Genomic DNA, 57,671 nt, shown 5'->3' on the forward strand with positions numbered 1-57,671 from the left:
ATTTTTTACGGTTTTATCCGATAAAGAGTCGCGTAAAGCCTGCGTCTGGTCACTATCTAATCGACGAGCTCCGCCGAACTGAGTGATGTCGCCTTTCGCGGAACGGTCATATAAGCCCGTTTCTGCGGCACTGGCGTTAGGCATCAGTAATGTGCAACTGGTAGACAGCAACAGCGTTGATAATGCGACTCGGGAAGCGGTAGAAATGCGCTTTGACATCGGTAGAGTTCCTTTTGTAACACACTAATACAGTTTGTATTTATTGGTTACATTGGATACTAGAGCAGCCGGATGACGTTTTTATGACGGCTTATGTTAATTATTTCACCCTCATTTTTAATCAAACTACTTTAAAAAACATCGGCTCAATTTTACTAACAGAAAGCGGCATTTTGCCGCTCTGGCATGCTTTCCCATGTTCCCTATTTACCGACATCCCTGCCTCACTGAAACATCACCATATTTATCAAAAAGTTAAACCAGTAAGGGCAGAATTTAGCGAGTAGGAAAGTATTCACTCCGCGGAGTACGAGTTACTCGGTGTCCATCGGTCTCACTGACTGATAGATATCAATATCGAAATAACCGTCGGCCATTCCGTCATTCAAATAGACCTCAAAACACGCACCTTCTGCCGGGAGGTAGCCACTGGCGGGTAAATGCAGGTTATACAACTCTCCCCATGCCTTGGCATAATCCCCATCGGTCACCCGCGCACGATAAACCGCATAAGTCCCACCAGGTATTATTTGTAAAAGCACACCACTGCTGGCATGCGCGGGCAAGACAAAATCATCGGCCACAGAAAAAGCCACATCAGCCCGCAGATTGGCGGGTGGCGTGGTTTCAGGGTTATCCCAATAAAGCGCTAGCCAGGATTCATAGGGTAACGGGTGCTGCTGCTGCCAGGATGATAACTGTTTGAAACCAAGAGGAATGGTTTCGGCGTAAGGGCCAATCACCCGAATACTGACAACTTGCTGCGGCTGTTTTTCAATAATGCGAAATGTCATCGTAGCGGCCTCTCAAGATAAGATTTAGGAAGATCTCTCTTCTCACGAACGGTTTCAAATACGATACTGAGCCTGATTGAACGTGAGTAAATATCAATGCGTCGTGGTACTGTATAAATAAACAGTACCACGATATTATCTGAATATCGCTCATTTATACAGCGTTAATTGCGCTATTTTTGTTCTATTTCGCGCCAATTGCCTCATCAGGCAAGCGCTCGCCAGCACGTTGTTGGTTGGCGGTTGTTTATTTTGGACCGATTTCACCCAATTGACTCTTCCTTAATTCGCGACCAACTCGCCGCACAATCAGCAACGGTCACTAAATTGTTGCCACAGTTGCGTTAGAATACGCGACAATTTTTCTGCCCATTGCTGTTGTCCAAAGGATGGCATAAGGTTCGTTGACCCCGACCTGTAAATCGCCTTCTGCACGTAATAATTCAACCAGCAATAAAGCCCATTCCGGATTGCGGTTAAACAGCGTACCGATCTGCCAAGGTCTGGCCACACCTTTAAAAGTTGGCGTAAAACTATGCATAGAAATGATAACGCTAGGTTGCCCTTGGGCTGCGCGTCGATCCAGCGTTTGGCGAATAAGATCGTGGTAAGGCTGGAAAATTTCGGTTCTGCGGGCTTCTGCCTGCGCGGGGGTGACACTTTGATTGCCTGGAATCGTGGTTTGCTCGGAAATTTCAGGGATAGAACTGGCGATACCGGGAGTACGGTTACAGTCGATGACCAGGCGAGAATAACGCTGATGGATTAAGGTGGCATCCAGCAGCTCACTGAGCCGTTGAGCTACGGGTAAAGAGCCGATATCCCAGCCAATATGTCGATCTATTTCGCCGGGCGGTAGGCCTAAATCACCTAATCGCGAGGGGATAGTTTGCCCGGCATGGTCAGCCAGGAAAATGAAAGGAGAGACTGCACAAGCGCGTTCTAGCACGGCCGGCGAGCAATCCTCAGCGGTTAATAAGGGCTGCGGGCGGTCAACTGACATCTTTCTGACTCCGATAGATTAGGCAAAACCTCATCCTAGTCGCTATTTAAGGCTATGCCCAGTCACGGCTGATAACCTGGCATAATCAGTTTGAAGGATAAAGACTAACGCTTTGTAGTTAATCAGTGCGAACCACTTCGCATTGTCAATGATAGGCGGCATAAAACTGACAGAGGCTATTCAAAAACGCCGGTTTTTCGTGCCATACTGCTGTTGATAAAACCAGTAGATAACCCCCACGGAGCCTTATGGAAACCTTTTACATTGACCGTACTGACACCCCAGCAGGTGAACTGGTCATTATTGGCGATAGCGAACATAACCTGCGCGCCATTGATTGGGTCGATCACTATGAAAGACTGCTGAAATTACTGACGTCTCACTATGGGCCAAATACTTTTACGCTGACTGAAAAGATTAATCCTGGCGGTTTAACCGAGAAAATGCAGCGTTACTTTGCCGGTGAGCTGGATATTATCGATGGCCTGCCGGTAAAAACTGCGGGGACGGCGTTTCAACGGCAAGTGTGGCAAGAGTTGCGCAACATTCCCTGCGGGAAAACCATATCCTACGGCGAATTGGCTCAACGAATTGGTCGCCCTACTGCTTCCCGCGCCGTGGGCATGGCTAATGGCCTGAACCCAGTCTCCATTGTGGTGCCCTGTCATCGCGTCATCGGCGCGTCCGGCTCGCTGACCGGCTACGCCGGTGGCGTAGAGCGGAAACGTTGGTTATTGGCTCATGAAGGTTATCTTTTAGCGCGCTAAGCATTGTTACTCTTATCAGACGCCTTAAAAGATGTTAAAATTGACAAATATCAATATTAATGGGAATACCCTCATGATCCCGGAAAAACGTGTTATCCGACGTATCCAGTCAGGTGGTTGCGCAATTCATTGTCAGGATTGCAGCATCAGCCAACTCTGTATTCCTTTTACCTTAAATGAGCACGAGCTGGATCAGCTCGACAACATCATTGAAAGGAAAAAGCCTATTCAGAAAGGACAGGCGTTGTTCAAAGCTGGCGATGAGCTGAAGTCTTTGTATGCTATTCGTTCCGGGACCATTAAGAGCTATACCATTACCGAAGAAGGCGATGAGCAAATTACCGGTTTCCATCTGGCTGGTGATTTGGTTGGTTTCGATGCGATCAGCAATTTACAACACCCGAGTTTTGCTCAGGCGCTGGAAACTTCGATGGTCTGTGAGATTCCGTTCGATACGCTGGATGATTTATCCGGCAAAATGCCTAACCTGCGTCAGCAGATGATGCGTTTGATGAGCGGTGAAATCAAAGGCGATCAGGATATGATTCTGTTGCTATCGAAGAAAAACGCGGAAGAGCGTCTGGCCGCCTTTATCTATAACCTGTCGCGCCGTTTTGCCCAACGTGGTTTCTCACCTCGTGAGTTCCGCCTGACGATGACGCGTGGCGATATCGGTAATTATCTGGGGCTAACGGTTGAAACCATTAGCCGCTTGCTGGGCCGCTTCCAGAAAAGTGGAATCCTCAGCGTAAAAGGCAAATACATTACCATTGAAAATACCGAAGCGCTGGCACAGCTCGCGGGTAACCCAAAACCGGTGTGCTAATCTGACCTAATGCCAGATCAATAATTTGCATATTTATTGGTCTGGCTCTCTATCCCCCCTGTTCTGTTTTTCCATCATGGTTTACTCTGTAAGTAACACACTGTTAATAGTGATTCGCAGTTGTAAGGAGACCCTATGGCAAAGTATCAGAATATTCTGGTGGCTATTGACCCCAATCAGGACGATCAACCGGCATTGCGCCGAGCTGTTTATCTGGTGCAGCGTAACGGCGGGCAAATCACAGCCTTCCTCGCTATCTACGATCTTTCTTATGATATGACCACCCTGCTTTCGCCAGATGAACGAACGGCGATGCGTAAAGGCGTGATCAGTCAACGCGCAGCCTGGATTGCCGAACAGTGTCGTTTCTACGTTGAAGCGGGCATTCCCATTGATATTAAAGTGGTTTGGCACAACCGACCCTATGAAGCCATAATTCAGGAAGTCCTGAGTGCGAAGCATGATTTGCTGTTAAAAATGGCTCATCAGCACGATCGGCTGGAATCTATTATTTTTACCCCAACAGATTGGCACTTATTGCGTAAATGCCCCTGCCCTGTGTGGATGGTGAAAGATCAACCTTGGCCTGAAGACGGTACGGCTTTGGTGGCGGTTAACCTGTCCAGCGAAGATCCACTTCACGATCCGCTCAACCTCAAACTGGTACAAGAAACCAAAGAGCTGGCCGAGCATGTTAACCAAACGGCGGTGCATCTCATTAGCGCCTATCCGGTGACGCCAATCAATATTGCCATTGAACTGCCTGATTTTGATCCGAGCGTATATAACGATGCTATTCGCGGCCAGCATTTGATAGCCATGAAAGCGTTGCGGCAAAAATTTGGTTTGGACGAGAAATACACCCATGTGGAAAAAGGTCTACCGGAAGAAGTGATTCCGGATCTGGCTGAGCACCTACGCGCTGGCGTGGTCGTACTGGGCACATTGGGGCGAACCGGTCTTTCCGCCGCTTTTATCGGTAATACAACCGAACATGTGATCGACCATCTGAAATGTGATTTGCTGGCAATCAAGCCGGATGGATTTACCTGCCCAGTGGAGTGTAATGAGGATGGTGACGGTCTGTCATCCAACGGATAACGACCACTAAGCTTAGCGGCGATAAATTTAGCGATAACCTCTTCAATACCAAAGCCAGTCTGTGAAAACGGACTGGCTTTTGCTTAGTGAGCTAACTCAAAACGATATCAAAACGATAGGTTGTCTGCTCCGCACCGGTGCCGATAAATCAGGCACATCCGGTGCGTTCCCTACCCTTGAAAATTCCCTTACAGCAGTGTAATAGCAGGTTTTTAGCCTTAGCCTTTGGCTGATAAAAAGGACGCCAGTCGCTCCAGCGCCTGCTTGCATCGAGTATTCATTCAGCTACAGGAAGGCTTTGTATGGCAGCTCTGGCTCATCGATAAAGATATCGTGGAAGCCTCGGTTATGCTGATAATGCATTTTATGCTTGTCCGTTGGATAGGTGTACTTTCCGCCGACTTGCCAGAAGAACGGCGCAAATTTGTAGTCCAATCGATCTTTTTTCATTTTCCACAGTACCTCGATTTCACGAGTGTCACTTTGGAAGTTAGCCCAGATATCGTGATGGAACGGCACCACTACCTGCGCATTCAGAGATTCAGCGGCGCGCAGAATATCTGATGAAGTCATTTTATCCGTTACACCGCGCGGGTTTTCACCGTAGGACAACAGCGCGACGTCAATATCGTAATCGTTACCGTGTTTAGCGTAATAATTTGAGTAGTGAGAGTCGCCAGAATGGTAGATCGTGCCACCGCTGGTTTTTATCAGGTAGTTCACCGCACGCTCATCCATGGTATCCAGCAGAGCCTTATCCTTGGAGGATGTGCCTTTTGGTAATGTAATCAGTGCAGTACGGTCAAAAGAGTCCAACACGGTGATTTGAATATCGCCAATATCAATCACCGATCCAACTTTTGCCACGATGCAGCGTTCTTCCGGGACGCCCCAGCCAAGCCACAGATTAACGCAGGCCTGCGGGCCGATAAATTTCACATGATCGTCGCAGTTTTGCAGCACCGCGGCAGCGACGTTGACGTCGATATGATCGGCGTGATCGTGAGTAGCCAGCACGGCATCAATTTTCTTGATGGCAAAAGGGTCTAATACAAAAGGCGAAGTCCGAAGATTTGGCTGTAATGCCCGCACGCCGCCCATACGCATCATTTGATGTTGAGCATTCATATAAGGATTAGACTGCGTTCTTTTCCCAGTGCCACACCAAAAATCGATAGAAATGTTGGTATCACCGGCGGATTTAAGCCAGATACCGGTACATCCTAACCACCACATGGCGAAAGTATTGGGTTGAACCTCGGTTTTTTCGATTTCTTCATTTAACCAGGTTCCCCACTCAGGGAAAGTGTTCAAAATCCATGACTCACGGGTAATCTCGTTTACTTTGCTCATAATCAGACCTTTAGGATAAAGAAATTAGACCAAAATGACGTCTACCCCCTGCGCTTTCAGGCTGCTGATAACCTCTGGATTTGCATCCTTGCCGGTAATCAGAATATCGATTTTACTGGCTGGGCAAAACAGTAAACCCGTGCGCTGCCCCACTTTGGAGCTATCAACGACCACCACCAGTTTGCTGATTTTGTTCAGCATCTGCTGTTCCGAAACTGCGGTTAACATATCGGTTTTATACAGCCCGGTTTCATTGAGCGCCTTGCCACTTGTAAACATCCATTTGCCTGCATAAGCATCAAAAGTTGTCGAGGTAGGGTTAAGAATAATATTTTGCGTTTTGTTGTATTGACCTCCAATAATGATCACGCACTCGTGGTCGTTCTCAATCAGATAACAAGCCAGCGGGAAGTAATTCGTCACGATTTGTACGTCGCGCCCGCACAAAGTTTGTCCCAGTAAAAATGCGGTGGAACCGCAGTTAAGCACTATGCTGTCACCGTCCTGACATAGTTCCGATGCCTTGGCGGCAATGCGTGATTTTTCTTCATAGTTATCGGCGTTATTAATGTTCAGCGGCGACCAGGCCTGCTTCTTTTTATCCACGATGCACTCCGCACCGTTGCGTACCTTTCTTAACTGTTTCAATGCATCCAGCTTGGCGATGTCACGTCGTGCCGTCGCGGGTGAAATATCAAAACGCTCAATAAGATCGTTAATAGTGAGAGACCGCTTCGCATTTACCCAAGCCACGATTTCATGGTGACGTTGCATTTCATTCATTTCAGTCATCCTACGATAACCGCTCACATGCTGATTACATGGTGATTGGTTTTGATTTAAATTGATCATATACGTGAGAAAAATAACTGTCAATGTCATAATATTCAACAATTGAATGGCTACTCTCTCGGTATACCCTTAATTTCTTTATGCAAGAAAGGTCATTTATTACTTATCACAATCTATTTATATGTTTATTTTCAATGCCTTAAAGTAATTACATAACCACGAAGCCCTTATTAGTGTGAGTAAAATCAAATTAATCACATTGAATCATTGAATGATCACCTTTGATTATATAGCTTGTTGTTGTGTCATGTATTATCCGAGAAATGGATCTCTACAGGGCGGTGGCAAAGATTCCGTCCAACCATATTAGTGTCAGGGGGTGGTATGGAGTATCTGTATGATGTGTTTTATATCTTCTACAGCCAGGTCATGACCAAAGCGCCGTTGCTGCTTGGTCTGGTGACTTGTATCGGCTATAGCCTGCTACGTCGTGATATCACAACCATTATTAAAGGAACAATCAAGACTATTGTCGGTTTTATGCTGGTACAAGTCGGCGCAACAACGCTGGTATCCAGCTTTAAACCGGTCATCGAAAAAATGGCCGAATTCCACGGTCTGACAGGATCGGTTATCGATCCCTATACGTCAATGATGACAACCATGGAAACCATGGGCGACGATTATTCCTGGGTCGGGTACGTGGTATTACTGGCGCTGGCAATCAATATTCTGCTGGTGGTGCTGCGTCGCTACACCGGGATTCGCACCATTATGCTAACCGGCCACATTATGTTCCAACAGGCTGGGTTGATCGCGGTTTTCTACTTTGTGATGGCGGTTCCTATGTGGGAAACCGTGATTTACTCATCGATTCTCCTCGCCCTTTATTGGGGTATTTTCTCCAATATTATGTTTAAACCGACGGAAGCTGTGACCGGCGGCGCAGGTTTCTCTATCGGGCACCAACAGCAGGCCGCCTCCTGGATTGCGGTAAAAGTTGCACCTAAACTTGGCGATCCGAAAGATAACGTAGATAATCTGAAGCTGCCGAAGTGGCTGCATATATTCCATGACAGCATTGCCGCCACTGCTATCGTTATGACGCTGTTTTTCGGCGTAATTTTACTCTCTTTCGGCATGGATAACTTGCGTTCGATGGCGGGCAGCACTCACTGGGCCATCTATATCCTGGAGACCGGCCTGAAATTCGCCGTAGCAATTCAGATTATTGTGACCGGTGTGCGTATGTTCGTGGCCGAGCTGTCTGAGGCTTTTAAAGGCATCTCTGAACGCGTTATTCCCAATGCGGTACTGGCGATTGACTGCGCCGCGATCTACGCCTTCTCCCCTAACGCGATGGTATTTGGTTTTATCTGGGGCGCTTTAGGGCAGTTCACTGCCGTATTGGTGATGCTGGCCTTCAATACATCCATCATGATTATTCCCGGTTTTATTCCGATGTTCTTCTCCAACGCCACTATCGGCGTGTTTGCCAACCACTTCGGCGGCTGGCGTGCGGTCATGAAAATCTGCTTTGTAATGGGAATTATCGAAGTATTAGGATCTGCCTGGGCTATTGATCTGTTTATGCAGAATGGCACTACCTTCAATAGCTGGATGGGTATGGCCGACTGGTCTCTGCTATTCCCTCCTATCATGCAAGGTTTATCTGCTTCATCCTTAACTTTCTACCTGTTGATCGCACTGGCGCTGGTTTATATGTTCTTTGCCTCCCGCACTTTACGGGCTGAAGAAGATGCAGCTAAAGCGCTGGCGGCACTCCCCCCTGCGGTAGATGAAAATCCGGCCGAAGAGGCAAAACCCGAACATTCTACCGATGCGCCCAGCGTCGAAGCCGCTAAACCGGTTCGGATTCTCGCCGTCTGCGGCAACGGGCAAGGTTCTTCTATGATGATGAAAATGAAGATCGGCAGCTATCTAGAGAAAAAAGGCATTCCCCATCACATGGATTCCTGCGCGGTTTCTGACTACAAATCCAAACTGGCTAATACCGACATTATTGTTTCGTCAAAACACTTGTCGAGTGAAATGGAAGTTGGAGAAGGTAAATTTATTCTTGGGGTACAAAATATGCTGAACCCACATTCTTTTGGCGAACAGTTGCTTGCTCTGATTGAGCAAGTTAACCAACAAAAATAACCTAAATTTTAATTTTGATGACACACCAGAGCTAACCGGGGAGATATCACTATGACCACCTCATCACTGAAAAGCTCGTTGATAGAAAACCGCTCCATCATGTTACAGGCGCAGGCCGAAGACTGGCGCGCGGCCATCAAGCTGGGAACCGATATGCTGATTGCCTCAGGTGCTGTGACGCCGGCCTACCATCAGGCCATTATCAACAGCGTTGAAAAGCTCGGCCCTTATATCGTTATTGCACCAAATTTTGCTCTGCCTCACGCCCGACCGGAAGACGGCGTAAATCGCACGGCGTTTGCGTTAGTGACCTTAAGCGAACCTATTTATTTCGACGGAGAAGACGACGCGGTGGATGTGCTGATCACCCTCGCAGGCAGCAGTTCGGATGAGCATATGGCGGGATTAATGGAGGTTACTCAGGTTCTGGATGATGAAAACAGCGAAACCGGAGTCGATCTCGACAAACTGCGCCGCTGCCGTAGCACCGAAGATGTTTATGCGGTGATTGATGCGGCGCTGCGGGTGTGACAAGGAGAATAAATTATGTATCAAGCTTTGAAACATCGGGTGCTGGAAGCCAACTTGCTGTTGCCTCGCTACGGTTTAGTGACCTTTACTTGGGGCAATGCTTCCGAGATTGATCGAAAGCATGGCGTCATGGCCATTAAGCCCTCCGGCGTGGAATATGACCAGATGAAAGCCGAGGATATCGTGGTGCTGGATCTGGAGGGCAAGGTGATCGAGGGCGATTTAAATCCCTCGAGCGATACCCCGACTCATCTTGAGTTATATCGTCTCTTTCCGGCGCTGGGTGGCATCGTACATACTCACTCGCGCTACGCCACTATTTGGGCGCAGGCGGGGAAAGATCTTCCGGCGTTGGGAACGACTCATGCTGACTATTTTTACGGTGATATTCCCTGCACTCGTCCACTAAAAGACAGTGAAATCAATCAGAATTATGAAAGAAACAGCGGGCTGGTGATTGATGAAACCTTCAGAATGCGCGGAATCGATCCGGTAGCCGTACCCGGCGTATTGCTCTATGGGCACGCCCCCTTTACCTGGGGAAAAAATGCGCTTGAAGCGGTACATAACGCGGTGGTTTTAGAGGAAGTCGCCGCCATGGCGCTGGCGACACGCTCGCTCAATGCACATATTCACCTGCAGAATGCTTTGTCAGATAAACATTATCGACGTAAACACGGCAGCAACGCCTACTACGGGCAGCGCTAGCCGCACCACGCTCCTGCTTCGCTATCACATCGGCATCTGGTTAACGGATGCCATTGACTGAAAAGGACTATCACTATGGCCAAACCTATGCTTCAAATCGCCCTGGACCAAACCGATCTGGCCAGCGCCGTGACTCTGGCAAAAAGCGTCGCGGGTTACGTCGATATTATCGAAGTCGGTACTATTCTGGCCTTCGCCGCCGGAATGGAGGCGGTGACGACGTTACGCCAAAACCATCCGAATCACCTATTAGTCTGCGATTTAAAAACCACCGACGGCGGCGCGATTTTATCGCGAATGGCTTTCGAAGCTGGCGCAGATTGGCTGACGGTTTCCGCCGCCGCGCACATCGCCACGATTGAAGCCTGCAAAAAAGTAGCCGATGAGTTGGGCAGAGAAATTCAAATTGAAATCTACGGTAACTGGACGCTCGATGATGCCAAAGCCTGGCGCGCTCTGGGTATTAAACAGGCCATTTATCATCGTTCCAGAGACGCAGAATTGGCCGGCGTGGGCTGGAGCGATGATGACCTACTTCGCATGCGCGCTCTGTCTGATTTAGGACTGGAACTCTCTATAACCGGCGGCATAGTACCGCAGGATATCCGCCTGTTCGAAGGCATTCGAGCCAAAGCTTTTATTGCCGGGCGGGCGTTAACCGGCGAAAAAGGTCAGTCCAACGCGCAGGCATTACGCGCTGAAATCGATAAATACTGGTCGTAACCGATATGGCCCGGGAGGCTGATAATGTATACAAACAGGGTAAACCAGATTGTCGGGATCTATGAGAAAGCTCTCCCCAACGCCATGCCGTGGGAAGAAAAACTTAGAGTGGCCAAATCTCTGGGCTTTGATTTCATGGAAATATCAATAGATGAATCTGATGAACGACGCGTGCGACTGGATTGGTCAGACGAGCAAATCTATGGCCTGCGTCGCCTGTGTGAACAGTATCAAATTCCGTTACATTCCATGTGTCTCAGCGCTCACCGCAAGTATCCCTTTGGTTCCGCAGATAAAGTTATTCGCGAACAGGCTAAAATCCATATGGAAAAAGCGATTGATTTTGCTTACAAGATGGGGATTCGCGTGATCCAATTGGCAGGCTATGACGTTTACTACGAAAGTTCTAACGAACATACTCACCAGCGTTTTATTGATGGGATGAAATGGTGTGCCAAACAAGCCGAGCGCGCAGGCGTGATGCTGGCGGTTGAGATTATGGATACCGACTATCTGAATTCATTGAGTAAATTCGAAATTCTCAAGCGGGAAATTCCCTCCCCTTATTTTATGGCCTACCCTGACGTGGGCAATATTAACGGCTGGAATTACGATACGGTAACGGAGCTGAGGCTAAGTCGCGACCATATAGTCCAGATTCACCTGAAAGACACCCTTAAGGTCAGAGAAAATGCACCGGGCCAGTTCCGCGATTTGGTTATTGGTGAAGGCGAAGTGGATTTCACCGTCATTTTCCGCGCGCTTCGAGATATGAATAGCCGTGTTCCATTGGTTATTGAAATGTGGGCGCAGGATGAAAACTGGCGCGAAAACATTCTCACCGCGCAAAAACAGTTGAATCAGGCCGCCGAACGTGCCAACTTCCCGCTGTATTTATCCCCGTTATCTCACTGATTTATTGATATAAAAAATCCGGAGACAGTTGCGCTCCGGATTTTTGTTTTGTTGCTTGGAATTCGTTTTTACCGTTCAATTCAAGGAGCCGAATCTTCTTCCCGCTCCTTTTCTTAACGATTACAACGCGCGCAGAATGGCTTCCACACTAGCTTTAGCATCGCCAAACAGCATTTGCGTGTTGTCCTTGAAGAACAACGGGTTCTGAACGCCAGCATAACCGGTATTCATTGAACGTTTGAACGCAATAACATTCTGCGCTTTCCACACTTCCAGCACCGGCATTCCGGCAATAGGACTGCGCGGATCTTCCAACGCCGCCGGGTTAACCGTATCGTTGGCACCGATGACCAGCACGGTTTCGGTCTCCGGGAAGTCTTGATTGATTTCGTCCATTTCCAGTACCACATCGTACGGTACCTTGGCTTCCGCCAGCAGCACGTTCATATGACCCGGTAAACGGCCGGCAACCGGATGAATACCGAAACGAACTTTGATACCGCGCGCCTGCAGTTTGGCGGTGATTTCTGCCACCGGATACTGCGCCTGTGCTACCGCCATGCCATAGCCCGGAGTGATAATGACTGAGCTGGAGTTTTTCAGCATTTCGGCCACGTCTTCCGCCGTCGTTTCACGGTATTCGCCCATTTCTTCCGCATCACCGACGGACGAACCGTCAGTACCGAAGCCACCGGCAATAACGCTGATAAACGAGCGGTTCATTGCCTTACACATAATGTAAGACAGAATCGCACCGGAAGAACCCACCAAAGCGCCGGTGACGATCAGCAGGTCGTTGCTGAGCATAAAGCCCGCCGCCGCAGCAGCCCAACCGGAGTAGGAGTTCAGCATGGAAACCACAACCGGCATATCCGCCCCGCCAATGGAGGCCACCAGATGCCAGCCGAAAGCCAGCGCTATGGCGGTCATCAGGAACAGACAAATGCCCTGCATCGCTACGCTGTCGGTTTTCACAAACAGCACCATCAACAGGAATGACACCACCAACGCCGCCAGATTCAGCTTATGGCGATGAGGCAAAGTCAGCGGTTTAGAAGAGATAATCCCGCGTAATTTACCAAAGGCCACAATAGAACCGGTGAAGGTTACTGCACCGATAAAGATGCCAAGGAACACTTCGGTCAGATGAATGTTCTGCATCACAGGCTCCATTGGTGCGCCGTGATCCAGATAACTGTTGAAACCAACCAGTACCGCGGCCAGACCCACGAAGCTATGCAGCACCGCAACCAGCTCTGGCATTTCGGTCATTTCGACTTTTTTCGCCAGATAAATACCGATGGAGCCACCGATAACCATAGCGACAATAATCCAGCCAACGTTGCCGGAATCCGGCCCCATAATGGTGGCGATCAGTGCAATGGCCATACCGGTAATACCAAAAGTATTACCCTGCTTGGAGGTTTCGTGGCGGGATAAACCGGCCAGACTGAAAATAAATAAAATCGCGGCAACTATGTATGCAGCTGTTACGAGACCACTAGACATCAGTTACCCCTTAGTGTTTACGGAACATTTTCAGCATGCGCTGAGTCACGGTGAAACCACCGAAAATGTTGATGCTGGCAATCAGTACGGCAATAAAGGATAAGAAACTTACCCAGCCGCCGTGGCCAATCTGCAACAACGCCCCTACCACAATGATGCCCGAAATAGCGTTAGTGACCGACATCAGCGGCGTATGCAGCGCATGGCTGACGTTCCACACCACGTAGTAACCCACTACGCAAGCCAGAGCAAACACGGTGAAGTGTGACAAAAACTCTTTCGGCGCCACGTTGGCCAGCCAGCCAAACAGCACGATGGCGATCGCCATAAAGATATATTTGGTCCAGGGAGACGAAGGTTTAGCCTGAGGTTTTTCAATCGGAGCCGCCGCTTTTGCCGCCTGAGGCTGAGCAGAAACCTGAATTGGCGGCGCAGGCCAGGTAATTTCACCGGTTTTCACCACGGTAACGCCGCGAATCACGGTATCCTCGAAATCGATATCAATTTCGCCGTTCTTCTCTTTGCACAGCAGTTTCAGCAAGTTAACCAGGTTAGTACCGTAAAGCTGGGAAGACTGGGTTGGCAAACGACTTGGTAAATCGGTGTAACCAATAATTTTAACGCCATTATCAGTCACGGTGATTTTGTCTGCGACGGTTAGTTCGCAGTTACCGCCGGTTTGTGCCGCCAGATCGACCACCACGCTGCCCGGTTTCATCGAGGCAACCATTTCTTTGGTGATCAGCAACGGAGCAGGTTTGCCCGGAATCAGCGCGGTAGTGACGATAATGTCCACTTCCGCCGCCTGCGCCGCAAACAGTTCCATCTCTGCCTTGATGAAAGCTTCGGACATCACTTTGGCGTAGCCATCGCCGCTGCCCGCTTCTTCTTCAAAGTCCAGCTCGAGGAATTCGGCCCCCATACTCTGAACCTGTTCTTTCACTTCCGGACGCGTATCGAAGGCGCGAACGATAGCTCCAAGGCTGCCCGCTGCGCCAATGGCTGCCAGACCGGCAACGCCAGCACCGATAATCATCACTTTTGCCGGAGGCACTTTACCTGCGGCCGTAATCTGCCCAGTGAAGAAACGGCCGAATTCATGAGCGGCTTCCACAATGGCGCGGTAACCCGCGATGTTGGCCATGGAGCTTAAGGCATCCATCGACTGCGCACGTGAGATACGCGGCACAGAATCCATCGCCAGCACCGTCACTTGACGTTCTGCCAGTTTTTTCAGCAATTCTGGATTTTGCGCAGGCCAGATAAAACTGACCAGCGTGCTGCCCTCACGCATTAAGGCAATTTCATCCTCAAGGGGCGCGTTAACTTTTAGGATCAGATCCGATTGCCACACATTCGCCGTATCCGTAATTGTGGCGCCAGCTGACTGATAAGCCGCATCGTCAAAACTGGCCAGTCGCCCGGCATCTGCCTCTATGGCGACGGTAAAGCCCAACTTCAGCAGTTGTTCCACCGTTTTCGGCGTTGCTGCAACCCGGGCTTCATTGGCCAACCGCTCTCTTGGTACACCAATACGCATAATGTTCCCTTTTAGTTCTCTTCGATGATGAGTGTGTCGTCATCCTGCCTATAGTTGTGATTTCGTTACGCCGAATCTTCGCGCCGCCGAAACCTGCTTGCTACAGCTTCCTATAACCTACTGAAAATGTGACTGATGATCCATATTTGTCTGCATCACATTAACGCTTTTTGCATAAAAACTGATAGCCAATGGGAAGATTGTATAAATGACTATCAATATTATATTTACCAGAGTCTTATCCTGCCATTTATGGTTAGATTAAATTTATTCCATCCATTCTATGAATCCAGTAAATACGTGGCCTGAGGTTAGCAAAATGTAAATAAATCGAGCTTATGTCGTTAATTGTATTATTATCAAAACTTATCTGTATTAGCGGGAAAGAACGCCATTGATTGCCGGTAGTAAATAGTCACACTGTGCGGCATAAATTGCTGAGACACCTGCCATTATTACATGTAATAATCATCGGCTATTCTGTTACACATCAATAGTTCTGCTCGTATAACGTTAATGCGCAAGGCGAAAGGATTTTTTATGAAGCTGAAATACACGATCATCGCGTCAGCATTGCTATCACTGACTGCATTTTCTGCTGCACAAGCCGCGCAAGAATTAGCGCCGGAAAAAGCAGCCTCCATTAAACCGTTCCAACGTATAACAATTACCGGTCGGTTTAACGCAATCAATGAAGCAGCCGCTGCGGTGTCACGTCGCGCTGACGCATTGGGCGCAGACGCTTTCTATATTCAGGATACTAACAGCAATAATAACGGCGGTAACTGGCGTGTAACGGCCGATCTGTACCACAAAGATGCGGAAAAAGTGAGTCAAGAGACTCAATACCGCACCTTCAACGGCGTAAAAGAGCTGCCGAAGAACGAAGCTTATCTGCTGGAGCCTTTTGATACCGTGTCTGTCAGCGGCTTCTTCCGCAGCCAACCGGATATTAACGACGCAATCTCTAAAGAAGCGAAAAGAAAAAATGCCAGCTTCTTCTTCATCGTGCGTCAAGTCGATGCCAACGGCGGCGGTAACCAGTTTATCACCGCTTACGTATATAAAGCTGATGCGCCAAAACGTAAGGTGCAAAGCCCGGACGTCATCCCTGCTGATTCCGACGCAGGCCGTGCCGCACTGGCAGCGGGCGGTGCCGAAGCGGCTAAAGTTGAACTGCCGGGCGTTGCCTCTTCTGGTACGCCAAGCAATGCCGTGGGTCGCTTCTTCGAAACTCAGTCTTCAACCGGGAAGCGTTACACTGTAACTCTGTCCGACGGTACGCAAATTCAGGAACTGAATAACACCACTGCGGCACAAATGGTGCCCTTTGATTCAGTTACCTTTACCGGTCACTTCAACAGTATGACCGATGTTTCGCAAGAAGTGGCTAAACGTGCCGCAGCGAAAGGAGCCAAGTACTACCACGTGACTCGTCAGTGGCAAAACAAAAGCGGCGGCAACCTGACCGTTAGCGCTGATTTGTTCAAATAATCTTTGCGGGGCCGCCTAAGGTTGCCCCGTTTTACTTTTGTTTCCGCCATTCTTTACCCTCTTCCCGCCCAACGGCCTTTCTGGTTGCGCAAATCCTGAACGACTGAATAACTTTTTATCCTAATCGCATAACCAATCATTGCATCCACACCCCGCACTCCGTAAAATCTTGGCACTTTTTAGGGCTATTATCTTTCAGCTATCGGTGCCGACTCCCCATATCCTGCTAGTTGATAGCTGACATCCATAGATTAATTCTTTAAATACCAGGACTGCTAGCATTGGAAAAAAAACTCGGCCTAACCGCGCTAACCGCACTTGTTCTCAGCTCCATGCTAGGCGCCGGCGTCTTTAGCCTACCGCAGAACATGGCTGAAGTTGCCAGTCCAGCGGCGTTACTTATCGGTTGGAGTATTACCGGCGTAGGGATTATCTTCCTCGCCTTTGCCATGCTGTTGTTGACTCGCCTCAGGCCGGATCTGGATGGCGGTATCTTTACCTATGCTAAAGAAGGCTTTGGCGATCTGGTCGGCTTTTTCTCCGCCTGGGGTTACTGGCTGTGCGCGGTGATCGCTAACGTGTCTTATCTGGTTATTGTGTTTGCCGCGCTGAGCTTTTTCACCGATACGCCAGATCACATCGTTTTTGGTGAAGGGAATACCTGGCAAGCATTGATCGGTGCCTCTTTCCTGCTGTGGGTGGTGCACGCCTTGGTATTACGCGGCGTACAGACTGCGGCCAGCATCAATTTGGTGGCGACGCTGGCGAAACTGTTACCCTTAGGCGGTTTTATTATTCTGGCGGCGATCGCCTTTAATCTCGAGACCTTTACGCTGGATTTCAGCGGCATCGCTTTGGGTACGCCGGTGTGGGAGCAGGTTAAAAGCACCATGCTTATCACTCTTTGGGTGTTTATCGGTGTGGAAGGTGCAGTAGTGGTTTCGGCGCGGGCGCGAAATAAAAAGGACGTTGGTCGGGCAACCATGCTGGCGGTGTTATCTGCACTGAGCGTGTATTTGCTGATCACCTTACTGTCGCTAGGCGTAGTACCACGCGCCGAGCTGGCAGAGATGCGCAACCCATCGATGGCCGGTTTGATGGTTGAACTGATGGGGCCACTGGGTGAAATCGTTATCGCCACGGGTCTGATTATTTCAGTCTGCGGCGCTTACTTGAGCTGGACCATTATGGCCGCCGAGGTGCCGTTGCATGCGGCTAAACATGGCGCTTTCCCGAAAGCGTTTTGTCAGCAAAATAAGAATAATGCGCCATCCCAATCGCTGTGGTTTACCAACGGCGCGGTGCAGATTGCGTTGGTACTGATTTGGATTACCGGAAGTAACTATAATACGCTGCTAACTATCGCTTCTGAAATGATTTTAGTGCCGTATTTCTTGGTGGGCGCATTTCTGTTTAAGGTTGCGCTAAAACGTCAGGATTGGCGCTTGATTGTGGCGGCCAGCGGTGCCTGCTTATACGGTTTATGGCTGATTTACGCCGCCGGTATGCTGCATTTGCTGCTGTCGGTATTATTGTATGCGCCGGGATTATTGGTGTTTATTTATGCTCGGAAAAGTCACCATGATATGCGCATCTTAAATAAAATGGAGCGCGTGGCCATTTGTCTGGTAATGGTCGCTACCCTGCCCGCGACCTGGTTAATTATGCATTAATTTCTAATATGTTCAGCTATCTACATATGTTAGTAAAAATAAAATGTCAGTAAAAATAAAGTAGATGCTGAACAGCCTTTTGTAGCAGAAATGCATGAATCAAAATTGATATTGAGGTGGCAAGAAGCCCATCGATTAATAGAAAATTTGGAGAGAATCACAGTTGGAGGCAGTTTCGAGGAAGCAGTAAAGCTAATAAGGCTGCTTTTCATGGAACCAAGGCATTGATAAAAACAATCCAAGCATCGAAAAAATCTCATTACCCAAGGGTATCAACACCATCTGACTAACAATGAGACGTTACAGGATAGCAACGATAGACTAGATGATATTGAGCAACGCATAAATAACGGAAAAGAAACCGAGCATCAAATTCAAATTATCAGTGAGCAAAGCCGAACTTTTGCTGAATTTCTGAGTGATAGAATATAAAGATAAAATGGCCAAGAGCGACGCTTGCTCGCCATGAACAGCATATTTAAGGCTGAATGACGGGCAAATTAACCAGCAACCGCTCGCCGTTTAACGTCAAAGCAACCTGCGGTGAGCACTGACGTGAAATAGCCGCCAATTGACCGATATCCAAACCATAGGGTAATTGGACTTCCAGAGATTGAATCCCCTGTTGGCGTGCCAACCGAATTAACCGAATCATATTGGTTTCATCGCTCACCTGTGTAGATAGCACCTGCAAAGCTAAGGCGGTTAACTGCTCTTGTGGGTTCTTTTCTGATTCAGTTTGAGATTTTTTTTACCACCATGCCGAAGATAGGCATTACACCATAAATCGCATCGACAAAACTCCAGCGTTTTTTGCAGGAAGCCGATAGAAATTTCATGTAATCAAAGCAGATGGTTTCGCGCTGTATCCGCTCACTACTCATCCCCTAATCCTCTCTTAATTCAAAATAGTGTTGGACTACGGCTAAATAGAGACGACGTGACAGTCAGTGTCACCAATATAATGACATAATTCCCTTACTGTTTACCAGACGGAGCCGACGCTTTAATCATACGAATGAATAATTGCGCGATACAGCTCAAGATTAGACACCAAATCCTCATGGCATTGCCCTCTTCGGCGCGCTATGCTGAATTCCGTCACTTTTATCGCAGATTCTTATAGACCGGGAAACATGACTAAAATTGTTTTTGTCGAAGACGACCCAGAAGTCGGAAAGTTGATTGCCGCCTATTTAGGCAAACATGATATTGACGTTCTGATTGAGCCGCGAGGCGACACCGCGCAGGACTTTATTACCGAGCAACAGCCGGATTTAGTGCTGTTGGATATTATGTTGCCGGGTAAAGACGGTATGACGCTTTGCCGGGATCTGCGTCCTCATTATGATGGCCCGATAGTCCTGCTGACCTCATTGGATAGTGATATGAACCATATCCTATCGCTGGAAATGGGTGCGAATGATTATATTCTGAAAACTACGCCACCTGCCGTTTTGCTGGCGCGGCTGCGTTTACATTTACGCCAACGGCAAAGCCAGAGCAAAGAGCCACAGGTAGCCACGCTGACCAATCAAAACGCGATTCGCTTCGGCCTGCTCTGTATCGATCCAGTTAATCGTCAGGTCAATCTGGGTCAGGAGGAAATTACGCTTTCCACGTCAGACTTCGATTTACTTTGGGAACTGGCCACCCACGCCGGTATTATTATGGATCGGGAAATCTTATTAAAAAGTCTGCGCGGCGTCAGCTATGACGGAATGGATCGCAGTATCGACGTGGCAATCTCTCGTTTACGTCGCAAACTTTACGATAATACGCTGGAGCCATTCCGCATTAAAACCGTGCGTAATAAAGGTTACCTGTTTGCTCCTAACGCCTGGGAATCCGTCCAACAATGAGAAAACTATTCATACAGTTTTTCTTATTGCTGTTTGTCTGCTTTATGGTGATGGCGATGCTGGTCGGGCTGGTTTATAAAGTCACCGCCGAACGCGCTGGGCGCCAGTCTTTAGACGACTTGATGAAAAGCTCGCTGTCATTGATGCGCAGTGAACTGAGAGAAATCCCCCTGCGTGACTGGAATAAAACCATCGAAACGCTGGATTTGAATCTTTCGTTTGAACTGCATATTGAACCGCTGGATAAACGAGATTTAGGGCCACGCCTGAATAAACGACTGCGGGCAGGAGAGATCATCGCTTTAGACGATGAGTACTCATTCTTGCAGCGAATTCCGCGCAGTCATTATGTATTGGTGGTCGGACCGGTTCCGTATTTATTCTATTTACATCAAATGCGGCTGTTGGATCTGGCTCTGCTGATTTTAATCGGTATGTCGCTGGCGTTGCCGGTTTTCCTGTGGATGCGCCCGCACTGGAAAGATCTGCTACAGCTAGAAAACGCTGCCCAGCGGCTGGGTTCCGGACATTTAGATGAACGGACGCACTTTGATCCGACTTCCAGTCTGAATCGTCTCGGCGTCGCTTTTAATCAGATGGCGGATAACATCAGCACTCTGATTGCCAGTAAAAAACTGCTGATTGACGGCATAGCCCACGAGTTGCGCACCCCGTTGGTTCGTTTGCGCTACCGTTTAGCCATGAGTGAAAATCTGAGCGAAACAGAGCAACTGGCATTAAACCGGGATATCGGTCAGTTGGAATCATTGATAGACGAACTATTGACTTATGCTCGTCTGGATCGCCCTCAGGTTTCTCTTAATCTGGAGCCAATAGATTTACCGACCTGGCTGCAAACTAAAGTCGAAGATATGCGCCTGATTCACCGCGAGCGAGAAATCGCGCTGGATATTCCGCACAGTGGCGATTTTGGTGCGGTGGATTTACGCCTAATGGAACGAGTGCTGGATAATTTGGTGAATAACGCCCTGTGCTACTCCAATCAGCGTTTGCGCATCGGCCTGTGGTTCGACGGCGATGAAGCTTGTCTGCAGGTTGAAGACGATGGTCCCGGCATTCCGCCGGATGAACGCACCAAAGTGTTTGAGCCTTTTGTCCGCTTAGATCCAAGTCGCGATCGCGCGACCGGCGGCTGCGGTTTAGGCCTGGCAATCGTTCACTCCATCGCGCAGGCTTATCAGGGACGCGTTTTTGTAGAAAGCAGTTCTTTGGGCGGCGCGAGCTTCCGTTTCTGCTGGCCAGTCAAAGATTACTACAGTTTATCCGTAGATTCAGACGCAGTATCAGATAAAAAATAAATAGCAAAAAAACGTTGATTATCATCGGTTAACTAATGGAGTGCCCTATGATCACAGCCTATCATCAGCTGCGCAGCACCTTCACTCGCCTGTCTCGTTTTGAACATCTCTCGGCTATTGCCGGCTGGGACATGCAAACCATGATGCCCCCTAAAGGCAATTTGGCTCGCTCAGAGGCCTTGGCCGAGCTAAACGTGCTGCATCACCAAATTCTGACCGCGCCACAGGTCGGCCAATGGCTTGAGCAGGCGGAACAGGAAACTCTGAACGATATTGAGAAAGCGAATCTGCGCGAAATGCGTCGCCACTACGATAACGCGGTACTGGTGCCAGAAAGTTTGGTTGAAGCGAAATCGCTGGCAGGCGCGCGTTGTGAACATGCCTGGCGTCAGCAACGCATCAATAATGATTGGGCGGGCTTTGCAGAAAATCTGCGAGAAGTGGTGAAACTTAGTCGTCAGGAGGCCGAGATCCGTGCGCAGGCTGCCGGCACATCTCGCTACGATGCGTTATTAAACCTGTATGAGCCGGGTTTACGCAGCAGCGATTTGGATCGTATTTTTGGTGATTTAAAGCAATGGTTACCAGATTTGCTGCAAAAAGCGATCGTCAAGCAGGCTAAACAACCACATTTAACACCAGTCGGCCCATTTGATTTAGAGAAACAGCGCCAGCTTAGCCTGAGTGTCATGGCGCTACTTGGTTTTGATTTTGACGGTGGCCGGGTTGATGTTAGCGTACATCCTTTCTGCGGCGGTGTTCCGCAAGATGTACGTATCACTACACGTTATAACGAGAAAGAATTCACTAGCGCCCTGATGGGGATCGTTCACGAAACGGGGCACGCCCGCTATGAACAGAATTTACCGCGCGAATGGTTAGGCCAACCTATTTCTCATGCTCGCTCCACGGCGATACATGAATCTCAAAGCTTGCTATTTGAGATGCAATTGGCACGTAGCGACGAGTTTCTAAAGCTTTTGCTCCCCCTTGCTATCAAGCACTTTGGCGAACAAGCGGCGTTAACCGAGGACAACTTTATTGCGCTTAATCAGCGTGTTGAAGCCGGTTTTATTCGGGTGGATGCCGATGAGGTTAGCTATCCGGCTCATGTGATTTTGCGTTACGAAATCGAAAAAGCGCTGATCGAAGGCGAAATTGAGGTTGAGGACATTCCGGCACAGTGGAATGAAAAAATGCAGCGTTATTTGGGGCTAAATACCGAGGGCAACTATCGCAACGGCTGCATGCAAGATATTCACTGGACCGACGGGGCTTTTGGCTATTTCCCAACTTATACCTTGGGCGCAATGTATGCCGCTCAATTATTCCAAACGGCTCGTGAAGCGATTCCAAATCTGGATCAACAAATTGGTAATGGCGATCTCAGCGCCTTATTCGCTTGGTTGCAGCAAAATATCTGGCAGCACGGTAGCCGTTATCTCACCGACGAGTTGATAATTAAAGCCACGGGCGAAACTCTTAATCCGCGTTTCTTCCGTCAGCACTTAGAGCGCCGTTATCTCTAAATCTTGCCTCAGGCCGCCTGAAAATGGCGGCCATGCTTTGCCCCTGGCATTCATAAATTATTTAATAACAACCACTCACACTAATTTTTAATGCTAATCGCACAGCCGAACGTCTAATACAAACAAGATTTAAACAAAATCCCGTTTCCCCTGTGAAATCCCCTAAACCCCTAAATTGGATATTTACACACCAAGACAGAACGCCATATTGAGCAGCTTGGGGGCTACCTAACTGCCCTGCTACTATCTGCAGGACTTTTAGGCGTTGTTATATTCCCCGATTATTTGTTAATCGCAAAAGCTTCAGATGGCATTATTTGAACTAAAGCACGCTGTATGTTGTAACTAAAATGAGATTCGAAGTGATGAAGTTATGCTTTAGCATCATCAACTCTTGGCTATGTGCAGAAAATGCAGAAAAGTACGATGGGTAAGCTTTTACTCTTCAGAGGCGTAAATTGCGTCGCTTGATTTGTCATTATATTTGATAGAGCTGCTTAGTTAGACTGATAAGAGAGGTTCCGGGGTTAGTTCGAAATTTAAGCGGGTAAAACTATCAGCCCACAAATTCCTTTGTTTACCTCAGTTAATGCTCGATATTTATTTTTCGATGCCCCCTCCCCGCACCTCTTTAAATAAGAATGGCCATCCCTGATAGAGATAATCGAGGGATGGCCAGAGTCTTAGATTAGATTTATTACAGTATCCAGTATGGCATCAAACTCTGTTTACAATGCCACCCCATTAACACTGAATTCCAGGTTGGATGTTGGTTTAGCAATATCAATGGACGATACCTCCACGCCGCCGACAAAAATAGATGCTTTTATCGGATTCAAACCTTCCTCTACGTTAATGTGGAATTTGTTCATACAGGTGGCATCAATGCGGTTAGCAGAGAGTTTGAATTGCTGAACGACCCCACCTTCGAATTGTACTTCGAGATAACAAATATTGGCTCGGTTACCGTCACCTTGATAAACCATACCGAATGAACCATGTAATGCCGGGAAGATATAACTGCTCAGCGCCCCCTGAGGATCGTAATAACCAACCAATGTAGTGACCGCTACCCCTTGTTTATATGGACGTTTGGCTTCGCTCAGCGAGTAATCGGCAACTTCCAACCAAGTTTTACCATTAGATAAATAAACGGTGTTGTGGTTATAGGCAATGGTATAGAGCTGGTTATTCACATGAAGCAAAGAAGTAGAGTTAGTTACGTTTTTAACTCGTACGGCTTTACCTTTATTCTCCTCTGTAGCAATAGGAATATAAATATCCTTAGCAAAACTCTTATTTTTAAACGACACGGTAATCAGATCATGGCGTTCAAGTAATGCCGTCATTGATGCCATGGTAACTTCTGAAGGCGCTGCATCTTTATTTGACTTGGTTTCCACCCGGTTTTCCCAAGGTTCCATTGTTTGAGTCGTGGCATTCCACTTATTAAAACCGGTAGGCGAATGGCGATCAAATACGGCTTTATTCTCCAGGAAAGTTTGAATTTTTGATAACGAATAAGGTGTATGCAGGGTAAAAGCATTACTTTGCATATACATTGGCGAACCACTCGCCATCGCATCGCGACCAAAACTGTGCCCGGCAAAAGGTGCTGCGCATTGCTCATCCTGACAGGTTGGTTTGTTGCTGATTGTATTTTCGAAGTTAGGGATGAACTGATCGTTATCGCTGTCCCAACCCCAGCAGGAGTTTGGCTTATCCGGAGCCTGATGAATAGAACCCGCGTATCCGTTTGGATAATGTCCTAAACCGTAGTTATGGCCAACTTCATGGCTGAACTCATTCCCAATACTGCTTTCCAGGGTCACAATACCGCCGCCGCCGGATAAACCATGTACGATAATCCCATTGACGTACTTACCAATGGAATTATGCGCAGTAAGCTGTGCGGTACTGTACGGATGGCCGTTTTCCCCTTTCCCTTGTGAGGAGTTGATACCGTAGTTAGCATTATTAATACCGATGGAAATCAGTTCTTTACCAATGCGCTGACGCATTGTTCCCTCATAAACGCCACCGGTGCTTGGATCGTAATCGGTTAGCAGCACACCTTCCGGCAACATCACTTCTTTGAAATACTGCGGTTCGTACTGTGAAACGATCAGTCGGCTCAATGGAACCTGTTGGAAATACTGGCGATGATATTCATTTTTTTTCTGGAATTCGAATGCGTTGCGATACGGCGTTAACATACCTAAATCAATGGTGTGGATAATTAACTCGTTCGACGCCCCAACCTGGATATTACCAAGTTGGCCGTGTTTGCCGTTATGTTCAAAATCAAGCTGAATACCTGGAACGATTTTTTCAAACGGAATAATGACCGACCAGAAGCCTTCACCAAAAGAAATCTGGCTATATTTCACATCATCCAGACTGTACCAAGAACCTTTATAATTACGCAGCACTATGGTCAGACCACGATTCAGCGTAACTTTTTTACCTGAGTAGTGGATAAATGAATTATATCCGGCATTCGAGGAGAAAGTGACTAATTTACCATCCAGTTCATCCGCAACAGGCATATAAAAATCTTTAATCCAACCACCATCTCGAGTGCTGATCTTTAAACTGTTATTGGTAGAAAGAATGGATTTAATCTGATTACCTTGCGTATCATTTTGTAGTTTATTCAGCTCGGCCTGACCAGAAATGGATTTGTCATAAACTGCCGGTTCAATAAAGTCATCTTCACTGCCGTTGAAGTCTTTAATCTGCTCAACCAGCCGCGTCAAGTCCTTGGGCGGACGCAGGGTGTAAGTGCCAGCCACCTGATTTTCCGCATCTTTCAGAGTCAAAGTGACCGGAATAGCCTCGTCAATCTCTTGTTTTGATTTAAACAGGACCATAGTTTTCTTATGCGATGTTAAATGCGGCTGAATATCATCGTTAAGATGTTTACCAGCCGGAATCACACTGTTCTGTACAAAAAGAATAGAGGCAGAAAGCTCCCCACCGAGATCGCTTGGAAAATCGTTGTTATTAAATGTAATAACGTTTTTTTTGTCGGTCGTTGTCTTTTCCATTTTTAATACCTTATTTAATTGATGTTTTTTTTCACAGAGTAATAGTCTTGGGCCAATATCTACCCTTCCCATCCACAGATATTAACTTGCGTATTATCATCTACTGCCAGTTAATTCCGCGGCATCAAGTAAATTGCATAACACCAGATAGAATTAGACTGAACTGATTGCTGCGGCATTCCCTAGCAGATAAATAAATTAATTTTATTATTAATTGTAAATAATAAACTCCTTATCATTTCGCTTGGGAGTTAACAGCCTACTCCAATAAATCCGATAATATGATTTAATTGTCTTTCTCAGTTAAAAAATAACTGAGCGAGTGTAACTTACAAATAAACATTGAGTGCAGTCAGAAATTATCGGGGTAAATAAGAATATGACTTCTCAACTCCATTAATTTTGATGGGATGATTTGCATACGGCTAGAACAACAAAAATTGTTCTCTGAAACCAAGCAAAAAGACTCACGTATAATTGGGTGTTGGCTGGCCGGATGCTCTGATAAATGTTTATCTCGTCTTTGATAAAATTTATTATCACTATCGCGCTATTTACGCTAAAGAGATTCTAAAAGATACCGATAAGTCATAGTGTAGCTTACATGGCGTCGCCTTAGGCGCTCGTTTTTTATTCGACCTGAGCAGGCCTTAAGAATGGAACAGGTGTTACCCTCAACGATAGAACTAACGCCCAGATCGGAGAAGATAGTGCCTTATTCTGCTCATGCGCAATTATCAACGCGAAACAGGGATAGCACAGAAAGTAACTTGCTGATAACAGAAAAAATCGACAACAAAGATTCTGGCTATTTGACGTGGCAGAAATCGATCGGTGATTCACTGAGTGACCTTTACCAGTTATCTGATGCTCAGACAAAACAAATTCAAGAACAAAATGAGCAGCATAGATTGCGTATTCACGCGCTGTGGCAAGATATGGAAAGTCATATTTTTCAACATAATAGAGAATACAGCCAGCAATTATTGTCCTATCAGGATAAAGTGCAAAAATCGCTAATTGAATTTGCCCAACAAAACCAGTGTGATGCTCAAAATTACAATACAAAGATGGCTGAAGCGTTAGAAATACGATTTAGTCGGTTAAACCGTCAATTGGAATTAAGTAATCTGGCTTTGGATAAACAAATTAGCCAACAGCATCGTATTACCAGAAAAATGACGCTGGCATTAGGCCTGAATATTCTATTTTCATTTATGTTACTGATGACATTTTTTTATCAACATCTCGGCTGGTTAACCATGCAGTAATTCAATATTAGAACAGAAATGGCCCATATAAATATGAGCCTTTTTTATCAATTTTGTCTTAGCATTAATTCCGCAGTTCGCGTAAGTCAAAACGAACAGGAATAGTAATGCTGATTTCTTTTCGATTAGCCATTATTTCCTCCGGCGCTGGCGGTAAAGGTTGCGCACGCTTAGGCAGAGCCAAAGCTTCATTATCCAACGAGTCAACGCCGCTGCTTTTCATTAAGCGAGTCGCTGAAACCAGCCCTGCTTTATCCAGCGTAACGCGTACCAGCACGATACCCTGCCGACTCTGGCGCACCGCAATGGGCGGGTAACGCTTATGGCGGCTAAGGTGTCCCAGCATTAGGCTACTCCAGTCAGGTATGCCTTGGGTCTGCGCAAAACTGTCACTGGTGTAAGGCGCGGCGATACGTTGCTCTGCTGCGCTCGGAGGCGCGCTGGTTGCTTCGGCTGACGGCGTAGTACTTGGTAACGAGTCCAGTGAGGGCGCATTATCGTTTTGCGTTTCACGACGCTGACTTACCGGTTTCGGTTTTTCTATGACCTTATTTTTCGCTGCCAATATTGCGGGCTTCATCGCTTCCGGCGCTGCCGGCTGCACGCTTTCCTGCCGTTCCGTTTCTGATTTCACGCTGGATTCCGGCGCAGATAGCACTTTGGGCGGCCCCATAGGGACATCATTTGGCGCGGGGACGGATTCTATTTTGTCTGCCAATACCAGCATCAACGCCGGTGGCGGCGCGGCGGTAACCGAATCCGCAGCAACATAATGATAAGCCAGCCAGCAGATCAGGCCGCCGTGTAACAGTAAAGCCAGAACGGTGCTACCACTCCAACGAACACGCTCCCGGCCACGCATAGGCATCATGGCAATATCTGACGGCGCCGACAGGCTATTTTTAGTGGTTTGCATTGTTTTCCTGCTTGGGTAAGAAAGGATAACGAGGTAACTACAAAGAAGGTCACTTGAGTTGGCTATTTGGGCAGTAAAAAAATAAAAACAGTATAAACATTGGTAGATTAGTTATTCGTCAGCATAATTCATCGAATATCTATCTGAACCCAATAACGAGAGAAATATTTGACCTGAACTGGCAAGACATCGGGTAACGCTTTAAGAATGCGGTCAGTATCCGCCAAAGGGAAAACCCCCGACAAACGCAGACTGGAGGCTTCCGGCTGACAACGCACTACGCCGGAACGATAGCGGCTTAGTTCGGCAAGAAAATCACTGAGTTTCTGATTGTCGACTAATAATTGCCCCTTTACCCAAGCGCTTTTTTCTCGTATTAACGGCTTCACCCCGCATCCAGATGCGGACAGCCAACCACCCTGCCCAGCCGGGATAGTCAGGCTCTGCCTAAGAGACCGCGGTGATAACCTTACCGCCCCCTGATAAACATCCACCTCACTCTGCGTTCCCTTTAAGTAAACGCTAAATCGTGTTCCTATCGCCACAATACGGCCCTGTGGCGTTTCCAGGCTCAGCGGACGGGGAAAATGCGCCTGCTGTTCCAACTGGCCACTTTCCACCATCACTTCCCCCCGAATTAGCACAATCTGGCGAGCCACATCGCTGTAACGCACATTAACCGCCGTTTGAGTATTGAGCTGTAGGTGCGTGCCATCTTCTAGCGTCAGACTTTTTTGTTCGCCAATATCGGTGTGATAGTCAGCCTGCCAAGATAGCCAGCCCCTAGAGTGACCACCCAGAATCACCCCTCCGCCGGTGATACAGCTGGCGGCCAGTAACTTCAATACGCCCCGCCGATTGGTTTTCCCCAATTTGGTTTTCCCCAATATAGATAAAGTGCTGTGGGCTGCCTGAACGTTGAGGCGACTAAAATCGGCGCAACAAGACTCAATATGCCGCCACGCCCGCTCATTATCCGGATGCTGATTACGCCAATGTAACCACGCCTGCCGATCCTGTTCCGTCGCCGCATCGTCCATTAAATGCGTCAGCCAGAAAACCGCCTCCCGCGCGCTTTCGCTGGCAATAGGCACGCCTTGGGCATCCTGAATCGTCGGATTATTCATTGGGGGCATGGTCATTTCAGCAGCTATTCATATAGGGAGATGTTTACTTAAGACGGCAGTCATCTAAGAAGATAGCGCGAAAAAACACTGAAGATTAGCGCGCTGTAGGTACTGTTTAACCGAACTGGCAGAAACCCGCAGACGTTCAGCAATATCGCTGTAGCGCATACCCTGTAAGTGAGCCAACAGGAAGGCTTCCCTCACCTGCGGCGGTAAACCATCGAGCGCGGCATCCAGTTTTTCCAGAATTTCCAAGGTTAATAGACGAGTTTCAGGCGATGGCGTAACCACTTCGGGTAATGCACTGAGAGCCGAGAGATAAGCATCTTCAATCGTTTTGCGACGATAGTGATTAGCCACCAGACGCCGCGCCACGGTGGCTAAAAAGGGACGGGGCTGACGAATTGCCTGCGCATCGGGATTAATCAGGATATTCAGGAAGGTATCTTGCGTGAGATCTGCCGCATGTTGCGGACATCCCACTTTGTTGCGCAACCAGTGATAAAGCCAACCGTGATGTTCGAAGTAAAGTCGCTGGGCAAAACCATGCGCACTGGCTGATGTCTCCCTCATCGTCAATTTTAACCCCGAAAATTACAGCTCACTTGAATGATAATGATTATTATTTATATTTTCATTATTCTATGTCAAGTTATTACTCGCAGTGAGTCTTATTTTTATAGCAAACCGCTTATTTCTCCCTTTTGGTTTCCCGTCGTAGTCCCTGTCTATATGGCAAAAAAACGGCATCCGCCAAGGATGCCGCTGTTTGAGCTAGCGTTGGTCTTAGAATCGTTGAGAAACGCTCAGCTTTATATTACGACCAACGCCAGAGACCGACTCGCCAAGGTACGGGTAATACTCAGTGTTAAACAGATTATCAACCGCCACCCGTGCTTCAAATCCATCCAGCGAAGCTGGCTGCCAGCTGGCAAACAAACCGTGCAATACGTAACCTTTGGTTTTCGGTAATGACCAGATATCCGCTTTAGGATCGCCATCTGACGGAGAACGGTCCTGCTTCCGCACGAAATCCCCTTTCCAGCCGAATGCCATGTCCCATTCAGGCATTTTAACCCCTAGCATGGCATGTGCCGCAGTCGGTGGAATTTCTGCAATCCAGGTGCGGTTGCCCCAAGGGTCGCGCGGCGAAGCATCTCTTTCCCCACGAATGGTGGAATAAGACAAGTTGCCGAAAATTCGCTCACTATCATAGAAGGTTTCAATTTCTAACCCTTCGATGGTATAGCCCGGTAAATTGCGGTAATTGGAAAGTGTCCCACTACAGGAAGACGAACTACCGCTGACAGATTGGGCGTCACACAGCACGCCGCGGCGATAGAAGATTTCGTTTTTACCCCGGTTACGGAACAAGGTAGTTCGAATTTGCAGACTGTCCTGTTTCGTCATCAGATCGTTAAAATCGAGGATTGCGCCCATGCGAATCCCGGTGATGGTCTCCACATCCAGATTGCGACTGGTGCCCGGTATGCTGGACGCCCCAGACTGCACCTCGTACTGCTCATCCACCACCGGCGCGCGCCAGGTGCGGCTGATGTCAGAGAACAATGACAGATTCTGCGTTGCCTTCCACATCACCCCCAAATGCGGAGACCAGCCGGTGTAAGTCACACGACTGTAGTCGTGACCGGCCGCTGGATCGCGGTCATTAAAACGCGGAGCGAAGTTCGGCTGCCCGGTATTGGTCACGTGATCGTATCGCACACCCGGCGTGACGGTCAGGCTCCCCAACGTCAGCGCATCTTGCAGATAGAGGCTGCGGGTTTCCTGCTCTCCCGCTGGCATATAATAAGGCTGGAAATAGCCATAGTTATAGCTCGGGTTATTTTTTTGAGCTGGATAGTACATCAAGGTGTCGCGTTCGTGTTTATGCCAGCGCGTCCCCACCGTCAACACATGTTCCAGCACACCAGTGCTAAAGCTGCTTTCATTGTTGATATCCAACATGTTGTCTTTATAACTGACCCAGCTTTCATTACCCAAACTGCCGAGGAAACTGGTAGATGCCGTTTTCGGCCGCTGATCGTATTGTTTGGTGCTGGAATTGGCATAAGTCACGGTCATATTCAGTAACGGGTTATCTTCCGGAGAAATATTCCATTTTACCGAGTAGTTGCTGTCCACCTGATCCCGTAACACCAGCTTACGTCGCCAGGCTTCTTCATAGCCATATTTCTTGATATCTGCGGCTGATGGGGACGGCATATCGTCACGTTTGGCGGCAAAAGGCTGCCAGCCATCGGATTCCGAACGCATCGCCGATAAGGTTAGAGTCTGAGAATCTGTCAGATAAATATTGGTCTTGAGTAAATAAGAGGCCTGATCGTTAGTGGAGTAGGCAAATCGCGTGCCGTCCGGGCGGCGGATATTATCTCCGTCACGTTTACTCATATAGATTAAGCCGTCGGCCAGCCCGTTTTCCGTGCGACCGTATAAAGCAGAACTATAGATATTCTGTCTATCATTAGTGTGGTAACTGTATTTCAGCAGGCCACCGAAGTTTTCACCCGGTTTAAGCATATCACCGGCGTCTTTGGTTTCGATTTTCACCGTCCCGCCAAAGCCCCCGTTACCATTCAGCAGATTGTGAGGGCCTTTATCCACATCAATACGCTTAATCAGCTCCGGCTCAATAAATACCGAACCCTGTCGATATTTTTCGAATCCTTTTGGCGCACCATCGAGGGTGATTTTTACATCTTCCATGTCGCCCATGCCCCAGATATTCAGGCTTTGCCCGCCGGGACGTGGCGATCCAGCCATAGAAACACCGGGTAAACGGTCAATTAAACTGGCCAGATTATCCGCCTGCGCTCGGGCGATATCTTCCTGACGCAAGGTGGAACGCCCTGCCTGTAAGCTGTTTGCCATTCCACCAATCACCGACAGCTCCGGCATGGTAATGCTGTCATCGGAAAGCCACGCCTGCGGAACTTCCATCAACCGGTAACCATTCGGCGTTTTGACCGCCTGTAGCCCGCTTCCCGCCAAGAGTTGTGCAAACGCCTCCGACAAACTTTGCGCGTTATTCACGCTAGCAGCGGTTTTGTTCTGAGTCTGCTCGGCGGTGAAAGTCAGAATAATGTTAGCCTTGCTAGCTAAGGTCTGTAAGGCCGCGGTCAACGATCCTCCCGGAATGCTGTACTGCGTCGTCCCCGCGCTAACATGCTGATCCGATATTTTTTCCTGAGCCATCAGTTGACCCGGCAGACTAATACCTAACGACAGTAGACCGGATAAAGCGTAGCTGACAGGGCGAGCGGCGCGATGAGATGATAGTTGCTGGTGAATAAAATGCGCTTTCTTAACTGCCATGGAAATATGCTGTGATTTCCCGCTATTTTTTATAGTCATAACGTTCCCTGAGTGCATTGATATGAAAACTCATCAGAGAGGTCACGCGAGAATAAAAATCGGGCAGAAAAAAAACATAATTGTATATATCGTCGTTTAGCCTGAGCAATCGCCCCCACGCAGGCGACTGGTTTTCAAGTATAAACAGCCGCTGTACAAACGGTTACACGCCGAAACCAATGACTCACGGATCTTCCCATCAGCATTCCCTACACTCTTTTTAACGGCCCAATCGAGCCGCCCCTAAACAGAATGCCGAGGAAACACCCATGAAAAAATTATTAGCCTTAGTTGTTGCTGCTACTCTGGGCTTGTCTTCTGCGGCTTTCGCCGCTGACACCACTGCCGCTGCACCAGCAACCGCTGCCACTCATAACACCACGGTAAAAATGGCTCATGAAAAACACGCCAAAAAAGCCGTGAAGAAAACCGAGCAAAAAGCACAGGCTGCTAAAAAACACCATAAAGCCGTAACCAAAGCGCCAGCGCAGAAAGCGCAGGCCGCCAAAAAACACCACAAAACCGTAACCAAAGCGCCAGCGCAGAAAGCGCAGGCCGCCAAAAAACATCATAAAAGCACGGTAAAAGCGGCACCAGCGGCTAAATAACTGACCGAATGTAACGAAGTCACACCTGACTCGCTCAACACCCGGTTATACCGGGTGTTTTTTATCGGGGGTCGTCACCATGCTGCGTCGCTACCTATTCGAAATCATCCTGACCGCTCTGATTCTGTGCGGTCTGATTACCCTTAGTTTTTACTTATAATTCTAATTAAGCCATCACACGAAAATATCGAAAAATCAATTGCTGAACAGCCCGACAGGGTGAATTATGTCTATAGTTACCGGTAGCAATATTCCTAATTTTGCCGGAATCAGCGGTTTTTTTGAGTGTTAATGGATGACCTTTGCAAGGCAGATTATTTATGCGCTTATCATCACTACTACTGTTGAGTCTGTTACCTTTTTCCGTCTCCATGGCCTACGCCGACTCCCCAGAAACGGCCAGCGCCAAAGATCAAAACACGTTATTCTTCGGAAAAGACGATCGAACAGAGGTGACCAACGGCGCGGATTGGCCGTGGCAGGCAATTGGACAAATTGAAACGGCGAGCGGCAACTTATGTACCGCAACGCTTATTTCCCCTCACCTGGTTCTGACCGCAGGCCATTGCGTACTGGCTCCTCCAGGAAAAATGGATAAAGCTATTGCTTTACGTTTTATTTCCCACAATCAGAAATGGGCATATCAAACCGGGAAGCTGGAAACCTTAGTTGACCCTAAACTGGGCAAGCGCTTGAAACCGGACGGTGAAGGCTGGATCGTTCCACCTGCTGCGGCGGCCTATGATTTTGCTCTTATTCGGTTAACCAGTTCAAAATCCTTACCCATTAAACCCTTACCTCTTTGGCAAGGCACATCAGCAGAGCTAACGCAGGCACTCAAACAGGCTAAGCGACAGGTAACTCAGGCGGGTTATCCGCTGGATCATCTGGATAGTCTGTACAGTCATGAAAACTGTCTGATTACTGGCTGGGCACAGCAAGGCGTCCTATCCCATCAGTGTGATACTTTGCCCGGCGACAGTGGTTCCCCGCTTTTACTCAAAGGCCCGGAAGGCTGGTCGCTGATTGCAATCCAAAGCTCGGCCCCTGCGGCTAAAGACCGTTATCTGGCGGATAATCGCGCGCTGGCCGTTACGGCTATCAGAGAAAAGCTAAATCTGCTGAGCAAAAAGTCTAAAGATAAGTAAATATTCTTCGCTGAATTGACGAGTGAATAGCCGGCGTGCTCATCAGAGCACGCCTTCTTCCTTCCTTCTCCTGCTAGTCCTGGGCTTCATTTAAATAGCAAAAATAAAGTCATCAACCTTGCTTTGGATTTTCTCTTTTACTCTCTGGCTAATGGCGGCGTAGCTTCTTTCATGCAGTGTTGCTGTCGTCATATAAACATGAATATCGCCAACAATCCCCTGCGTAGAAAATTTCTGGCTAAGTAAATGGCCTTTCACTGTCTCGGCGGTGGTGAAAAACAGGCAAAGCGTGGAAATAACATTCAGATCCGACACAAAATTCACCTGTAGCTTCACTCGGGTGACAGTGCCGGAAAAAGGTTCACGTATAAAATCATCGGAATCTGTTTCAGCGAAAGTTCCAGCGTGATAAACCTCGATTGCCTCCTCAGTGAATGGCTTCTCAAGTAATAATTCCATTCCACTGGCGACGAAACGCCAGGCATCTGGCGGCACCATCTCTTTAAAAAAAATCGCTCATCATGTCTTTGAGCACTAGTTCTGCGCCGATCTTATCGGGTCGATATCTATCAGATTGTACGTCAGAGAACTGCCAGAAGATCGATTCCAATATTTGCACATAGTTCACAAACCAACTTTTGGATGACAAGAATCGCGATGTTTTTTCATCTGCGTTTAATTGCGCTAAGAAGTAGGAGTAAAGCGAGTTTTGTCGGAATAAATTATTCGTTTCAGGATGAAAGACAAATAAACTGCCGTAATCCACATACACGTCCGATTGATAGAAACTCATACACACCTCGCTTGGCATGAATTGAATAGCATTACAGGGGTGTTCTGACGGTCACTCATCTATAAACATAGATGAAAAGCGTTATTAATATAAAAAAATTTTTATATTAATATTCATTGTCCGAATCAACTTCCAACAAACGCTGACCTTCGAATAAATATCTTTACAGCCCTCACAAAGCGGGCGCAACCAATTATAATTAAAGGAAAATTTAAATAAAAACCATGAGCAAAATCAATTATCGCAAAGAATGCACCAGCCTATAATAAGAATAACATTCAAATAATTATTGATATTAAAATTAATGAACTTATAATTCATTCACTATCTTACTCCACAGTAACTATTAAATTAAAACTTAGAGCAACAATTAATATTTATAGTTAAATATTATTTATTAATAATAGTTTTCATAAAGAATCTCATTAATATACGTTTAATTATATTGATAAAAGCAAAGTAATAGATTCTGTATCTTTCCTCACCGTTGTTTCTGAGTCTAACGAGATACCACCGCGCGATCGCCGCGTACAACGGCGGACTGCACGGTGATAGCCGATCAAGACTGGGCGGAAAGTTGCTCGATAGTTTGCAGGATACGTTTATCCGAAACCGGATAAGCGGTACCCAATTGTTGAGCAAACAGACTCACCCGCAACTCCTCGATCATCCAACGCACTTCCTTCACATCATCATCCTGCGCACGTTTCGGCGGCAGTTTATGTAGCCACTGCTGCCAAACCTGCTGCACCTGCTCAACCCGCTGCATTTGAGCGCGATCGCGATGAGGATCCACCGCCAGTTTTTCCAACCTTCGCTCAATCGCATGCAGGTAACGCAGCGTATCTGGCAGGCGTTTCCAGCCGTTGTTTGTGACAAAACCTCGATAAATCAGGCCGGAAAGCTGCGTTTTAATATCAGAAAGCGCCAACGCCTGCGCGATATCAACACGCCCTTTCAAACGTTTGTTGATACTGAATACCGTCGTCAGGATTTGCTCTACCTGCTTGGCAATCTCAACCACGGTATCATTCAGTTCCGCCCGAACACTCTCCTGTAAGCGGCTAAACTCCTCCGCTTTCCATACCGGCCCGCCGTACTGAGCCACCAGTTTGTCTACGCCGCAGGCAATACAATCGTCAATAAGATCCAGTACGTTGCCATAACTGTTGAAATACAGCCCTAATTTGGATTTATTCGGCAGTTTTTCATGTAAGTACTTAATTGGCGACGGAATATTTAGCAAAAGAAGACGCCGTGTGCCCTGCCACATGGCTTGCTGTTGCTGAGTTTCAGTTTCAAATAAACGAATGGCTACGCTGTCTTTTTCATCCACTAACGCCGGATAAGCCTTCACTTCATAACCACCGCGACGCTGTTCATAGCAGGTTGGCAAATCGCCAAAGCTCCAGATATGCAGATCGTTTTGCTCCAAACCATCGTCAGCCACGGCGGACAAGGTTTCCTGCACTTTTTCCTGCAACTGGATTTTAAGCGCAGCCAGATCCTTACCTTCTCGCAGCGGGCGATTTTTATCGTCAACAATACGGAAAGTCATGCGTAAATGGTCAGGCACCTGATCCCACTGCCAGCTCTCACGTGACACCGTCACGCCAGTCATGCGCCGCAACTCCCGCTCCAGCGAATCCAAAAGCCCGGTTTCCAGTGGCGTGGCGCGAGCCAGAAAGGCCTCTGCGTAATTAGGAGCAGGAACAAAATTCCGTCGCACCGGTTTCGGCAGGGATTTAATCAGCGCGATAACCAATTCCCGACGTATCCCCGGAATTTGCCAGTCGAAGCCTTGCTCTTGAATCTGATTCAGAATGGGCAAAGGAATATGTACCGTCACCCCATCGGCATCAGCGCCCGGCTCAAACTGGTAGGAAATACGAAGCTTTAGGCTACCCTGATACCAAAAATTAGGATAATCCAATGGATTAACTTTGTTGGCACCATCCTTAATCAGCATGGTTTTTTCGAAGTTCAGCAGCTCAGGCTGTGCCTGACTCGCTTTCTTCCACCAGCTATCAAAATGGCGCGCTGAGACCACATCACGACCGATACGCTGATCGTAAAAGTTAAACAGTGTGTCATCGTCCACCAGAATATCCCGGCGACGGGACTTGTGTTCTAACTCTTCCACTTCGGCCAACAGTTTCAGATTTTCACGGAAAAAAGCGTGGCGCGTCTGCCAATCACCTTCCACCAGACCGTGGCGGATAAACAGTTCACGGCACAGCGGTGGATCGATTAAGCCATAGTTAATCTTACGCGCCGCGACAATCGGCAGACCAAACAGCGTCACTTTCTCACTGGCCATCACCGCACCCTGAGCTTTCTCCCAGTGTGGTTCGCTATAGTGATGTTTGACCAGATGCTGTGCCAGCGGCTCAATCCATTCCGGTTCGATGCGTGCGGCAATTCGCCCCCACAGGCGACTGGTTTCCACCAGCTCCGCGACCATGACCCATTTCGGCGGTTTCTTGAATAAACCCGAGCCTGGGAAGATAGCAAAACGGGCGTTGCGAGCGCCGGTATACTCTTGTTTATCAGCATCTTTCTGCCCGACATGGGAAAGCAATCCCGTCAACAATGCAGTATGTACGCTGCGATAATCCGAAGGCTCACTATTCACCGGCAGCCCCAACTCTCTCACGACCTGACGCAGCTGGGTATAAATATCCTGCCATTCCCGAACCCGCAGATAATTCAAATAATCGCTGCGGCAAAGTTTACGGAACTGCGCCGATGACAACTCTTTCTGCTGTTCCTTGAGGTAATCCCAAAGATTAACAAAGGCCAGAAAATCTGATTCTTTATCTGCAAAACGGCGATGTTTCTCATCTGACGCTTGCTGCTTATCCATCGGCCGCTCACGCGGATCTTGAATTGACAGCGCGGCGGTAATAATCATGACTTCGCGCACACAGCCGTTTTTCTGGGCTTGTAATACCATGCGAGCTAAGCGCGGATCTACTGGTAACTGAGCCAATTGGCGGCCCAAAGGCGTAAGTTGCTGATGCCCGTTATTTGCAGTTTGGATCGCCCCTAACTCTTCCAGCAAGCGTACGCCGTCCTGAATGTTGCGTTTATCCGGCGCTTCGACGAATGGGAATGCGGCGATATCCCCCAGCCCTAGGGAGGTCATTTGCAGAATAACTGACGCCAGATTGGTGCGCAGAATCTCCGGATCGGTAAATTCGGGACGAGACAGGAAATCCTGCTCCGAATACAAGCGAATACAAATACCGTCGGACACCCGTCCACAGCGCCCTTTACGTTGATTAGCCGAGGCTTGAGAAATCGGCTCAATTGGCAAGCGCTGCACTTTGGTACGGAAACTGTAGCGGCTGATCCGGGCAGTTCCGGGATCGATAACGTATTTAATCCCCGGCACCGTCAATGAAGTTTCCGCGACGTTGGTAGCCAGCACAATGCGCCGCCCGTGGTGGGATTGGAATACCCTATTCTGTTCACTGTTGGACAAACGCGCATACAGCGGCAGCACTTCGGTATGAGGCAGATTCAGCTTAGTGAGCGCGTCGGCGGTATCACGAATTTCCCGTTCCCCGCTCATAAAGATCAGAATATCGCCTGGGCTCTCTCGACCCAGTTCGTCCACCGCATCAAAAATAGCCTGTAGCTGATCCCGCTCCACGTCATCGGCATCATCCACCACGGGGCGATATCGCACTTCCACCGGATAAGTACGGCCGGAAACCTCGATAATAGGTGCGTTGTTGAAATGACGAGAGAAACGCTGCGGATCGATAGTCGCAGAGGTAATGATAACCTTAAGTTCAGGACGTTTCGGTAAGAGTTCACGCAGATAACCCAGAATAAAATCAATGTTCAGACTGCGTTCATGCGCTTCATCAATAATCAGCGTGTCATACTGCATTAACAGTCGATCTTGCTGAATTTCAGCCAGCAAGATGCCGTCGGTCATCAGTTTAACCAGGGTATTCTCACCCACTTGATCGTTAAACCTAACCTTATAACCGACGCAACCGCCGAGAGTAGAATCCAGTTCATCGGCAATACGGTTCGCCACGGTGCGAGCAGCCAAACGCCTCGGCTGAGTATGACCAATCACGCCTTTCACACCGCGTCCCAGTTCCAGACAGATTTTAGGAATCTGCGTGGTTTTACCCGAACCGGTTTCCCCTGCCACGATCACCACTTGATGATCGCGAATAGCATTATAAATATCTGCCTTTTTCTGGCTTACCGGCAGGTTTTCCGGGTAATTAATCGTCGGACACGCGGCTCTACGGCTGGCAACCCGCTGCGCGGCAACGGCAATGTCATTCTCGAGTTTATCGAGAATCGGTTGCAGGTCCTGCGGGTTAGTGATTTTGCGTGCGCCTTGCAGACGACGACGCAGCCGTTGCTGGTCGCGGAGCATCAACTCGCCAAGCTGGGCGGATAATGCGGCGAGAGAAGATTTCACGTTCGGTATTCCTTGTTACATCGGCCTTGGCTCTGGGCGGAGGCATGATTTTCTTAGACTATATTGCGAGACATGGTAACACAATCCGCTTTTCCGCCCTATATTCCGCGGGTTGTAGCCTTCCGCAAATTTTATTCAATAAAATCGAACAAAGAACGCAAAATATTGCGCTATCCCTACTAGAAAAATATGAATACAGTGTATTCCATTGAAAGGGTATCCCCCTTATATCACTGTTACCTATTAAGGAATTCCCATGAGTAAAGTTCTGGTTCTTAAATCAAGCATTCTGGCAACGCACTCACAGTCCAACCAACTGGCCGATTTTTTTGTTGAAGAATGGAAATCTGCTCACGCCGGCGACCAAATTACCGTGCGCGATCTGGCAGCTCAGCCGATTCCTGTTTTAGACGGTGAACTGGTTGGCGCACTTCGTCCTTCTGATGCAGGTCTGACTCCGCGTCAGCAAGAAGCTCTGGCTCTTTCCGACGAGCTGATCGCCGAGTTACAAGGCCATGACGTGATCGTTATTGCCGCTCCAATGTACAACTTCAACATTCCTACTCAGTTGAAGAACTATTTCGATCTGATTGCCCGCGCTGGCGTGACATTCCGTTATACCGAAAAAGGCCCTGAAGGCCTGGTCACGGGCAAACGTGCCATTATCCTGACCAGCCGCGGCGGTATTCATAAAGATACCCCAACCGATCTTATTGTTCCTTACCTGCGTCTGTTCCTGGGTTTCATCGGTATTACCGATGTGGAATTCGTATTCGCCGAAGGTATCGCTTACGGGCCTGAAATCGCAACCAAAGCACAGACAGCAGCCAAAGAAATGTTAGTTCAGGTAGTTACGGCTTAATTCCGCCCTATAGAGGCAGAATTTTGCTAGGCCCTCGTCATACCCATTAGTGTTATATGTCATTGCGCACCGTCGGGTGCGCTTTTTTAGCTCTGGCAGTCTACGGGCGTAATGTTTCCCTCATTGAGTCCGTGTCTAACAACATCATCGTACTTTTACTTTATTCATCAGTCGCCAGCCCATTAACCCATTGCCCTTTTAGCGCTGCTTTTATTGCCTGATGTTTTTCGTGTCCCCCGGCAATAGCAATAACCGTTTTTTGCGGCTTGACGTGCAAAGTGACGCTGGTCAGGTAATTACCTTCTCAACGCTGCATCCACTGGCCGTTAATTCCCCGCACAAATTCCCCCGGCTGAGCACGACTCACCAACTTTTGCCCTGCAAGTTTGGCCACTTCATCGGTTGTTACGTGGTTATTTTTGGCCACTTCCTGATACTTTTCTTCTCTCGCCGCATTAATCTGCGCCACCAGCGCCAGCGTTTCGGCATCTTTCTTTACCGGTGCCAGGTAGCCACTAAGCGTTTCCCCCACTCGTCCCTGCTGCTTGGCCTGATCTAATGTCAGCGCCCAAGCGCCAGGGCTAAACAATAAACTGCTTAATACCAGACTAAGGCCAACCCACCATTTCGTTTGCTTTTTCATGTTGGCTCCTAGAACAGTTCAGATTGATTTTTCAATAAATTCTCTACGTCTTTATCGACTTTGATGCGAATTTCATGCTCTATCTTTACGTTCATATTGATGGTAATCGGTTTCTCTGGCGTCGCAACCTCCAGCCGCACACAACCACTGAGTAGCAGCGTGCCTAAGACGATGATTACCCCATACTGCTTTGCCAACATCTTCATTTGGTTTTCCTCGTCGATATGCCCGACCGCCGCATAACGCTGTAATTAATCACCCTATCTGAAAAGAGCCCTCCGTGAATGGAAAACCTCCCTACACACTGATAGCACCTGCCATAAGCTACTGAATTGATTATAACCGTAACCAAGACGGTTTCTACCGCTAACCGCGGCTAAGCACCGACAACCGAACAAATTTGCGCAGCGCTACGCATAATTTACGGCAAAATCTTCCCCAACGCATAAATAGCTTTATGCTGTCGCCATCAAGGTAGAATTTACGCAATACCAACCACATAATTTGAATATGGAGCAATCAACATGGAACCTCGCATCGCCACGCTTTCCGCCCCCATCACCGTATCTGGCCTACGCATTCGTACCCAGAATAACGATGAATTTAATCAAAAAACCGCCAAAATCACCGGTCTGTGGTCTGAGTTTTTTTCCAAAAATCTGGCGGAATGCACGCCAAACAAGCTCGATAACTCACCGATTTATGGCATTTATACTGCCTATGATGGCGGAGTAACCGGTTATTTTGACGTAATGGCTGGCGTCGCAGTGAAAGAAAAAACAGAGGACGCAGACTCAATTGAGATTCAAGCCGGGTCTTATCTGGTTTTTGAGGCTAATGGGCCAATGCCAGCGGCCATTATTCAGGCGTGGGGCGATGTCTGGGCTTATTTTGAACAGCACCCTGAGGTAAAACGACGTTTTGCTACCGACTATGAAACATATATCGACGCAGAAAGCGCGCAAATTTATATCGGTATACTGCCCTAGTCTGTGGGGGAAAGGAAAGCCCATTGCAAGTGGCTGAAACTTGTAAATTATGTTAAATATCAAACATCTAATAGAGTTAATACATTTTTTAGCGACGAGTGACTAATGAGCTTCCCTGTGATTTCAAGCCTAAGCAGGCGCAGGCAAACACGATGCGGTTAGCGCTTTCACCCTAGTTTTAACGGATGCACACTATTTTGTGGCAACCTTATCATCTGAATCTGACGCCGCAGCAACAGGTGCCGTCGGCATAGAAAGCGTCTGCTCCAACCATTCCTGCAGGTTGTCGCCAAAACGCAGACTGCGCCACAGTTGAAATACGTTTTCCTGATGGGTGTAATTCAACACAATCGCACGCTTCGCGTTTTTCTGAGTATTGACGCCGTGAATTTTAGATTGCAACGTCAACTCACCCAGATTATTCAGACTCACCTTGGCATAGGAGTGAGAAATCTCCAGATAGCGCAGCCAGTCAATCACGGCACCGGTGGCAACGTTGCTTTCGCCAATAGAATCCGCCAGATCCTTTTCCAAACGCAGAGTCAGTAATCCTGCGTTGGCAATCCAGCCGTCGCGTACCAGCCACTGCGGATCGTTTAGAAAGAGCGGCAACTCGCCGTCGACCTTGCCAGACATAGCAAATTGCTTGGGCTTCAAAACGGTAAACAAAGCGCTTAAATCGACCTGTTTTAATTTCAGCACCGCCGCATCGTGCTGTGGTAAACGCAATGCCGACAGGCTTAAATGTCCATCCAGAATATCCATTCCCACGTTACTGAGGGTTAATGGTTTTTTCTCGGTGTACGGATAAGTGCCCTGCAGATCGGCCGTAATATTTTGCATTTCAAACAAATTGGTTAAGGCGGCAATTCGCAGAGTCACCGGTTCTTTAGCTCCAAGCTGCCACTGATGGTCTTTCAGGCGATAAGACATCACAAAATCCAGACCGCTCATTTCGCCGTCCTTGAGCCACATACCGCCCTGTTTGACCACCCAGTGTCCACCGGCGGTAAAACCTTGCTCACGCGCGGCAGAAAATGCGGCTTGCGCATAAAACTCGCCGTCACGCAATTTGATACCGAGATTAGGGGATAGCAAGGGCTGAAATACCTGCAAAGATTGTTTCGGCCACCAGGCTTCCCCTCTCAAACGCTCTCCGTCCCAACGCCCTCGCAAAGGGATTGGCCCAATTTGCTGTGCCGCTAAATCCCCCTGAAACTGGAAATCATCCGGATTAGTGCCCTTAAGGCGCAAATTCATCACCGTTGCAGGAAGATAGCCTCCATCGCTCAACGCCACGCGTTTGGCCGTTAACTGCATATTGCCGTTGAACGCCGCTTGTTCGCCATTGCGCTGCCACATCAGCGGTTCCGTTAACGTCAGTCTCGGTGAGAATACATTGACCATCCCATACTTTATCTGATCAAAACCGGTAGAAAGCTGATCCAAATGAATTAAAGAATCTTGCCAACGCCCTTTCCCGGCAATATCCCAGCGAGCAGCCAGGGGAGGTAAATCGCCTTTGCCCCAATAGCGCCATTGCCAGATACCGCTATCTGGCAAAAAGTTTTGCGCGCTGCCATCCAGATGCAGTTTTACATTACCCCAGTAGCGATCCCGTGCATTCACTATCGCCTGCAAACGGCCGTTAATCCCGGCGGCAGTCATTCGTACTCCCGCCAACGGCCAGCGAGCATCATTCAAGCGTAATTCTGGCGTAATATCACCGTAAGCACGGAGCAACGCACCGGGAGACAATAACAGCGTCGGGTTGAGCACCGAACCGCTCAATATTCCCGGCAAAGTGCCATTCAATATCAGATTGGACAAATTAGCCTGACCGCTAATCTGGAAACGCAGATCGCTGTCGATCAAACTTAAATGACCTGGGCCTAATGTCAGAACCGCGTTGCCCTTGCCATTTTGACCGGAGGTAATTACGTTGATTCGAGCAGTAATCACCGCCTGATCAAACCCTTCACTCCAATCCTGTACCGTCAGATTTACGCCGCCGCTCAACGGCTGCTGAGCATAAGGCCACTGCCAAACGCCTTGATTAATTTGGATATGTCTGGCGGCAACCTGCCAGGGCAGCGTAATCAGCGCTTTATCTCCGCCTCGCTCCGTCAGGGTCAACTCTCCCTGTTGCTGTTGCCAATGTAAAGCCACCAGCAAGGGCTGTTCCATATAAGGCGTTGTGAATTCGCCGGCCAGTTGCCCTCTTGTCGGCAACGCGTCCAATGACAAGGGAATACTTAATGTTCCGCTTAACCGAAGCGGTTGAACGCTTCCGGGAATAGCCAAAACAAACTGCTGTAAATGCAGTTGTTGCTGATTATCCAAAGTGGCGTTAAAACGCAATTTATCACCTTGGTAATCAATAACCTGACCAGCTTTTGCCGTAGTGAATGACAACGCGCCGCCATACTGTTGCCAAGGGGTGACAGAAAGATTATCAATATGCAGGTCGAGAGAAGAAAGGCGACGTTGCCAGTCGGCCAGATTTTGCGACGTTGACTCTGGGTCGTCCGACGTCAACTGACTCAAGCACTCGGTATCCATTGCCAATGTTTTAGTCTGAATTCCCCAACGCCCTTCTTTATAAGAAAGTCGGGTATCACCAAGATCGACTAACGGACAGGTTTTTGCCAGAAAACGCAGACCATCCACATGTAAGGCTCCGTCACGCCAAACCGGCGTATGGGCTAAAATGAGTTGGCTACCGGCTGGCAACCAATGGGCTGCAACTTTCGGTAACCATTGAGGCAAAGTTTTCCATAACGCGACGACTAGAATCACGCTGGCGAACAGTAGCCAACCGATTATTTTTAGGCTTTTAATCATTATTGGCCTTGTTTTATGAACTGTGTTTCCTAAACCGCTGCACTTAGCATAACAAATTTCTGACTGCTGTTATTATGTAGCATAACTAAATCCCTAAGTAATATAGATAATACATCGGGAGCGCCATCACTCCCTTACTCTAACAAATTGTATGATTTATTAAATTCTGATACTTTGATCACAATATTTTGGCGGAGAAATCATGATGAAATTAGCCATTTACAGTACCAAGCAGTATGACCGTAAATATCTTGAGTTGGTAAACCAGAAGTTTGGCTTTGAACTGGAGTTTTTCGATTTTCTGCTTAGCCCGAAAACGGCAAAAACTGCCGTAGGCTGTCAGGCAGTTTGTCTCTTCGTCAACGATGACGGTAGCCGTGAAGTATTAACTGAATTAGCCGATATGGGCGTGAAAATACTGGCGCTGCGTTGCGCTGGTTTCAATAACGTTGATTTAGATGCAGCCAAAGAGCTGGGCATTAAAGTGGTTCGCGTACCAGCCTATTCTCCAGAGGCAGTAGCGGAGCATACAGTAGGCATGATGATGAGCCTGAATCGCCGTATTCACCGTGCTTATCAGCGTACCCGCGATGCCAACTTCTCTCTGGAAGGTTTAATCGGTTTTAATATGCATGGCCGTACCGCCGGGGTGATTGGTACCGGCAAAATCGGCGTAGCCACAATGCGTATTCTGAAAGGTTTCGGCATGAATCTGCTGGCCTACGATCCTTACCCTAGTGATCAGGCCTTGGAGTTAGGTGCAGAATATGTTGATTTGAAAACGTTGTATGCAAAATCTGACGTTATTTCTCTGCACTGCCCGCTAACGCCAGAAAACCATCATCTGTTAAATAAAGATGCCTTTGATCAGATGAAAAATGGCGTCATGATCATCAATACCAGCCGCGGTGCTTTGATTGACTCTACGGCGGCTATTGAAGCGCTGAAGCAGCAGAAAATCGGCTCTCTTGGTATGGATGTGTATGAAAATGAACGAGATTTGTTCTTTGAAGATAAATCCAACGACGTGATTCAGGACGACGTATTCCGCCGTCTGTCTTCATGTCATAACGTACTCTTCACCGGCCATCAGGCGTTCCTGACCGAAGAGGCGTTAACCAGCATTTCCGAAACTACCATGCAAAATATTCAGCAACTCGACCAGGGTTTACCTTGCCCTAACCTATTGAACGCATAATAGGTTGAATGCCATTTCGTTATTTATACAGGGTGTGTTCTGCGCACCCTGTTTTATTTCCAGTTACCTTTGTTTATTGCCCCTGAACTACTCGCCCTCGTCGAATATAAGTATTTCCCTCTGCTTTGTGCTCTTGCCAACGGTGAAATAACTCAAAAAACATTCCCCTTGACCGATTAAGAATGGCTGCAATTCTGATAAGAAAACTCTTGTTATCCCTCACTTTTATCATATAGCGCGGTTAACAAACCCAGGGTTTGGTATCATATACTTAAATTAATCAAGGTATTCGTCTGTACGGACGACGCAATTACCTCATCAGGAGAGAACATGAAAAAAATTATTCCATTGGCTATCGCGGGAATTCTATTAGCGGGTTGCGGTATGAATCAGAGCCAAAATACGGCTAATCAAATTACCGCTGGGGATTTACAGCATCATAATTTCGTGTTGGTGAGCGTCGACGGTCAATCGCCAAAAAATCAGCAAGGCAATATGCCGAGCATTGAGTTCGGTGAAAAAATGCACATTTCTGGCGCAATGTGTAATCGTTTTATGGGACAAGGTGAGTTGAAAGACAGCGTTCTTACTGTTAAGGCTTTGGCTGGCACGCGCATGATGTGCAACGATCCTCAGTTAAACCAATGGGATACCTTGATTGGCGAGGTTCTGGCTAGCGGTGCCAAAGTGACCTTGAATAAAGGCGAGTTAACCCTGAATAACGGCAGCCACACCTTGGTTTATACCAGCCGCGACTGGGTAAGCTAAGCCTGTATTGTGCCTCAGGTAGACTATGGCAATCGAATTTCACTGCCATAGTCTTAATAACCTGTAACTTCAGAACCGTTTTATTAGCTCGCCGGACAGGCTCCGCGCATCAACGCCCACTCTTCGCAGCGCTTTCCGTCAGGTAACTGGCACATTCCGATACTTCCACCATTTAGCTGTTTGGCTAGCGTTAATACTCCCCCCGCATTAGCGCAGTTAACCGATGCCGGATTAGACATATTGACGTGGTGGACGCTGGCGCTGGTTGCCTGCTGTTCAGGAATATAATCGTCATTTGAGTTGCTGCTACAGGCGGCTAAAAATAATACGGCGCCGGCGACCAAACAAGATGATGCTTTCATTGTTACGCTCCAGAGCATAAACAGACTGTCGAAATTACAGAAGATAAGCGCCCGATATCATATCTGAGCCGTTCCATCAGCGTCGAGTGACTTTATCAATATTTGTTATAATTTGAACTCAGTATATACGGTACATATCAGAACAATTAAATGTAGTTGTTATTTACATAACCAGCTTGGAAAATAAACGCGGCCTATTGAGATAATTATTATCGTGTTTGACATGCGTAGTCTCATCGCACAAAAAATATAACGGGAAAAATCATGATTACAGACTTATTGCTACGAATAGCCTTGGCGGGCGCACTAGGTGGATTAATTGGCATCGAGCGTCAATTACGTTCTAAAGAAGCAGGCTTGCGTACTCATATTCTGGTGGGCATTGGTAGCGCCATGTTTATGATCGTTTCTAAATACGGTTTTGATGATTTGCTGGCTCTGGGGCACGTCAGCTTTGACCCTAGCCGCGTGGCGGCACAGGTGGTTAGTGGCATGGGCTTCCTCGGCGCCGGTACAATTATGATTCAGAAACAGATGGTAAAAGGGCTCACCACCGCCGCCGGTATGTGGGTGACGGCCGCTATTGGCCTGGTCATTGGGAGTGGATTATACGAAATCGGTATTTACGGCACGTTGATGACGCTGGTGGTTCTGGAAGTGTTCCGTCAATTGAGCAACCGTTTGATGGGACATCATCATTATGTGCTGATACGGTTACTGCCTGAATCGGTGCCGACGGTCTTAGTTTCTTTGCAGAAAATGCGTATTCGCCCTATTAATCTTTCCGTCACTCAGCGAGATAGAAACAGCGAAAATGCAGACTGTGAATTAACCATGGAAGTGACATTGTCACCAAAAAGAAGTGCCGACAAAATATATCAGCAATTGCTGACTATCGAGGGTGTCCATACGCTAGATATTCGTTGATGCCCTTTCCCCCGTACGGTATTTCCTTTGTTCAATAAATAAAGGAAGTAAAACTGTGCGGGGGAATCAAAACAATTAATGCATTGTGGTTTTAGACAGCAAATTAATCACCAACACTCCGGAAATAATCAACGTCATCCCCAAAATCGCCGCCCAATCCAGCTTTTGCTGATACATAAAAGTCGCGGCAACCGAGACCAGAACAATCCCCAACCCAGACCAGATAGCATAGGCGATGCCTAATGGCATAGTTTTAACGACCTGAGAAAGTCCCCAAAAAGCAATACCATAGCCAATAACGACAAAAATAGACGGCACCAAACGAGTAAAACCTTCTGAAGCCTTTAATAAAGTAGTTGCGATAACTTCCGCCACAATGGCCATCATCAAATACAAAAATCCAGTCATAATCTTTTTCTCATTTCAATATCAGCATTTGAGAGTAAAGTATGCCATTCTCAAATCAATGCCGGTTAAATACACAGTGGAATTAACCGTAATTTTACATGTATTGGCCACGTCAGGTTGATTTTTCTGCGACATTCACATGGCTGTAATAAATAGTTTTCTAATTGTAATAATTATTTTCTGCGATAACTTAATCCCGAGCCTCCCCCACAGAAATATGCCTGTCAGCGTCATTCTATTATTTTTTTCCTTTTTTTACCTACACACAAACACGATAAGAGGCAAAAAATCTCTCTGCTAGACTTTCCTTATAACAGAAGTCAGGGACAGACAGTTATCTCCCCGGTCTCAGCATGACGAGCAATGTAAAGGTACAATTAATGATCACAACTGACGGTAACAGTGCCGTAGCCTCAGTGGCTTACCGCGCCAGTGAAGTTATTGCTATTTATCCTATCACGCCAAGCTCCACAATGGCTGAACAGGCAGACGCCTGGTCTGGCGATGGTAAAGTTAATATCTGGGGCGATATACCCAGAGTCGTTGAAATGCAGTCGGAAGGCGGGGCCATTGCCACGGTTCACGGCGCATTACAAACCGGAGCGCTGTCCACCTCATTCACCTCATCCCAGGGTTTACTGTTAATGATTCCGACCCTGTATAAGTTGGCCGGTGAATTAACTCCATTCGTTTTACACGTTGCCGCTCGCACCGTTGCAACCCATGCGCTGTCAATTTTTGGCGATCATTCTGACGTTATGGCCGTTCGCCAGACCGGTTGCGCGATGCTGTGCGCCAGTAACGTGCAGGAAGCACAAGATTTTGCACTGATTTCTCAAATGGCGACTCTGAATAGTCGCATTCCATTTATTCATTTCTTTGATGGTTTCCGTACCTCCCACGAAATCAACAAAATTGTTTCTCTCAGTGACGATACTTTACGCCAACTATTGCCGCAAAAAGGCATAGATGAGCACCGCAGCCGGGCGCTATCACCGGATCATCCTGTCGTGCGTGGCACCTCCGCTAATCCGGATACCTATTTCCAGTCACGAGAAGCCACCAACCCTTGGTACAACGCAACCTATCAACATGTTGCCGAAGCTATGGAAGCTTTTGCCGCCGCAACCGGTCGGGAATATAAACCATTTGAATACTACGGCCACCCGCAGGCGGATCGCGTTATCATTCTAATGGGTTCAGCCAGTGGTACCTGCGAGGAAGTCATAGACACGCTGTTGACGCGCGGAGAGAAAGTCGGCGTTCTGAAAGTTAGATTATTCCGCCCTTTCTCTGCCTCACATTTACTGAATGTGCTGCCTGGCTCAGCCAGTAAAATAGCCGTTCTGGATCGAACTAAAGAACCTGGCGCATTAGCCGAACCACTGTATCTGGATGTTATGACCGCGTTGGCGGAGGCCTACAGTCGCGGTGAACGCCCGACTTTACCCAAAGTTATTGGCGGACGTTATGGCCTATCTTCAAAAGAATTCGGCCCCGATTGCGCGTTAGCTATTTTCAAGGAATTAGCGCTGGATATGCCGCGCCCCCGCTTTACCGTGGGTATTTTTGACGATGTGACCGGCCTGTCTCTACCATTAACCACGGAAACCATTCCCCAGCGCGCCACGCTTGAAGCGTTGTTCTACGGTTTGGGCAGTGACGGTTCGGTTTCCGCCACGAAAAATAACATCAAAATCATTGGCAATAGCACTTCTATGTACGCTCAGGGCTATTTTGTCTATGACTCCAAAAAAGCAGGCGGTCTGACGGTTTCCCACCTGCGCGTTAGCCCCACACCCATCAATTCAGCCTATCTGGTCAGCCAAGCGGACTTTGTCGGCTGCCACCAGCTCCAGTTTATCGATCTCTATCAAATGGCCGAGCGCTTGAAGCCGGGAGGTATTTTCCTGTTGAATACCCCGTTTAGCGCCGACGATATGTGGCAGCGCTTGCCGCAGGAAGTTCAGGCCGTGCTGCACCAGCGCAACGCTCGTTTTTACGTGATTAATGCAGCGAAAATTGCCCGCGAATGCAAATTGGGCGCGCGCATCAATACCGTGATGCAAATGGCCTTTTTCCATTTAACCCAGATCCTGCCAACCGATATGGCGATGCAGCAATTACGGGATGCCATTGAGCGCAGTTATAGTAGCAAAGGAACTGAAATCGTTGAACGCAACTGGCAGGCGCTGGATGCCACCCTCGATGCGTTAATAGAAATCCCACTGGAACCTATCGATTCCAGTAGCCCAATGCGCCCACCGATTGTCTCCGATCAGGCACCTGACTTCGTTAAAACTGTCACTGCCACCATGCTGGCTGGTTTAGGCGATGCCCTACCTGTTTCTGCCTTTCCGCCGGATGGCACCTGGCCTGTAGGTACCACCCAATGGGAAAAACGCAATATTGCGGAAAACATTCCTCTCTGGCGGCCCGATCTCTGTACCCAGTGTAACCACTGTGTGGCAGCCTGCCCTCATTCGGCTATCCGAGCTAAAGTGGTTCAGCCTGAGGCGATGGCCGGAGCACCAGACAGTCTGCAATCCCTTGATGTAAAAGCTCGGGATATGCGTGGTCAAAAATATGTACTGCAAGTCGCCCCGGAAGACTGTACCGGCTGTAATTTATGTTATGAGGTTTGCCCCGCCAAAGATCGCCAGAATCCTGAGGTTAAAGCGATCAATATGGAGCCACGTCTAGCTCATCTGGCCGAAGAAAAATCGCACTATGATTTTTTCCTCAATCTGCCAGAGATCGATAAAACTCAAATGGAACGTATAGATATCCGCACTTCACAGTTGATTTCTCCGCTGTTTGAGTACTCCGGAGCCTGTTCTGGCTGCGGCGAAACACCATATATCAAGCTATTAACCCAGCTGTACGGTGACAGACTGCTGATTGCCAACGCCACCGGTTGTTCGTCCATTTACGGTGGCAACCTACCTACCACGCCTTACACCACCAACGCCGACGGACGCGGGCCTGCCTGGGCCAACTCGCTGTTTGAAGATAACGCCGAGTTTGGTTTGGGTTTCCGCCTGACGGTTGATCAACACCGGCAGCGGGTATTGCGCCTGCTAAACACTCTGGCTCCGCAGTTGCCGCCAGAGTTGGTTGACCAGTTGCTCAGTGAAGCTACGCCGGAAGTACGTCGCCTGCAAGTTAACCAATTACGCACGTTATTGGCGAATATCGACGGTAATGACGCCATACAGTTAGCCACCGATGCAGACTATCTGGTCGATAAATCCATCTGGCTGATAGGAGGCGATGGTTGGGCCTACGACATTGGTTTCGGTGGCCTGGATCACGTACTCAGCCTGACAGAGAACGTCAATGTGCTGGTGCTGGATACCCAATGTTACTCCAATACCGGTGGCCAGCAGTCTAAAGCCACCCCGCTAGGCGCAGTCACCAAATTTGGTGAGCACGGTAAGCGTAAGGCACGTAAAGATTTGGGCGTCAGTATGATGATGTACGGTCATGTTTATGTCGCGCAAATCTCGTTGGGAGCCCAGCTCAACCAAACGGTAAAAGCCATTCAGGAAGCCGAGGCCTATCCAGGGCCATCGCTGATCATCGCCTACAGCCCTTGCGAGGAGCACGGCTACGATCTGGCCTACAGCCACGACCAAATGAAACAGCTGACAGCCACCGGATTCTGGCCACTTTATCGCTTCGATCCGCGCCGAGCCGACGAGGGAAAAGCCGCTTTGGCACTGGATTCTCGCCCTCCGAGCAGCGATCTCACCGCCACCTTGCTGAAAGAGCAGCGTTTCCGCCGCCTCAATACGCAGGAACCTGAGGTGGCCGCCCAGCTATACGCCAGCGCCGAGAAAGATCTGAAGAAACGCTATGATTTCCTCAGCCTGCTCGCTGGTAAGGCTGAAAAAGCGCCTACGGAGTAATCCGGCCCACTGAGGTTAATTCATTAAGCCAGTCGAACCAAGATTGACTGGCTTTTTTATTGGCTTTTGCGAGATGTTTCGCATTAGCGAAAGCAATGATGTTTATTTCAACACATCAATAACATCTATCTATCAATAGACTTGATAAACTCGTTTTAAATCAATCATACTTACGGTTCTTTTGATTCTAACTAAAGCACTATCATCCGTTTCATGTTTACATTTACGACTGACAACTTGAATCACTAAAAGGGAATAAACGTGGATTTTGAGACATATAAGAACAATGTTATACACCACGAAGTTGGGCACTGGTTTGTAGCTAATAAATTAAAACTAAATCCGGGAAATATAGAAATAGAGATAAAAAAATGCCACTCTGGATTTTCGCATTCTGCTACATCGCACATTGATTTAGCGCCCTCATTAAAGAACCTGGCTGATGTCAAAACATATTTAATTAACCGGATTTGCGTGTTATACGCAGGCACAGCATTTCAGTCTGAACAAGAAGATAGATCCGCAGATCAAATATTAGAATGTGAAGGTAAAGATGATTATTCAAAACTCAATGAGTTATGTTTCGTTCTCAGAGGCCTAAACCATCCTGACAATACCCAAAAGTGCCATGAGTTAGACCAACGTAATGAGATAGCCATAGAGTGCTGGGGCAAAGTGATGAAAATACGATCTCATTATCATAAAGAAATACTTAACCTTACTGACTATATTTCAAATAAAGTCAAAGAAACCGATAAGAAATATACGTTCACTTGCAAAGAAATAAAGCAAAAGATCAACCGCTAGTATTTTGAATGACATTGGACTGACTAGAACGATGAATCACACGTTGGCATTCGGCTTCGCAAGCCTTACCGTACGCGCCACACCTATACATATGGTGGTTATTTTGTAGCGCAAACCGGCTTTGACGACTGCACAAATGGGGCATGATAACGCTCGACGGCTTCCCGAGAATCCGTTGTATCTGCTCAACGCAAATGAATAGTGATCAAATTGGTTTATAGAATGATAAACTCGCACTATAGAAGCTATGTATCACCATGCCCCAACTGAATACGAGTTATGATTAAATGTTAGAAAAACAAGAAATTAACAAAAAAGAACAGTACAACCTGAATAAATTGCAGAAAAGACTACGCCGCAATGTGGGTCAGGCTATTGCCGATTTTAATATGATTGAGGAAGGCGACCGCATTATGGTCTGCCTGTCTGGCGGCAAAGACAGCTACACCATGCTGGATATTTTGCAGAACCTGCAAAAAAGCGCGCCAATTAATTTCACGCTGATTGCGGTTAATCTGGATCAAAAACAGCCTGGATTCCCCGAACATATTCTGCCAGCCTATCTGGAAAAATTGGGTGTGGAATACAAGATCGTTGAAGAAAACACCTACGGGATTGTGAAAGATATTATTCCGGAAGGTAAAACCACCTGTTCACTGTGCTCTCGTTTACGACGCGGCATTCTTTACCGCACGGCGACAGAGCTGGGAGCAACGAAGATTGCGCTGGGTCACCATCGTGATGACATTCTGCAAACGCTATTCCTCAACATGTTCTACGGCGGCAAGCTGAAAGGTATGCCACCAAAATTGATGAGTGATGACGGAAAGCATGTGGTTATCCGCCCACTGGCCTACTGCCGTGAGAAAGATATCGAACGTTTTGCTGAAGCGCGTGAATTCCCGATCATTCCGTGCAACCTTTGCGGTTCACAACCAAACCTACAGCGTCAGGTCATCCGCGATATGCTGCGTGATTGGGATAAACAGTATCCGGGCCGTATCGAAACGATGTTTAGTGCCACGCAAAATGTAGTGCCTTCACATTTAAACGACGGTTCGCTGTTTGACTTTAAAAGTATTACCCACGGCAGCGAAGTGATTAATGGCGGCGATTTGGCTTTCGATCGTGAAGAATTACCGATGCAGCCGGTAGGCTGGCAGCCAGAAGAAGATGAAGAAAACGGGAAACCGATGATTGAGCGTCTTAACGTGGTAGAAATTAAGTAAAAAGCCACTAGTTAATGAATACGAATGCTCGGATTCACCGTAATCCGGGCATTTTTTATGCCTGTCGTTTTTGCGCATAAAAAAATGCCGGTGTCTATTCAACGCCGGCATCGTAACAATCAATGTGCTATGCAGTACTACAAAATTAAAAATCTTACAAATATGGAGCACAACGCCCATCGCTTGACGTTGCATTCACCTGCGAGATAGATAATGCCTGAGCCTGGTAACTCAAATGTTGATATTGCTCAATATTGAAGGGATTAGCATGTTTATTACCACCTTTTTCAACTATCGCTATCTTGCTGAGTTATAACCATTTACTGCGTTTTAACCACCAGGCAACAGCAAGCACCAAAGCAACTAACATCATGCAGAAAGCAGCAAAACCGAATCGAGCTTCATTACCGGGAATACCGCCGAGGTTGACGCCAAACAGCCCGGTTAAAAAGGTTGTCGGCAGAAAAACCATGGCCAACAGCGACATGGTATACGTTCGGCGGTTCATCGCATCTGCCATTAACGAACTGATTTCATCTGCCAGCACTGCGGTACGAGCAATACTAGAATCTAAATCTTCCAATCCTCGTCCTAACCTTTCGGAAATCTCCTGCATTCTGCGCCGATCGTCATCATTCATCCACGGTAGCCGCTCGCTGGCCAGACGCGAGAACACATCACGCTGTGGAGCCATATAGCGCCGTAAAACAATCAGTTGCTTGCGTAATAGCGCCATTTGCCCGCGCGCGGGAACCTGCTGCTCTAACAAATCATCTTCCAGATCGATGATTTTATCGTGTAAATCTTCGATAAATTCATTGGTGTGATCGGTCAACCCATCGGCTATCTCTACCAACCATCTACCGCTATCCGTTGGGCCAGTGCCACTTTGTAGATCGTTAAGAACATCATCTATAGAGTAAATCCGTCGATGTCGGGTAGAAACAATAAGTTTATCCGTCATATAAACGCGGATAGTCACCAGCTGATCCGGGCGGGCATCGGCGTTAAAATTGATGCCACGCAAAGTGATCATCGTTCCGTCGCCCAGCCGCGTCACTTTTGGCCGCATACTGTCGCCGGACAAACCATCTCGCACCACTTCCGGTAGCAAGGGCGTATTGCGTAGCCAATCGATACTGTCCTGACGGGTATAGTCCAAATGCAGCCAACACGGATGTTGAGCCGTTGCTACGGCGTCTGGGGCTATGGGCGTTACGCCACCTTTACCATCGAGTTGATACGCGTAAACCGCGTCCGAAACCTGAAGTGCTTTTCCTTCGACCTCATCCACAACCCTATTCTCCTCAATCACCGACCTTCAGCATAGGAATGATTCAGTCTAGCCTTAACTTCTTGAAGTTTAAAGCCGACAAGGCACGGATAAGCCAGAATTGGCTAAGCATTAGAGGGGAATGAATCGGTTTGGCGGAGTTGTTAGGATAAAAAATCCCCGTAACCAGATTACAGGGATTTTATGATACTGAATAAACTAACGATGGATATTCACTGCAAAACGCAGATCAATGTTTAATGATGTACATCGTTTGACTGTAGGCTACATCTTCCGGATTGGTAATCGGATAACCTTTTACCCAAGGCTTAATTAAGCGGCCATTGGTATATTGATAAATAGGTGCAATCGGCGCCTGCTCGGCGAGAATCTGCTCGGCTTTGTTATAATCAGCATTCAGCGCTTTGGCATTAGTTTGTTTGCTGGTATCCGCCATCAGTTTATCGTAATCCGCATTATTGAATTTGGCTATATTCCCGCTGTGACTGGATGTTAATAACGACAGGAAGGTTGACGGCTCATTATAATCCCCAACCCAGGATGCACGCACCACGTCAAAATTGCCGGTATTGCGGCTATCTATATAAGTTTTCCATTCCTGGTTAACCAGCTTGACATCCACGCCCAGTTTTTTCTTCCACATTGAGGCGACCGCAATCGCCAGTTTTTGGTGGTTTTCCGAAGTGTTATACAACAGCGAAAGTTTTAACGGATTATTCGGGCCATAGCCCGCCGCATTCATCAACGCTTTCGCCTGCGCATCTAATTCAGCCTGACTGTGCTGCTGTAAGAAATTATCCGTCGGCTTATATCCAGCCGTCACGTCTGGGGTAAAGTGATAAGCTGGCTTCTCTCCGGTACCTAATACTTTTTCCGCAATAATTTTACGATCGATCGCGTAAGACAGCGCTTTACGCACACGAACATCGTTGGTTGGCGCCCGCTGAGTATTAAACGCGTAATAATACGTCCCGAGCTGATCCGGAGTATAAACCTGCCCAGGAATATCTTTTAACAGCTTCTGGTACATGTTTTTCGGGAAGGACTCAGTGATATCGATATCACCGGCCTGATAACGTTTAGTCGCGTTGGATTCCTGATTAATCGGAATAAACGTCACTTTGGTCAGCACCGTATGGGCGTGATCCCAATAATTTTCATTGGGTACCAGCACCAGTTTTTCATTTACCACGCGGTCTTGTAATTTAAAAGCACCGTTACCGACCAAATTACCCACTTTAGTCCAGTTATTGCCATATTTCTCAACCGTTGCTTTATGAACTGGGAACATACTGAAATTTGCCATCAGGCTTACAAAATAAGGCACTGGCTTACTCAGTTGAACTTTAAGCGTGTAATTATCCACTGCGCTAACGCCCAATTGATCCGCCGGTAATTTACCGGCAATAATCTGTTCCGCGTTATTTAAACCAGCTAATTGCGCAAACCAGGCAAAAGGCGACAGATTTTTGGGATCGACCAAACGCTGCCAGCTATACACAAAATCATTAGCAGTCACCGGATCGCCATTGGACCAGCGCGCGTCTTTACGCAGCGTAAATAGCCAGATTTGATTATCTGAAGTTTGCCATTTCTCCGCTACGCCCGGAATAACTTTGCCGTTGGCATCCTGATTCACCAGCCCTTCAAACAAATCTCGCGCGACCTGCGCTTCCGGCAAACCAACCGCTTTTATCGGATCCAAAGAAGCAGGCTCATCCTTAATATGGCGAACAATCTCTTGTTTATCAGCTAATTGTGTACCCGGCGGCACCTCAGCGGCATAGGCCGAGCCGAGGGATGCCCCGACCACAGCGGCACATAATGCATAACGAAAATATTGCATAATTGATGACCTTATCGTTGT

At 47.8% G+C, this 57,671-nt stretch carries 46 protein-coding genes and 2 pseudogenes (1 of these 48 running past the window's edge); 25 read left to right on the forward strand and 23 right to left on the reverse strand.

Annotation, left to right across the window (positions count from 1 at the left end):
- The 3 genes from phoA to PL78_RS05425 all read right to left on the reverse strand — a co-directional run.
- Positions 1-219 carry the 5' portion of an alkaline phosphatase gene (gene phoA / locus PL78_RS05410; RefSeq protein ID WP_064513798.1) on the reverse strand. The gene continues 1,218 nt to the left of window position 1, outside the view, so 219 of the gene's 1,437 nt are visible here — the first part of the coding sequence; the start codon lies at positions 217-219; its stop codon lies off the left edge, out of view.
- A 314-nt stretch (positions 220-533) separates the two neighbouring features.
- Positions 534-1,013: a DNA gyrase inhibitor SbmC gene (gene sbmC / locus PL78_RS05420; RefSeq protein WP_064513802.1), complete on the reverse strand. Its 480-nt coding sequence runs from the start codon at positions 1,011-1,013 to the stop codon at positions 534-536.
- A 322-nt stretch (positions 1,014-1,335) separates the two neighbouring features.
- Positions 1,336-2,016, reverse strand: a complete 681-nt coding sequence (locus PL78_RS05425) for an N-formylglutamate amidohydrolase (protein WP_128821809.1) — start codon at positions 2,014-2,016, stop codon at positions 1,336-1,338.
- A gap of 248 nt (positions 2,017-2,264) precedes the next feature.
- Here PL78_RS05425 and ogt point away from each other — a divergent pair, with 248 nt between their 5' ends.
- The 3 genes from ogt (at position 2,265) to uspE (ending at position 4,710) form a co-directional block, all read left to right on the forward strand.
- Complete coding sequence (gene ogt / locus PL78_RS05430; protein WP_064513804.1) at positions 2,265-2,783, forward strand: methylated-DNA--[protein]-cysteine S-methyltransferase; 519 nt, start codon at positions 2,265-2,267, stop codon at positions 2,781-2,783.
- Between the two features lie 73 nt (positions 2,784-2,856).
- Positions 2,857-3,609, forward strand: coding sequence for an FNR family transcription factor (locus PL78_RS05435; RefSeq protein WP_064513806.1), 753 nt, complete (start codon positions 2,857-2,859; stop codon positions 3,607-3,609).
- Between the two features lie 135 nt (positions 3,610-3,744).
- Positions 3,745-4,710: a universal stress protein UspE gene (uspE, locus tag PL78_RS05440; RefSeq protein WP_064513808.1), complete on the forward strand. Its 966-nt coding sequence runs from the start codon at positions 3,745-3,747 to the stop codon at positions 4,708-4,710.
- A 285-nt stretch (positions 4,711-4,995) separates the two neighbouring features.
- On the opposite strand, the gene ulaG is transcribed toward uspE, so the two are convergent.
- Together ulaG and ulaR are read right to left on the reverse strand one after the other, a co-directional pair.
- Positions 4,996-6,063 (reverse strand): L-ascorbate 6-phosphate lactonase, encoded by a 1,068-nt coding sequence (gene ulaG, locus PL78_RS05445; RefSeq protein WP_064513810.1) that lies wholly within the window; start codon positions 6,061-6,063, stop codon positions 4,996-4,998.
- 24 nt (positions 6,064-6,087) lie between these two features.
- Positions 6,088-6,846 carry an HTH-type transcriptional regulator UlaR gene (gene ulaR / locus PL78_RS05450; RefSeq protein ID WP_064513812.1) on the reverse strand — a complete coding sequence of 253 codons (759 nt, stop codon included), beginning with the start codon at positions 6,844-6,846 and terminating at the stop codon, positions 6,088-6,090.
- 393 nt (positions 6,847-7,239) lie between these two features.
- On the opposite strand from ulaR, the gene PL78_RS05455 reads away from it, so the two are divergent.
- The 5 genes from PL78_RS05455 to PL78_RS05475 all read left to right on the forward strand — a co-directional run bounded on the left by PL78_RS05455 (position 7,240) and on the right by PL78_RS05475 (position 11,895).
- Positions 7,240-9,018 (forward strand): PTS ascorbate-specific subunit IIBC, encoded by a 1,779-nt coding sequence (locus tag PL78_RS05455; protein WP_064513814.1) that lies wholly within the window; start codon positions 7,240-7,242, stop codon positions 9,016-9,018.
- A gap of 51 nt (positions 9,019-9,069) precedes the next feature.
- Positions 9,070-9,549, forward strand: a complete 480-nt coding sequence (locus PL78_RS05460; RefSeq protein WP_064513816.1) for a PTS sugar transporter subunit IIA — start codon at positions 9,070-9,072, stop codon at positions 9,547-9,549.
- 15 nt (positions 9,550-9,564) lie between these two features.
- On the forward strand, positions 9,565-10,257 hold the full coding sequence (locus PL78_RS05465; protein WP_064513818.1) for an L-ribulose-5-phosphate 4-epimerase: 693 nt from the start codon (positions 9,565-9,567) through the stop codon (positions 10,255-10,257).
- A 75-nt stretch (positions 10,258-10,332) separates the two neighbouring features.
- The gene (locus PL78_RS05470; protein WP_064513820.1) at positions 10,333-10,980 is read left to right on the forward strand and encodes a 3-keto-L-gulonate-6-phosphate decarboxylase UlaD; all 648 of its coding nucleotides are present in this window, start codon (positions 10,333-10,335) and stop codon (positions 10,978-10,980) included.
- Positions 10,981-11,004: 24 nt separating this feature from the next.
- A complete protein-coding gene (locus tag PL78_RS05475; protein WP_064513823.1) occupies positions 11,005-11,895 on the forward strand; it encodes an L-ribulose-5-phosphate 3-epimerase in 891 nt (296 codons plus the stop codon).
- Between the two features lie 120 nt (positions 11,896-12,015).
- Here PL78_RS05475 and pntB read toward each other — a convergent pair whose 3' ends face one another.
- A complete protein-coding gene (gene pntB, locus PL78_RS05480; protein WP_064513825.1) occupies positions 12,016-13,404 on the reverse strand; it encodes a Re/Si-specific NAD(P)(+) transhydrogenase subunit beta in 1,389 nt (462 codons plus the stop codon).
- Positions 13,405-13,414: 10 nt separating this feature from the next.
- Positions 13,415-14,944: a Re/Si-specific NAD(P)(+) transhydrogenase subunit alpha gene (pntA, locus tag PL78_RS05485; protein WP_064513826.1), complete on the reverse strand. Its 1,530-nt coding sequence runs from the start codon at positions 14,942-14,944 to the stop codon at positions 13,415-13,417.
- Between the two features lie 540 nt (positions 14,945-15,484).
- Here pntA and ydgH point away from each other — a divergent pair.
- Together ydgH and PL78_RS05495 are read left to right on the forward strand one after the other, a co-directional pair.
- Complete coding sequence (gene ydgH / locus PL78_RS05490) at positions 15,485-16,438, forward strand: DUF1471 family protein YdgH (RefSeq protein ID WP_064513828.1); 954 nt, start codon at positions 15,485-15,487, stop codon at positions 16,436-16,438.
- A 281-nt stretch (positions 16,439-16,719) separates the two neighbouring features.
- Positions 16,720-18,111 (forward strand): amino acid permease, encoded by a 1,392-nt coding sequence (locus tag PL78_RS05495; RefSeq protein WP_064513830.1) that lies wholly within the window; start codon positions 16,720-16,722, stop codon positions 18,109-18,111.
- Between the two features lie 478 nt (positions 18,112-18,589).
- Here PL78_RS05495 and PL78_RS05500 read toward each other — a convergent pair.
- Positions 18,590-18,995 (reverse strand): annotated as a pseudogene (locus tag PL78_RS05500) (hypothetical protein).
- Positions 18,996-19,247: 252 nt separating this feature from the next.
- On the opposite strand from PL78_RS05500, the gene rstA reads away from it, so the two are divergent.
- The 3 genes from rstA to PL78_RS05515 are packed head-to-tail and all read left to right on the forward strand — an operon-like array spanning position 19,248 to position 22,821.
- Positions 19,248-19,973 (forward strand): two-component system response regulator RstA, encoded by a 726-nt coding sequence (gene rstA, locus PL78_RS05505; protein WP_064513832.1) that lies wholly within the window; start codon positions 19,248-19,250, stop codon positions 19,971-19,973.
- Positions 19,970-21,292: a two-component system sensor histidine kinase RstB gene (gene rstB, locus PL78_RS05510; RefSeq protein ID WP_064513834.1), complete on the forward strand. Its 1,323-nt coding sequence runs from the start codon at positions 19,970-19,972 to the stop codon at positions 21,290-21,292. The genes rstA and rstB overlap by 4 nt, the downstream gene beginning before the upstream one ends.
- A 47-nt stretch (positions 21,293-21,339) precedes the next feature.
- Positions 21,340-22,821, forward strand: coding sequence for a carboxypeptidase M32 (locus PL78_RS05515; RefSeq protein WP_064513836.1), 1,482 nt, complete (start codon positions 21,340-21,342; stop codon positions 22,819-22,821).
- Between the two features lie 728 nt (positions 22,822-23,549).
- Here the strand turns inward: PL78_RS05515 and PL78_RS05520 are convergent.
- Positions 23,550-25,871, reverse strand: coding sequence for a M66 family metalloprotease (locus PL78_RS05520; RefSeq protein WP_064513838.1), 2,322 nt, complete (start codon positions 25,869-25,871; stop codon positions 23,550-23,552).
- 656 nt (positions 25,872-26,527) lie between these two features.
- Here PL78_RS05520 and PL78_RS05525 point away from each other — a divergent pair.
- Complete coding sequence (locus tag PL78_RS05525; RefSeq protein ID WP_128821807.1) at positions 26,528-27,142, forward strand: hypothetical protein; 615 nt, start codon at positions 26,528-26,530, stop codon at positions 27,140-27,142.
- Between the two features lie 64 nt (positions 27,143-27,206).
- Here PL78_RS05525 and PL78_RS05530 read toward each other — a convergent pair whose 3' ends face one another.
- The 4 genes from PL78_RS05530 to PL78_RS05545 form a co-directional block, all read right to left on the reverse strand.
- Positions 27,207-28,058 carry an energy transducer TonB gene (locus PL78_RS05530; RefSeq protein WP_084414292.1) on the reverse strand — a complete coding sequence of 284 codons (852 nt, stop codon included), beginning with the start codon at positions 28,056-28,058 and terminating at the stop codon, positions 27,207-27,209.
- A gap of 128 nt (positions 28,059-28,186) precedes the next feature.
- Positions 28,187-29,200 carry a FecR domain-containing protein gene (locus tag PL78_RS05535; protein WP_235601008.1) on the reverse strand — a complete coding sequence of 338 codons (1,014 nt, stop codon included), beginning with the start codon at positions 29,198-29,200 and terminating at the stop codon, positions 28,187-28,189.
- 48 nt (positions 29,201-29,248) lie between these two features.
- The gene (locus tag PL78_RS05540; protein ID WP_064513844.1) at positions 29,249-29,758 is read right to left on the reverse strand and encodes a sigma-70 family RNA polymerase sigma factor; all 510 of its coding nucleotides are present in this window, start codon (positions 29,756-29,758) and stop codon (positions 29,249-29,251) included.
- A gap of 213 nt (positions 29,759-29,971) precedes the next feature.
- The gene (locus PL78_RS05545; RefSeq protein ID WP_235601030.1) at positions 29,972-32,401 is read right to left on the reverse strand and encodes a TonB-dependent receptor; all 2,430 of its coding nucleotides are present in this window, start codon (positions 32,399-32,401) and stop codon (positions 29,972-29,974) included.
- Between the two features lie 428 nt (positions 32,402-32,829).
- On the opposite strand from PL78_RS05545, the gene asr reads away from it, so the two are divergent.
- From asr to PL78_RS05555, 3 genes are all read left to right on the forward strand, one after another.
- A complete protein-coding gene (gene asr / locus PL78_RS05550; protein ID WP_064513846.1) occupies positions 32,830-33,168 on the forward strand; it encodes an acid resistance repetitive basic protein Asr in 339 nt (112 codons plus the stop codon).
- A gap of 79 nt (positions 33,169-33,247) precedes the next feature.
- Positions 33,248-33,328 carry a small membrane protein YdgU gene (gene ydgU / locus PL78_RS21175; protein WP_456294428.1) on the forward strand — a complete coding sequence of 27 codons (81 nt, stop codon included), beginning with the start codon at positions 33,248-33,250 and terminating at the stop codon, positions 33,326-33,328.
- A gap of 160 nt (positions 33,329-33,488) precedes the next feature.
- A complete protein-coding gene (locus tag PL78_RS05555) occupies positions 33,489-34,316 on the forward strand; it encodes a trypsin-like serine peptidase (protein ID WP_064513848.1) in 828 nt (275 codons plus the stop codon).
- A 90-nt stretch (positions 34,317-34,406) separates the two neighbouring features.
- Here the strand turns inward: PL78_RS05555 and PL78_RS05560 are convergent, their stop codons facing one another.
- Together PL78_RS05560 and hrpA are read right to left on the reverse strand one after the other, a co-directional pair.
- A complete protein-coding gene (locus PL78_RS05560) occupies positions 34,407-34,814 on the reverse strand; it encodes a hypothetical protein (RefSeq protein WP_064513849.1) in 408 nt (135 codons plus the stop codon).
- Positions 34,815-35,668: 854 nt separating this feature from the next.
- A complete protein-coding gene (gene hrpA / locus PL78_RS05570) occupies positions 35,669-39,562 on the reverse strand; it encodes an ATP-dependent RNA helicase HrpA (protein ID WP_071889755.1) in 3,894 nt (1,297 codons plus the stop codon).
- 256 nt (positions 39,563-39,818) lie between these two features.
- Here hrpA and azoR point away from each other — a divergent pair, with 256 nt between their 5' ends.
- Positions 39,819-40,424: an FMN-dependent NADH-azoreductase gene (gene azoR, locus PL78_RS05575; RefSeq protein ID WP_064513853.1), complete on the forward strand. Its 606-nt coding sequence runs from the start codon at positions 39,819-39,821 to the stop codon at positions 40,422-40,424.
- Positions 40,425-40,584: 160 nt separating this feature from the next.
- Here the strand turns inward: azoR and PL78_RS19490 are convergent.
- From PL78_RS19490 to PL78_RS05585, 3 genes and pseudogenes are all read right to left on the reverse strand, one after another.
- A pseudogene (locus PL78_RS19490) lies at positions 40,585-40,716 on the reverse strand (sugar-binding domain-containing protein); the annotation flags it as partial.
- Between the two features lie 12 nt (positions 40,717-40,728).
- Positions 40,729-41,067 carry a YdbL family probable chaperone protein gene (locus PL78_RS05580; RefSeq protein ID WP_064513855.1) on the reverse strand — a complete coding sequence of 113 codons (339 nt, stop codon included), beginning with the start codon at positions 41,065-41,067 and terminating at the stop codon, positions 40,729-40,731.
- A gap of 8 nt (positions 41,068-41,075) precedes the next feature.
- A complete protein-coding gene (locus PL78_RS05585) occupies positions 41,076-41,267 on the reverse strand; it encodes a YnbE family lipoprotein (protein WP_120805595.1) in 192 nt (63 codons plus the stop codon).
- 324 nt (positions 41,268-41,591) lie between these two features.
- On the opposite strand from PL78_RS05585, the gene PL78_RS05590 reads away from it, so the two are divergent.
- Positions 41,592-42,056: a GyrI-like domain-containing protein gene (locus tag PL78_RS05590; RefSeq protein ID WP_064513859.1), complete on the forward strand. Its 465-nt coding sequence runs from the start codon at positions 41,592-41,594 to the stop codon at positions 42,054-42,056.
- Positions 42,057-42,248: 192 nt separating this feature from the next.
- Here PL78_RS05590 and PL78_RS05595 read toward each other — a convergent pair whose 3' ends face one another.
- Entirely contained in the window at positions 42,249-44,900 is a 2,652-nt protein-coding gene (locus tag PL78_RS05595; RefSeq protein ID WP_064513861.1) for a YdbH family protein, read from the reverse strand.
- Between the two features lie 205 nt (positions 44,901-45,105).
- Between PL78_RS05595 and PL78_RS05600 the strand changes: the two genes are divergently transcribed.
- Both PL78_RS05600 and hslJ read left to right on the forward strand, forming a co-directional pair.
- On the forward strand, positions 45,106-46,098 hold the full coding sequence (locus PL78_RS05600) for a 2-hydroxyacid dehydrogenase (RefSeq protein WP_064518272.1): 993 nt from the start codon (positions 45,106-45,108) through the stop codon (positions 46,096-46,098).
- Positions 46,099-46,428: 330 nt separating this feature from the next.
- On the forward strand, positions 46,429-46,866 hold the full coding sequence (gene hslJ, locus PL78_RS05605) for a heat shock protein HslJ (RefSeq protein WP_064513863.1): 438 nt from the start codon (positions 46,429-46,431) through the stop codon (positions 46,864-46,866).
- A gap of 83 nt (positions 46,867-46,949) precedes the next feature.
- Here hslJ and PL78_RS05610 read toward each other — a convergent pair whose 3' ends face one another.
- A complete protein-coding gene (locus PL78_RS05610; protein WP_064513865.1) occupies positions 46,950-47,228 on the reverse strand; it encodes a putative hemolysin in 279 nt (92 codons plus the stop codon).
- A gap of 264 nt (positions 47,229-47,492) precedes the next feature.
- On the opposite strand from PL78_RS05610, the gene PL78_RS05615 reads away from it, so the two are divergent.
- Positions 47,493-48,155, forward strand: a complete 663-nt coding sequence (locus tag PL78_RS05615) for an MgtC/SapB family protein (RefSeq protein WP_064513867.1) — start codon at positions 47,493-47,495, stop codon at positions 48,153-48,155.
- Between the two features lie 75 nt (positions 48,156-48,230).
- Here PL78_RS05615 and PL78_RS05620 read toward each other — a convergent pair whose 3' ends face one another.
- Entirely contained in the window at positions 48,231-48,563 is a 333-nt protein-coding gene (locus tag PL78_RS05620; protein ID WP_064513869.1) for a DMT family transporter, read from the reverse strand.
- Between the two features lie 380 nt (positions 48,564-48,943).
- On the opposite strand from PL78_RS05620, the gene nifJ reads away from it, so the two are divergent.
- From nifJ to ttcA, 3 genes are all read left to right on the forward strand, one after another.
- Positions 48,944-52,474 (forward strand): pyruvate:ferredoxin (flavodoxin) oxidoreductase, encoded by a 3,531-nt coding sequence (gene nifJ, locus PL78_RS05625; protein ID WP_064513870.1) that lies wholly within the window; start codon positions 48,944-48,946, stop codon positions 52,472-52,474.
- A gap of 261 nt (positions 52,475-52,735) precedes the next feature.
- A complete protein-coding gene (locus PL78_RS05630) occupies positions 52,736-53,281 on the forward strand; it encodes a hypothetical protein (protein ID WP_064513873.1) in 546 nt (181 codons plus the stop codon).
- Between the two features lie 287 nt (positions 53,282-53,568).
- On the forward strand, positions 53,569-54,510 hold the full coding sequence (gene ttcA / locus PL78_RS05635; protein WP_064513875.1) for a tRNA 2-thiocytidine(32) synthetase TtcA: 942 nt from the start codon (positions 53,569-53,571) through the stop codon (positions 54,508-54,510).
- A 310-nt stretch (positions 54,511-54,820) separates the two neighbouring features.
- Here ttcA and zntB read toward each other — a convergent pair whose 3' ends face one another.
- Positions 54,821-55,804, reverse strand: a complete 984-nt coding sequence (gene zntB, locus PL78_RS05640; RefSeq protein WP_064513876.1) for a zinc transporter ZntB — start codon at positions 55,802-55,804, stop codon at positions 54,821-54,823.
- Between the two features lie 229 nt (positions 55,805-56,033).
- Entirely contained in the window at positions 56,034-57,650 is a 1,617-nt protein-coding gene (locus PL78_RS05645; protein ID WP_064513878.1) for a peptide ABC transporter substrate-binding protein, read from the reverse strand.
- Positions 57,651-57,671: the final 21 nt, after the last annotated feature.

The sequence above is a fragment of the Yersinia entomophaga genome (assembly GCF_001656035.1).
GTDB classification, from domain to species: domain Bacteria; phylum Pseudomonadota; class Gammaproteobacteria; order Enterobacterales; family Enterobacteriaceae; genus Yersinia; species Yersinia entomophaga.

What these genes read in the sequence shown, in the direction of transcription:
- PL78_RS05610 (WP_064513865.1), bottom strand. Translation starts at nt 47,228, where the DNA reads ATGAAAGCATCATCTTGTTTGGTCGCCGGCGCCGTATTATTTTTAGCC.
- nifJ (WP_064513870.1), top strand. Translation starts at nt 48,944, where the DNA reads ATGATCACAACTGACGGTAACAGTGCCGTAGCCTCAGTGGCTTACCGC.
- PL78_RS05475 (WP_064513823.1), top strand. Translation starts at nt 11,005, where the DNA reads ATGTATACAAACAGGGTAAACCAGATTGTCGGGATCTATGAGAAAGCT.
- PL78_RS05585 (WP_120805595.1), bottom strand. Translation starts at nt 41,267, where the DNA reads ATGTTGGCAAAGCAGTATGGGGTAATCATCGTCTTAGGCACGCTGCTA.
- sbmC (WP_064513802.1), bottom strand. Translation starts at nt 1,013, where the DNA reads ATGACATTTCGCATTATTGAAAAACAGCCGCAGCAAGTTGTCAGTATT.
- ydgH (WP_064513828.1), top strand. Translation starts at nt 15,485, where the DNA reads ATGAAGCTGAAATACACGATCATCGCGTCAGCATTGCTATCACTGACT.
- pntB (WP_064513825.1), bottom strand. Translation starts at nt 13,404, where the DNA reads ATGTCTAGTGGTCTCGTAACAGCTGCATACATAGTTGCCGCGATTTTA.
- asr (WP_064513846.1), top strand. Translation starts at nt 32,830, where the DNA reads ATGAAAAAATTATTAGCCTTAGTTGTTGCTGCTACTCTGGGCTTGTCT.
- PL78_RS05645 (WP_064513878.1), bottom strand. Translation starts at nt 57,650, where the DNA reads ATGCAATATTTTCGTTATGCATTATGTGCCGCTGTGGTCGGGGCATCC.
- PL78_RS05465 (WP_064513818.1), top strand. Translation starts at nt 9,565, where the DNA reads ATGTATCAAGCTTTGAAACATCGGGTGCTGGAAGCCAACTTGCTGTTG.
- PL78_RS05540 (WP_064513844.1), bottom strand. Translation starts at nt 29,758, where the DNA reads ATGAGGGAGACATCAGCCAGTGCGCATGGTTTTGCCCAGCGACTTTAC.
- PL78_RS05455 (WP_064513814.1), top strand. Translation starts at nt 7,240, where the DNA reads ATGGAGTATCTGTATGATGTGTTTTATATCTTCTACAGCCAGGTCATG.
- rstB (WP_064513834.1), top strand. Translation starts at nt 19,970, where the DNA reads ATGAGAAAACTATTCATACAGTTTTTCTTATTGCTGTTTGTCTGCTTT.
- pntA (WP_064513826.1), bottom strand. Translation starts at nt 14,944, where the DNA reads ATGCGTATTGGTGTACCAAGAGAGCGGTTGGCCAATGAAGCCCGGGTT.
- PL78_RS05525 (WP_128821807.1), top strand. Translation starts at nt 26,528, where the DNA reads ATGGAACAGGTGTTACCCTCAACGATAGAACTAACGCCCAGATCGGAG.
- PL78_RS05530 (WP_084414292.1), bottom strand. Translation starts at nt 28,058, where the DNA reads ATGCAAACCACTAAAAATAGCCTGTCGGCGCCGTCAGATATTGCCATG.
- rstA (WP_064513832.1), top strand. Translation starts at nt 19,248, where the DNA reads ATGACTAAAATTGTTTTTGTCGAAGACGACCCAGAAGTCGGAAAGTTG.
- ttcA (WP_064513875.1), top strand. Translation starts at nt 53,569, where the DNA reads ATGTTAGAAAAACAAGAAATTAACAAAAAAGAACAGTACAACCTGAAT.
- PL78_RS05620 (WP_064513869.1), bottom strand. Translation starts at nt 48,563, where the DNA reads ATGACTGGATTTTTGTATTTGATGATGGCCATTGTGGCGGAAGTTATC.
- PL78_RS05520 (WP_064513838.1), bottom strand. Translation starts at nt 25,871, where the DNA reads ATGGAAAAGACAACGACCGACAAAAAAAACGTTATTACATTTAATAAC.
- uspE (WP_064513808.1), top strand. Translation starts at nt 3,745, where the DNA reads ATGGCAAAGTATCAGAATATTCTGGTGGCTATTGACCCCAATCAGGAC.
- ydgU (WP_456294428.1), top strand. Translation starts at nt 33,248, where the DNA reads ATGCTGCGTCGCTACCTATTCGAAATCATCCTGACCGCTCTGATTCTG.
- ulaR (WP_064513812.1), bottom strand. Translation starts at nt 6,846, where the DNA reads ATGAATGAAATGCAACGTCACCATGAAATCGTGGCTTGGGTAAATGCG.
- ulaG (WP_064513810.1), bottom strand. Translation starts at nt 6,063, where the DNA reads ATGAGCAAAGTAAACGAGATTACCCGTGAGTCATGGATTTTGAACACT.
- PL78_RS05615 (WP_064513867.1), top strand. Translation starts at nt 47,493, where the DNA reads ATGATTACAGACTTATTGCTACGAATAGCCTTGGCGGGCGCACTAGGT.
- PL78_RS05555 (WP_064513848.1), top strand. Translation starts at nt 33,489, where the DNA reads ATGCGCTTATCATCACTACTACTGTTGAGTCTGTTACCTTTTTCCGTC.
- PL78_RS05560 (WP_064513849.1), bottom strand. Translation starts at nt 34,814, where the DNA reads ATGGTGCCGCCAGATGCCTGGCGTTTCGTCGCCAGTGGAATGGAATTA.
- PL78_RS05515 (WP_064513836.1), top strand. Translation starts at nt 21,340, where the DNA reads ATGATCACAGCCTATCATCAGCTGCGCAGCACCTTCACTCGCCTGTCT.
- PL78_RS05435 (WP_064513806.1), top strand. Translation starts at nt 2,857, where the DNA reads ATGATCCCGGAAAAACGTGTTATCCGACGTATCCAGTCAGGTGGTTGC.
- PL78_RS05460 (WP_064513816.1), top strand. Translation starts at nt 9,070, where the DNA reads ATGACCACCTCATCACTGAAAAGCTCGTTGATAGAAAACCGCTCCATC.
- PL78_RS05590 (WP_064513859.1), top strand. Translation starts at nt 41,592, where the DNA reads ATGGAACCTCGCATCGCCACGCTTTCCGCCCCCATCACCGTATCTGGC.
- PL78_RS05580 (WP_064513855.1), bottom strand. Translation starts at nt 41,067, where the DNA reads ATGAAAAAGCAAACGAAATGGTGGGTTGGCCTTAGTCTGGTATTAAGC.
- PL78_RS05470 (WP_064513820.1), top strand. Translation starts at nt 10,333, where the DNA reads ATGGCCAAACCTATGCTTCAAATCGCCCTGGACCAAACCGATCTGGCC.
- PL78_RS05600 (WP_064518272.1), top strand. Translation starts at nt 45,106, where the DNA reads ATGAAATTAGCCATTTACAGTACCAAGCAGTATGACCGTAAATATCTT.
- azoR (WP_064513853.1), top strand. Translation starts at nt 39,819, where the DNA reads ATGAGTAAAGTTCTGGTTCTTAAATCAAGCATTCTGGCAACGCACTCA.
- ogt (WP_064513804.1), top strand. Translation starts at nt 2,265, where the DNA reads ATGGAAACCTTTTACATTGACCGTACTGACACCCCAGCAGGTGAACTG.
- PL78_RS05425 (WP_128821809.1), bottom strand. Translation starts at nt 2,016, where the DNA reads ATGTCAGTTGACCGCCCGCAGCCCTTATTAACCGCTGAGGATTGCTCG.
- hslJ (WP_064513863.1), top strand. Translation starts at nt 46,429, where the DNA reads ATGAAAAAAATTATTCCATTGGCTATCGCGGGAATTCTATTAGCGGGT.
- PL78_RS05545 (WP_235601030.1), bottom strand. Translation starts at nt 32,401, where the DNA reads ATGGCTCAGGAAAAAATATCGGATCAGCATGTTAGCGCGGGGACGACG.
- PL78_RS05535 (WP_235601008.1), bottom strand. Translation starts at nt 29,200, where the DNA reads ATGACCATGCCCCCAATGAATAATCCGACGATTCAGGATGCCCAAGGC.
- PL78_RS05595 (WP_064513861.1), bottom strand. Translation starts at nt 44,900, where the DNA reads ATGATTAAAAGCCTAAAAATAATCGGTTGGCTACTGTTCGCCAGCGTG.